This is a genomic window from Stenotrophomonas sp. 1337 (assembly GCF_031455455.1).
GTDB classification, from domain to species: domain Bacteria; phylum Pseudomonadota; class Gammaproteobacteria; order Xanthomonadales; family Xanthomonadaceae; genus Stenotrophomonas; species Stenotrophomonas indicatrix.
Window position 1 is genome coordinate 1 of the sequence record NZ_JAVDSR010000014.1, and the last position, 57,671, is coordinate 57,671.

Below are 57,671 nucleotides of genomic sequence, written 5' to 3' on the forward strand. Positions count from 1 at the left end.
TGCCGTTGGCGGCCGAACCACGGCCCGTGAATGGCGGGCCGCTGGCCGCCACCACGATGTGGTCGGTTTGTGCGGGCCGCGGGCCGGCAGCACGAAGAGGTCCGGTAGTGCCGGCCGCTGGCCGGCACCCCAGGTATCCCGCTGGTTCAAGAAAAGCAGCCGGCCAGCGGCCGGCACTACCACCGGTCCGGGAATCAGACTTCCAGCGAAGCCAGATCGCCCTTGCTCTCCAGCCAGCCCTTGCGGTCCGACGCGCGCTTCTTGGCCAGCAGCATGTCCATCAGTGAATGGGTCTGCTCGCCATCGTCGATGGTCAACTGCACCAGGCGACGGGTGTCTGGATGGATGGTGGATTCACGCAGCTGCGGCGGATTCATCTCGCCCAGGCCCTTGAAGCGGGTCACGTTGATGGCGCCCTTGATCTTCTCGCGTTCGATCTTGTCCAGCATCGAGCGCTTTTCTTCCTCATCCAGGGCGTAGAACACCTGCTTGCCCACGTCGATGCGGAACAGCGGCGGCATCGCCACGAACACGTGGCCGGCATCGACCAGCGCCGGGAAGTGCTTCAGGAACAGTGCGGTCAGCAGCGTTGCGATATGCAGGCCGTCGGAGTCGGCGTCGGCCAGGATGATCACCTTGCCGTAGCGCAGGCCGCTGATGTCTTCCTTGCCCGGGTCACAGCCGATGGCCACCGCCAGGTTGTGCACTTCCTCCGAGGCCAGCACGCTGTTGGAGGATACTTCCCAGGTGTTGAGGATCTTGCCGCGCAGCGGCAGGATCGCCTGGAAATCCTTGTCGCGGGCCTGCTTGGCGCTGCCGCCTGCCGAGTCGCCCTCGACCAGGAACAGTTCGGTGCGCGACAGGTCCTGGCTGATGCAGTCGGCCAGCTTGCCGGGCAGGGCAGGGCCCTGGGTGACCTTCTTGCGGACGACCAGCTTCTCGGTCTTCAGGCGCGCACTGGCGCGCTCGATGGCGATCTGCGCGATCTTCTCGCCCAGCTCTACGTTCTGGTTCAGCAGCAGGCTGAACGCATCGTGCGCGGCGCCTTCGACAAAACCGGCGGCCTGGCGCGAGGACAGGCGTTCCTTGGTCTGGCCGCTGAACTGCGGGTCGGTCATCTTCAGCGACAGCACGAACGACACGCGGTCCCACACGTCTTCCGGGGCCAGCTTGACGCCGCGCGGCAGCAGGTTGCGGAAGTCGCAGAACTCGCGCAGCGCTTCGGTCAGGCCGGTGCGCAGGCCGTTGGCGTGGGTGCCGTGCTGTGCGGTGGGAATCAGGTTGACGTAGCTTTCCTGCACCAGCTCGCCTTCCGGCAGCCAGGCCACAGCCCAGTCCACGATCTCGGTGTCTTTCTTCAGGTTGCCCACGAACAGGTCGGCCGGCAGCGACTCGCGATCGCCCAGCTCCAGCTTCAGGTAATCGCGCAGACCGTCTTCGTAGTACCAGGTGTCGACCTCGCCGGTGGCTTCGTCGGTCAGCTTGACGGTCAGGCCCGGGCACAGCACGGCCTTGGCGCGCAGCAGGTGCTTGAGCGCGCGCACGGCGAACTTGGGCGTATCGAAGTACTTCGGGTCCGGCCAGAAGCGCAGGCGGGTACCGGTGTTCTTCTTGCCGACGGTGCCGACCACTTCCAGCGGCGAGGCGCGGTCGCCGTTACGGAAGGTGATGCGGTGTTCGGCACCGTCGCGCTTGATGTGGATTTCCACCAGGGTCGACAGCGCATTGACCACGCTGACGCCGACGCCATGCAGGCCGCCGGAGAAGGTGTAGTTGTTGTTGTTGAACTTGCCGCCGGCATGCAGGCGGGTAAGGATCAGCTCGACGCCCGGGATCTTCTCTTCCGGATGGATGTCCACCGGCATGCCGCGGCCGTCATCGCTGACCTCCACGCTGCCGTCCTTGAACAGGGTGATCTCGATCGAGCGGGCATGGCCGGCGAGGGCCTCGTCCACCGAGTTGTCGATCACTTCCTGCGCCAGGTGGTTCGGGCGCGCGGTGTCGGTATACATGCCGGGGCGGCGCTTGACCGGGTCAAGGCCGGACAGGACTTCAATATCGGCGGCGTTATAGCGGGCGTTCATCTGTCTTCGAAAGCGTGGAGCGACGGGCAAGTGTGCGGTCTGGACCGGGAATTTGCACGCCTGCGGTTCAGCCTCGTTGGCGGGGAGGGGGTAAAATGGCAACCGCTGGAACCGAACACCGGCGCCCCCCACATCCGAGCCATACCGCGAGGAGGACTCCATGAAGAAGTTGCTGACCATTGCGATCCTGGCTGCCGCCGCTGTTGCAGTGCCGATGGTGCTGGCGCAGAACGCCGGCCAGCCTGCTCCGCAGCAGGGTGACCAGGCCGACAAGGCGCAGTCCGAAGCCGAGGCCAAGGCCAAGCGCCGCGCGCAGGCCAATGCCGAGATGAAGGCCAAGGGCCAGCCGGTGCCGCAGCAGGAAGAAGAGGAAGAGGCACGCAAGAAGAAGTAATTCTTCTGCCCCTCCGAGGCCCTTGCCACAAGGGTTTCCCCCTCGAACGCCCCGCCCAGCGGGGCGTTTCTTTTTGCCGATGGCGCCATCTGCCCCTTGGGTTGGCGGCCATCTATCTGTAAACTATGGCTTTCCGGGAGTAAGTGCGTGTCCACCATTTGCGAATGGGCTGGCACGGCCAAGCGTGGCCTCCAGCAAAGCGGGTCGCAGGTGACGGTCGAAGTGACCGGCACGGCCGCCCCGACCTCGCAGGGTGGTTCCCCGCTGGCGCATTGCGCTGGCCGGGCCCGCACCTCCCTCGCTGCTCCAGCGAACCGGAAAACCCCCTTTCTGCTCCACGCCCGCCCCCCGGGCAGGCGTGGCGCTGCCGTTTTCCATTTCCAGACAGGATGCTTGCAGCCATGACTCCCTTGATTTTCGTAACCGGCGGCGTGGTGTCCTCGCTCGGCAAAGGTATTGCCGCCGCGTCACTGGCCGCCATTCTCGAAGCGCGTGGCCTGAAGGTCACGATGATGAAGCTCGATCCGTACATCAACGTCGACCCGGGCACCATGAGCCCGTTCCAGCACGGTGAGGTGTATGTCACCGACGACGGCGCCGAAACCGATCTCGACCTGGGACACTACGAGCGCTTCGTGCGCACCCGCCTGAGCCGCAAGAACTCGGTCACCACCGGCCGCATCTATGAGGAAGTGATCCGCAAGGAGCGCCGCGGCGACTACCTGGGCGCGACCGTGCAGGTCATTCCGCACATCACCGACGAGATCCGTCGCTGCATGGACGAAGCCACCGAGGGCTTCGACGTGGCCCTGGTGGAGATCGGCGGCACCGTCGGCGACATCGAGTCGCTGCCGTTCCTGGAGGCGATCCGCCAGGTACGCACCGAGCGCGGCCCGGAAAAGGCGCTGTTCATGCACCTCACCCTGGTGCCGTACATCGCCGCCGCGGGTGAACTGAAGACCAAGCCGACCCAGCACTCGGTGAAGGAACTGCGCTCGATCGGCATCCAGCCGGACGTGCTGCTGTGCCGTTCGGAACAGCCGGTACCGGATTCGGAGCGTCGCAAGATCGCCCAGTTCACCAACGTCTCCGAGCGCGCGGTGATCAGCGTGCCCGACGTCGATGTGCTGTACCGCATTCCGATGGGCCTGCACGCACAGGGCCTGGACGAGATCGTCATCAACCAGCTGAAGCTGGCCGACAAGGCCGGCCCGGCCGACCTGTCGATGTGGGAAGACGCCGTCGATGCCACCCTGCATCCGCTGGATGCGGTGACCATCGCGGTGGTCGGCAAGTACATCGACCACCAGGACGCCTACAAGTCGGTCGGCGAAGCGCTCAAGCACGGTGGCCTGCGCCAGCGCACCAAGGTCACCCTGAAGTGGCTGGAAGCGCAGGACCTGGAAGGCAGCGACATGTCCGCGCTGGCCGATGTCGACGGCATCCTGGTGCCGGGTGGTTTCGGCGACCGTGGCTTCGAAGGCAAGGTGCTGACCTCGCAGTACGCCCGTGAGCACAAGGTGCCGTACTTCGGCATCTGCTACGGCATGCAGGCTGCGGTGGTCGACTACGCGCGCCACGTGGTGGGCCTGGAAGACGCCAACAGCACCGAGAACGATCGCCAGTCGCCGAACCCGGTGATCGGCCTGATCACCGAATGGCGCACGGCCACCGGCGACGTGGAAAAGCGTGACGACAAGAGTGACCTGGGCGGCACCATGCGCCTGGGCCTGCAGGAGCAGCGCCTGAAGCCGGGCACGCTGGCCCGCGAACTGTACGGCAAGGACGTGGTCGCCGAGCGCCACCGCCACCGTTACGAGTTCAACAACCGCTACCGCACCCAGCTGGAAGACGCCGGCCTGGTGATCGCCGGCAAGTCGATGGACGACACCCTGGTGGAAGTGGTTGAACTGCCGCGCGACCAGCACCCGTGGTTCCTGGCCTGCCAGGCGCACCCGGAATTCCTGTCCACCCCGCGTGATGGCCACCCGCTGTTCATCGGCTTCATCCGTGCCGCGCGCGAGCGCAAGGCCGGTGGCAAGCTGCTGCAGGAAGTGCGCGCCTGACTTGTCATGGGGGCCGCTGGCCCCCATCTTGCTCGCTTCAACCCCAGCGCACCGGCACTGCCGGTGTAGCGGACAACAAGGAAACGCCATGAAACTGTGTGGATTCGAGGTCGGGCTGGACCAGCCCCTGTTCCTGATCGCCGGCCCCTGCGTGATCGAGTCGATGCAGCTGCAGCTGGATACCGCCGGCAAGCTGAAGGAAGTGACCGACAGGCTCGGTGTGAACTTCATCTTCAAGTCCAGCTTCGACAAGGCCAACCGCACCTCCGGCACGGCCTTCCGTGGCCCGGGCATGGAAGAGGGCCTGAAGGTGCTGGCCGAGGTCAAGAAGCAGATCGGCGTGCCGGTGCTGACCGACGTGCACGAATACACCCCGATGGATGAAGTGGCCTCGGTGGTGGACGTGCTGCAGACCCCGGCGTTCCTGGTCCGCCAGACCGACTTCATCCGCAAGGTGTGCTCGGCCGGCAAGCCGGTCAACATCAAGAAGGGCCAGTTCCTGGCGCCGTGGGACATGAAGCCCGTCGTCGAGAAGGCCAAGGCCACCGGCAACGAGCAGATCATGGTCTGCGAGCGTGGCGCCAGCTTCGGCTACAACAACCTGGTCAGCGACATGCGTTCGCTGGCGGTGATGCGCGATACCGGCTGCCCGGTTGTGTTCGACGCCACCCATTCGGTGCAGTTGCCGGGCGGGCAGGGCACCAGTTCCGGCGGCCAGCGCGAGCATGTGCCGGTGCTGGCGCGTGCCGCTGTTGCCGTGGGCATTTCCGGCCTGTTCGCCGAAACCCATCCGGACCCGTCCAAGGCGCTGTCCGACGGGCCCAACGCGTGGCCGCTGGACCAGATGGAAGCCCTGCTCGAGACCCTGATGGAGCTCGACGCGGTGACCAAGAAGCACGGCTTCTCGCGCTTCGCGTGAGCCAGCACCCGCAGGCGACGCTGGAGATCCAGCGTCGCCGGCGCTGGCGGCAGTGGCCGTGGGGCCCGATCGCACTCGGCCTGGCATTGCTGTCGGTGTCCGGTGTATTCGCCATCGGCATGCTGTTCGGTGCCGGCATGCGCCCGTCGAGTGCCGGCGGTCCGGTAGTGAACCTGATGCCCTTCGTCATCGCCCTGGCGGTGGCCGAAGTGCTGACCATTTCCGCAGGGTTCTTCGCCGCGGTGCTCGGCTGGCGCCTGAACCGGGGCAGGGTTACCGCTGCACTGGCGATGGTCCTGCTGTCGCTGTGGGCGGGCATCCTGCTGCACGATCTTCTTTGATGAATACGATCCCTGAACCCTCGCGCAGCTGGCCGTGGGGCCTGGTCGCCCTGTTGCTGTCGGTGCTCGCCTGGGGCGGCTTGCTCGTGGGCGTGCTGGCCTTCGCCGCCAGCTTCCGTCCGCCGGGGGATGGCAGCAACGGCGTGCAGGCCATGCAGTACTGGATGCTGGGCGCGCTGGTCACGCTGGTGCTGTCCTTCGTGGGCAGCCTGGTGGCGATGGTGATGGCCTGGCGACGTCGGCGCGGGCCGGTGTGCGCGACCATTGCCGGTGCCCTGCTGGTGATGCTGGTGTCGCTGCTGCTGATCGTGATCGGGTCCAGCTGGGGCTGATGCCCATCGCGCCATTTGGCAAGTGAGGGGTAGCCGGGGATAATCACGCGGCATTCGTTTTTGTCGCCCCCTCTCCATACAGGTAACCGGCCCGACCATGAGTACGATCCGCAGCATCCATGCCCGTGAAATCCTCGACAGCCGTGGCAACCCCACGCTGGAAGCCGAAGTCACCCTGGAGGACGGTTCGTTCGGTCGCGCCGCGGTTCCCTCCGGCGCATCGACCGGCACCAAGGAAGCGGTGGAGCTGCGTGACGGCGACAAGACCCGTTACCTCGGCAAGGGCGTGCGCAAGGCCGTCGACAACGTCAACGGCGCCATCGCCAACGCACTGAAGGGCTTCGAGGCTACCGACCAGGCCGGCCTGGACCGTCGCCTGATCGATCTGGATGGCACCGAGAACAAGGGCCGCCTGGGTGCCAACGCACTGCTGGGCGTTTCCATGGCCGCCGCGCACGCCGCCGCTGCCTCCAGCAAGCAGTCACTGTGGCAGTACCTGGCCGGCAAGACCGGCGCGACCCCGTCGTTGCCGGTGCCGATGATGAACATCATCAACGGCGGCGCTCACGCCGACAACAACGTCGATTTCCAGGAGTTCATGGTGCTGCCGGTCGGCTTCACCTCGTTCTCCGAAGCGCTGCGTGCCGGTACCGAAATCTTCCATTCGCTGAAGTCGGTGCTGAAGGGCCACGGCCTGAGCACGGCGGTGGGCGACGAAGGCGGCTTCGCGCCGGACTTCCGCAGCAACGTCGAAGCGCTGGACACCATCCTCGAAGCCATCGGCAAGGCCGGCTACACCGCCGGTGAAGACGTGCTGCTGGGCCTGGACGTGGCCTCCAGCGAATTCTTCGAGAACGGCAAGTACAACCTGGTCGGCGAGAACAAGCGACTGACCTCCGAGCAGTTCGTCGACTTCCTGGCTGACTGGGCCGCGCAGTACCCGATCATCACCATCGAAGACGGCCTGGCCGAGAACGACTGGGCGGGCTGGAAGCTGTTGACCGATCGCATCGGCAAGAAGGTGCAGCTGGTCGGCGACGATCTGTTCGTCACCAATCCGAAGATCTTCCAGGAAGGCATCGATTCGGGCACCGCCAATGCGATCCTGATCAAGGTCAACCAGATCGGTACCCTCAGCGAAACGCTGGAAGCGATCGCCATGGCCGACCGTGCCGGTTACGCCGCCGTGGTCTCGCACCGTTCGGGTGAAACCGAGGACACCACCATCGCCGACATTGCGGTGGCGACCACCGCCACCCAGATCAAGACCGGCTCGCTGTGCCGCAGCGATCGCGTGGCCAAGTACAACCAGCTGCTGCGCATCGAGGAAGCCCTCGGTGCCGGCGCGCGTTACGCTGGTCGTGACGCGTTCGTGTCGCTGAAGCGCTGAGCCGATGCGCGACTGGCGCTGGCTGCTGTTGTTGCTGGCCCTGCTGCTGGCATGGCTGCAGTACCGTTTCTGGTTCGGCCCGGGCAATTCGGGTGAAGTGATGATGCTCGAAGCCCAGGTCGCCAACCAGGAGCGGGACAATGACGGTCTGCAGCAGCGCAACGATGCGCTTGCTGCCGAAGTGAAGGACCTCAAGGAAGGCCAGTCCGCCATCGAAGAACGCGCGCGCAGCGAGTTGGGCATGATCAAGCCCGGCGAGAAGTTCTATCGCGTCGTGGAAGATGCACCGACGCGTCCGGCGCAGCCTGCGCCGGTTGCGGCCCCGGCCGGTGACCATCCGGCGGACGTGCCATGAGCGCGGCGATCTGGGTGGTTGTCCCGGCCGCAGGGCGCGGCACGCGTTTTGGCGCGCCGTTGCCCAAGCAGTACCTGCAGGCGGGCGGGCAGACCCTGCTCGCCCACACCCTGGACGCACTGCTGGCACACCCGGCCGTGGCCGGGGCGATGGTGGTGATCGGTGCGGACGATGCCGATTGGCCGGGCTGGAGCGAATGGGCCGGCAAACCGGTGCTGACCTGCACCGGTGGCGCCACCCGCGCCGCCTCGGTGCTGGCGGGGCTGCAGGCCCTGCCGGACAGCGTGCGTGCCGATGAATTCGTGCTGGTGCACGACGCGGCGCGTCCGAACCTGTCGCAGGCCGATCTTGGCCGCCTGCTGGAAGTGGGCCGCACCGATCCGGTCGGCGCCATCCTGGCCGCGCCGGTACGCGACACGCTCAAGCGTGCTGGTGATGATGGTGGCATCGACGGCACCGAGCCACGTGAGCGCCTGTGGCGCGCACTGACGCCGCAGCTGTTCCGCCGCCACCAGCTGATCCGCGCACTGTCCGAGGCCGCTGCCGCCGGTGTCGATGTGACCGACGATGCCATGGCCATGGAGCGCCAGGGCCAGCGCCCGCTGCTGGTGGAAGGCAGCGAGGACAACTTCAAGGTCACCACGCCGGCCGATCTCGATCGTTTCGAATTCGTACTCTCCCGCCGCGCCGGCTGACCGCCCGCGCGGCCCTGCTGCAAGGGCTGCATCCATGAGCACCTCCCCGTTCCCGCCCGTCCGTATCGGCCAGGGCTACGACGTCCATGCCTTCGGTGAAGGCGACCACATCATGCTCGGTGGCATCGCGGTGCCGCACAGCTGCGGTGTGCTCGCGCACAGCGACGGCGACGTCATCCTGCACGCGCTGTGCGACGCCATGCTCGGTGCGATCGCGCTGGGCGACATCGGCCAGCACTTCCCGCCCACTGACGACCGCTGGAAGGGCGCGGACAGCAGCGAGTTCGTGCGCCATTGCGATGGCCTGCTGCGCGAGCGCGGCTGGCGTGTCGGCAACACCGACATCACCGTGATCTGCGAACGGCCCAAGGTCGGCCCGCATGCGCTGGCCATGCGCGAGCGCATCGGTGAACTGTTGCAGCTGCCGTTGGATGCGGTGAGCGTCAAGGCCACCACGTCCGAGAAGCTGGGCTTCACCGGCCGTGGCGAAGGCATCGCTGCGCAGGCGGTCGTGCTGCTGGTGGCCGCATGATCCCGTTGCCGCTCGCGTTCGGTGCGCCGCTGCTGCAGGCGCGCATCCGCACCACGCCGGAAGATTTCCAGGTCGATGAGTTGCCCGCTTTCGAGGCGACCGGTGAAGGCGAGCATCTGCTGCTGCATATCCGCAAGCGTGGCGCCAATACGGTGCACGTGGCCAAGGTACTGGCCAAGTGGGCAGGCCTGCCGGAAATGGCGGTCAGCTATGCCGGCATGAAGGACCGCAACGCGGTCACCACCCAGCGTTTCAGCGTACATCTGCCCAAGCGCGTCGCGCCCGATCTGGCCGAGCTGGCCAGTGACGAGATCGAGGTGATCGACTCCACCTGGCACAACCGCAAGCTGCAGCGCGGTGCGCTGGCGGGCAACCGCTTCAGGCTGGTGCTGCGCGATGTGCAGGGTGACGCGGCGGCAATCGACGAGCGCCTGCAGCAGATCGCCGCGCGTGGCCTGCCGAACTGGTTCGGCGAGCAGCGCTTCGGTCGCGATGGCGGCAACGTTCCCGCTGCGTTGGCGATGTTCGGTGGCCGGCGCATGCGCAAGGACCAGCGTTCGCTGCTGTTGTCGGCGGCGCGTTCGGCCTTGTTCAACCGCGTGCTCGCTGCACGCGTGGAGCAGGGCAGCTGGGACCAGCCGCTGCAGGGCGAAGTGTGGATGCTTGATGGCAGCCGCAGCGTGTTCGGCCCCGAGCCCTACAGCGACGTGCTGGCCGAGCGCCTGGCACGTTTCGATATCCACCCCAGTGCTCCGTTGTGGGGCGAGGGTGAGCTGCGCAGCAGCGACGCCGCCCGTGAGCTGGAACTGGCAGCGCTGGATGATGACGAATCAAAGGCGCTGCGCACCGGCCTGGAAGAGGCGCGGCTGAAGCAGGAGCGGCGCGCGCTGCGGTTGCGTCCAGCGCTGCTGCAGCACCAGTGGCTGGCCGCTGACGTACTGGAGTTGTCCTTCGCGCTGCCGCCAGGCTGCTATGCCACCGCGGTCCTGCACGAGCTCGGGCCGGTCGAGGACGCGTCGCAGGCCTGACGGAAATGGTGGCGGAGGCGAAGAGCATCCACGCATGGCGTGGATCCACTTTCCTCCACCCGCCACAGTAGATCCACGCCATGCGTGGATGGGCCGTCAGTAGATCCACGCCATGCGTGGATGGGCCGTCAGTAGATCCACGCCATGCGTGGATGGGCCGTCAGTAGATCCACGCCATGCGTGGATGAATCCCACCGGCAGAACGTCAGCGCCGCGCCAGCAGCACCAGCATGGCGCCGGTCCCGCCTTGCCCGGTCGGGGCGGAATGGAACGCCAGCACGTCGTTGCGCAGGCGCAGCAGGCGGTCCACCAGGTTCTTCAGCACCGGCGCACTGCCATCGGACTGCAGGCCCTTGCCGTGGATGATGCGCACGCAGCCGTGCTCGTGGGCGTGCGCCTCCAGCAGGAACTGGCGCAGCATCATCTCGGCCTGCGCGGCGGTGGCGCCGTGCAGGTCCAGTTCGTCCTGCACCGAGTACTGTCCGCGCTTCAAGCGCTGGAACAGGCGTGGCGGCAGGTTGTCGCGCCGGTAGCTGGCAACGTCGCCCGCTTCCAGCGGGGCGTTGTCGCGCAGCAGCCGGGCGAACTCACCGGCGGCTTCTGCGTCGTCGCGCTCGGCCATGCGCGCACGCGGCCTGGGCCGCGGCGCAGCAGGCGCGGGCTCCACTTCCTTGCGCAGCGGCGTCACTTCGCCGATGGCGGCGCGGAACAATGCAGCCGGATCTTCGTCTTCAGGGTGCGACATGCGCACAGGGTAAACCGCCTGCGCGGGTCTGCCTATGACCGTTGGATGTCGGCCGTGACCGCAGACAGGGTAGGACCCAGCGCCCGCTTGCGGCACAATAGTCGGCGCACTTGCGGAGCTGCCGCCTCCCTGGAGGAGACGGGCCGGCTTCGCCCACGTTGCAAGGTGACGGGATCGAATTCTTGGAAAATCAAGCGGTTAAATCGAAGATGCGCATCCTGGTCAGCAATGATGACGGTGTCGACGCGGCGGGCATCCGGATGCTTGCATCCGTGCTGCGCGAGGCCGGGCACGAAGTCACGGTGGTCGCACCCGACCGCGATCGCTCCGGCGCCAGCAATTCGCTGACCCTGGATCTGCCGATCCGGCTCAAGCGCATCGACCACTACACCGTGTCGGTGGCCGGCACGCCCACCGACTGCGTGCACCTTGCGCTGACCGGCCTGCTCGAATTCGAGCCTGACATTGTCGTGTCCGGTATCAACAATGCCGCCAACCTCGGCGACGACGTGATCTATTCCGGCACCGTCTCGGCGGCGATGGAAGGTCGTTTCCTCGGCCTGCCTGCAGTGGCGGTGTCGCTGGTGACCCGTAACCACGACCCCAGGCATTTCGAGACGGCGGCGCGTGCCGCAGTGGAGATTGTTGCCCGCCTCAAGGCCGATCCGCTGCCGGCCGACACCATCCTCAACGTCAATGTGCCGGACCTGCCGTGGAGCGAGGTCAAGGGCTTCGAAGTCACCCGCCTGGGCAACCGTCATCGCGCCGAGGGCTGCATCGCGCAGAAAGACCCGCGCGGCAACGAGGTGTACTGGATCGGTCCGGCCGGCCGCGAGCAGGACTCCGGCCCGGGCACCGATTTCCATGCGGTGCGCACCGGCCACATTTCGATCACCCCGATCCAGGTTGACCTGACCCGCTACCAGGCACTGGAAAAGGTCGCCAGCTGGGTCGGCGGCCTCAGCGCCGCGCTGGATCGGCCGGCATGAGCCCACGCCTGCGCCTGCAGCCGGAAGCAGTCGGCATCGGCATGACATCGCAGCGCGTGCGCGACCGCCTGGTCGACCGCCTGCGCGAAGCCGGCATCGTCGACGAGTCGACGCTGAACGCGATCCGGGTGGTGCCGCGCCATCTGTTCATCGATGAGGCCCTGGCCTCGCGCGCATATGAAGACACCGCGCTGCCGATCGGCCACGGCCAGACCATTTCCCAGCCGTGGGTGGTGGCGCGGATGACCGAGGCCGTGCTGCAGGTGGCGCCGAAGAAGGTGCTCGAAGTGGGTACCGGCTCGGGCTATCAGGCCGCCGTGCTTGGTGCGCTGGGGCTGGAGGTCTATACCGTCGAGCGCATCGGTGACCTGCTGCGGCAGGCGCGCAAGCGTTTCCGCGCGCTGGGCATGAACATCCGCACCAAGCACGACGACGGCCGCGTGGGCTGGGCCGAGCATGGCCCGTTCGACGCCATCGTGGTTACCGCCGCCGCACCGGCACTGGTCGATGCGCTGGTCGAGCAGCTGGCTGCAGGTGGCCGCCTGGTCGCCCCGGTCGGTGGCGCCGGCGCACAGTCGCTGGTGCAGCTCGACCGCAAGGATGACGGCAGCATCGAACAACGCGTGCTGGCGCCGGTCACCTTCGTGCCGCTGCTGTCTGGCATGCTCGATTGAATCCACGGAGCAGGGTTGCATGAAGATTTTCGGGCCGCTGTACGAGCGGGCAATGAAGTGGGCTGCGCATGAGCGCGCGCCGACTTATCTGATGGTGCTGAGCTTTTTCGAAGCCATCATCTTCCCGGTGATGCCGGAAGTGATGCTGGCGCCGATGTGCGTGGCCCAGCCCAAGCGCGGCTGGTGGTTCGCCACCCTCAGCCTGGCCGGCTCGATGGTCGGCGCGCTGATCGGCTACGCGCTGGGCCACTATGCATTCGAAGCGGTCAAGCCGGTGTTCGAGGCGCTGGGCATGTTGCCGGCGATCGAGCAGGGCATTGCTACCGTGCAGGCCAAGATGGTGGAGTCGCCCTGGGCGGTGTTCACCTTCCTGGTGCTGGGCGGCTTCATGCCGATTCCGATGAAGGTCTTCACGTGGGCATCGGGTATCGTCGGCGTGCCGATGCCGCAGTACCTGTTGAGCATGTTGATCGGTCGTGGCAAGCGCGTGTTCGTGCTGGCTGCGGTCATCCGTCTCGGTGGTGCGCGCGCGGAAGCTGCGCTGCGCCGATGGATTGAACCGCTGGGCTGGATCGCCACCGCGTTGGTGGTGGTGCTGATCGCCTGGCTTGTATGGAGGTCGAAGTTCGCATGAGTGCAGATCGTCTGAGCAAGGGAGTGCGCATCGGCGCGCTGGCGTTGCTGGTATCCACCCTGGCCGCCTGTGGCACCGCCACCGTGGTCCGGCCCAGTGGCGGCGGCAGCAGTGGCGTCAGCACGCCGAAGACGTCGGTGCCCAAGCCGGGGCAGACGGTGGTCGTGCGCAAGGGCGACACCATCTATGCGCTGGCCCGCATCCACGACATCACGCCGGCCGACCTGATCGCCTGGAACAACCTGGACAACCCGTCGACCATTTACCCGGGGCAGGTGATCCGCCTGTATCCGGCCGGCTCCGGTGGCGGTCGTGCGCCGACCACCGTGGTCACCGCGCCGCGTCCGGCTGGCAGCACGTCTGGCGGCAGTACCGCGCCGACGCCGGGTCCGGCCGGTCCGGTCAAGAGCAACATCGCCTGGCGCTGGCCGGCCGATGGCGCAGTCGTGGGCCGCTACGTGGCCGGCGATGCGACCAAGCAGGGCGTGGACATCGCCGGCACCAGCGGCGCACCGGTGAAGGCCACGGCCAATGGCGTGGTGGTGTATTCCGGCGCAGGCCTGGTCGGCTATGGCGAGCTGATCATCATCAAGCACAGCGACCAGTGGCTGTCGGCCTATGGCCACAACCGCAAGCGCCTGGTCAATGAAGGGCAGAGCGTGAAGGCCGGCGAGCAGATCGCCGAGATGGGCCGTACCGGCGCCAACCGGGACATGCTGCACTTCGAGATCCGCTACAACGGCAAGCCGGTCGACCCGCAGCAGTATCTGCCGGCGCGCTAGCGCGGGCAGATACGCGGGTAGCGCCGGGCCATGCCCGGCGGCTGTACGCCGCAATGGAGCGCTGCCCGAGCATGGGCTCGGACGCTCACAGATGCCGCGATTGCCTTGCGCCTGTAGAGCCGCGTCGTGCTCGGCTGCCTTTCGACCCGCAACAGTATCTGCCGGCGCGCTAGCGCGGGCAGATACGGGTAGCGCCGGGCCATGCCCGGCGACCTCGGGCCTCAGCCTTCCAGGATGAAGGCGGCCGCCACCTTGCGGCCTTCGCCGGCAAGGATGTTGAAGGTGCGTGCGGCAGCCGGATTGTTCATCACTTCCAGTCCGATGCCGCGCGACAGGCAGGCGGCCATGACAACCGCCGGCGGGAACGCCTGGCGCTCTCCGGTGCCGAGCAGTATCAACGCCGGCTTCAGTGCCAGGATCGGCTCCAGGTCAGCCACCTGCAGCGCCGCGACATCGGTCACCGGCCACTGTTCGACCAGCTGGTCCGGGGTCAGGAAGAAGCTGTTGCCCAGAACGCGATCATTCACCCGTGCCGAGCGACCGTCAGCGGCGCGCAGGCTGTAGGCGTAGTCGGGCAGTTCGTGGTTCAGCTGCATGGCAGGGTCCGATCAGCCGCGCGGCAGCACGATCTGGCGGTGTTCCTTGCTCGGGCGATACAGCACGGCCACATGGCCGATACGCTGCACCAGCGCACTGTCGGTGGCCTGCACGATCTCGCCGATCATCACGTCGCGGGCGTCACGGTCTTCGGCGGCAACCTTCACCTTGACCAGTTCGTGGCGTTCCAGCACTTCGTTCAGCTCGGTCAGGAAGGCCGGAGTGACGCCCTTGCCGCCGGTCTGCAGCAGGGCCTTCAGGTCGTGGGCTTGGCCGCGCAGGAAACGGGTCTGGGAAGGGGTCAAGGCAGTGGGCATGCAGAAAACACGGTTGAATGGGACGATCAGGGTATCATGGCGACCCCATCAGCCCCTATTTCCAATGGCTACCCGCAGCAAAAGCAGCCAGCGCTGGCTCAAGGAACACTTCTCCGATCCCTTCGTGAAGAAGGCCCAGGCCGAAGGCATGCGCTCCCGTGCGGCCTACAAGCTTGAAGAACTGCTCGAACGTGACCGCCTGCTGAAGCAGCACATGGTGGTGGTCGACCTCGGCGCGGCCCCAGGTGGTTGGTCTCAGCAGGTGCGGAGACAGATCGGCGATACCGGCCGCGTGCTGGCCCTGGACATCCTGGACATGCCGCCGCTGGCCGGCGTGGAGTTCCTTCACGGTGACTTCAGGGAAGAAACCGTCCTATCGCAGTTTGAAGCCATGCTCGGGGATCAGCCGGTAGACCTTGTGCTGTCGGACATGGCCCCCAATAAGAGTGGTGTGGACGCGGTCGACCAGCCGCGGATGATGCACCTGGCGGAGCTGGCCATGGATTTTGCCGACAACCACCTCAAGACTGGTGGGGCGTTCCTGATCAAGCTGTTCCAGGGCGAAGGCTTTGACGACTACGTGCGCGACATGCGCCGCCGGTACGACAAGGTCTCCATCCGCAAGCCGGAAGCCTCGCGCAAGCGCTCTCCCGAGGTGTATGCCTTGGGTCAGGGAAAACGCGCCCACATGAAGTAAGCTCGACCCCGTAAGTTCGACCCCAACGCAACGCCAGCACTAAGAGGAACACCGGAGCCAATGAGGATGAACGACTTGACCAAGAACCTCCTGCTATGGGTGGTCGTCGCCGTCGTGCTGATGGTGGTCTTCCAGAGCTTCTCGCCCAAGACCTCGGGGGCCGGGGCGCAGGGCGCTTCGTACTCGCAGTTCCTGGACCAGGTGGACACCGGCAACGTGCAGAAGGTCGCCTTCGGCGGCGATACGCGCGGCGGTACCAGCCAGATCACCTACACCACCCGTGGTGGACAGTCGTCCACCATCACCGCGCCGTTCGATCGCGACCTGATCAACGTGCTGCGCACCAAGAACGTCGAGATCGTGCAGGAAGAGCCGTCCAGCGGTATCTCCCTTGGTGCGATCCTGATGAATTTCCTGCCGGTCATCCTGATCATCGGCTTCTGGCTGTTCATCATGCGGCAGATGCAGGGCGGTGGCGGCGGTGCCAAGGGCGCAATGTCCTTCGGCAAGTCGCGCGCCAAGCTGCAGGGCGAAGACCAGATCAAGGTCACCTTCGCCGACGTTGCCGGTTGCGACGAGGCCAAGGAAGAGGTCGGCGAACTGGTCGACTTCCTGCGTGACCCGTCCAAGTTCACCAAGCTCGGCGGCAAGATCCCGCGCGGCGTGCTGATGGTCGGCCCTCCGGGTACCGGCAAGACGCTGCTGGCCAAGGCCATCGCCGGCGAAGCCAAGGTGCCGTTCTTCTCGATCTCCGGTTCGGACTTCGTGGAAATGTTCGTCGGCGTCGGCGCCAGCCGAGTGCGCGACATGTTCGAGCAGGCCAAGAAGCACGCGCCGTGCATCATCTTCATCGATGAAATCGACGCCGTCGGTCGCCACCGTGGTGCCGGCCTGGGCGGCGGTCATGACGAGCGCGAGCAGACCCTGAACCAGCTGCTGGTCGAGATGGACGGTTTCGAAGGCGGCGAAGGCGTGATCGTGATCGCCGCCACCAACCGTCCTGACGTGCTGGACCCGGCGCTGCTGCGTCCGGGCCGCTTCGACCGCCAGGTGGTGGTCGGTCTGCCGGACGTGAAGGGCCGCGAGCACATCCTCAAGGTGCACATGCGCAAGCTGCCGCTGGCCGACGACGTCGTGCCGATGGTGATCGCGCGTGGTACCCCGGGCTTCTCCGGTGCCGACCTGGCCAACCTCTGCAACGAGGCCGCCCTGTTCGCCGCTCGTGGCAACGAGAAGGAGGTCCGCATGGACCACTTTGATCGTGCCCGCGACAAGATCCTGATGGGTGCCGAGCGCCGCTCGATGGCCATGAGCGAGGAGGAGAAGACCCTCACCGCCTACCATGAAGCCGGCCATGCCATCGTTGGCCGCCTGGTGCCGGAACATGACCCGGTCTACAAGGTCACGATCATTCCGCGCGGCCGTGCGCTGGGCGTGACCATGTACCTGCCGGAAGGCGACAAGTACTCGATGAACCGCGTGGCGATCCAGTCGCAGCTGTGCTCGCTGTATGGTGGCCGCGTGGCGGAAGAACTGATCTTCGGTACCGACAAGGTCACCACCGGCGCTTCCAATGACATCGAGCGTGCCACCAAGATGGCCCGCAACATGGTCACCAAGTGGGGCCTGTCCGAGCAGCTCGGCCCGATCGCCTACGGCGAAGAGGACGATGAGGTGTTCCTGGGCCGTTCGGTGACCCAGCACAAGAGCGTGTCCAACGACACTGCCCGTCGCATCGACGAGGAAGTGCGCAACATCCTCGACAAGGCGTACGCCCGCACCACCGAGCTGCTGACCGAGAACATCGACAAGCTGCATACGATGTCGCAGCTGCTGCTGCAGTACGAAACCATCGATGCGCCGCAGATCGACGCGATCATGGAAGGTCGTGATCCGCCGCCGCCGATGGGCTGGAACAAGTCCAACAAGGATGGCGGCAACAACGACAAGGGCGGCGATGCCCGTCCGTTGCCGCCGATCGCCGGTCCGGCCGAATCGATCTGACGGCCTGCCGTACGCAATGCAAGACGAGGCCGGGGCAACCCGGCCTTGTTGTTTCCGGGCCCCGGCCCATCCGATCCTGACAGTCCGCTGGAGTCCGCATGTCCGCCCCCAAGCCTGAACCGATTTCCCACACCGCCGAGATGGTGATCGCCACCGTAGTCGGCGTCGCTGTCGGCCTGACCGTGGACAATCTGCTGCTCGGCTGTGGCGTGGGTATCGCGGTGGGTATCCTGCTGAGCATCATCAAGACGCTGTACGTGGACCGGAAGCGTCGCCGGCAGCGGTGAGGTTTGCCGGCAGGGCGGCGCCCTGCACCCGCCGAAGCGGTAGTGCCGGCCGCTGGCCGGCAACCTCAACAGCAAAAGCAACTGCGGCATTCTGTGGGATGGCGGGGCGGGTCCGGTTGCGGGGGGCGCTGCAAGTACGTCCATCTAAGCTCGGTCGCCGCATCCATGCGGCTCACGCCCCCGCAATCGGACCCACCCCGCCTTCGACAGTTTCCCGGTGGCCGGTAGATCCACGCCATGCGTGGATGAATCTCCATCGGAATCGAATATCTCGACAATTGAACGAAGAGCATCCACGCACGGCGTGGATCTACGTGTCGACCAAGGTCGACACCTACCAACAGCAGCCCAGCAGCAGCGGGAAATTGTCGGAGGCGGGTCGGTGTCGGATTGCGGGGTGTCCGCGGCATGGATGCCGCGGCCAAGCCTACACGGACGTACTTGCGGCGTCCCCGCAATCCGACACCGTCCCGCCATCCCACGGATAGCCCGCTGTTGCCGCTGTTGCTGTTGTTGAGCTTGCCGGCCAGCGGCCGGCACTACCGCCTCTGCGGGTGCAGGGCGCAGCCCTGCCGCCTTAAACTAACCTTCGTTGCCCGCAGGATCTGCCATGTTCGACATCTCGCCCCAGCTCGATTGCGCCGGCCGCATCCTGCGCCTGGACCGTGCCCGGGTCATGGGTATCGTCAACGTCACCCCGGATTCGTTCTCCGATGGTGGTGCCCATGACACCACCGAGGCGGCGGTCGCGCATGGCCTGAAGCTGGTGGAGGAGGGCGCCGACCTGCTCGACATCGGCGGCGAATCGACCCGTCCGGGCGCGGCGCCGGTGTCGATCGACGAGGAACTGCGTCGTGTCGTGCCGGTCATCGAGCAGCTGGCAGCGCGCACGACGGTGCCGATCAGCATCGATACCTTCAAGCCGGAGGTGATGCGTGCCGCGGTTGCTGCAGGCGCCGGGATGATCAACGACATCTTCGGCCTGCGCCAGGACGGTGCGCTGCACGCGGCGGCGGACGCAGGCGTGCCGGTGGTGCTGATGCACATGCAGGGCGAACCGGGTCATATGCAGGCCGACCCGCAGTACGACGATGTGGTCGCCGAGGTCCATGGCTTCCTGGTGCAGCGGCTGTTCGCCGCGGAGATGGCCGGCATCGCCAAGAAGAATCTGGTGATCGACCTCGGCTTCGGCTTCGGCAAGACCACGGCCCACAACATGACGCTGCTGGCCCGCTCGGAGCGTTTCCTTGAACTGGGCGTGCCGATGCTGGCCGGGCTGTCGCGCAAGCGCAGCCTGGGCGAGCTGACCGGTCGTCAGTCGCCGGCAGAGCGTGTCGCTGCGTCGGTGGCCGCACACCTGATTGCCGTGCAGCGCGGCGCCCGTATCGTGCGCGTGCACGATGTGGCAGCGACGGTCGATGCATTGAAGGTCTGGCAGGCGGTCGAGGCGGTACCTGCCGTGCGGGTGGACGCCAAGCCGACCCTCCGCTGGCCGGACGAAGACTGATGGCAGTGGATCAGCGGCCGCTGGCGATCGCCGTGATGGGGCCGACCGCCAGCGGCAAGACCGCCACCGCGATCGCGCTGGCGCAGCAGCTGGACGGTGAAATCGTCAGCGTTGATTCGGCGCTGGTCTATCGCGGACTGGATATCGGGTCGGCCAAGCCGGATGCGGCCGAGCGCGCGCAGGCACCGCACCACCTGCTGGACCTGCGCGATCCCTGGCAGACCTATTCCGCCGCCGAGTTCGCCGCCGACGCCGCCCGCGTGGTGGCCGACATCGTCGCCCGTGGCAAGACTCCGATCCTGGCCGGCGGCACGGGCCTGTACTTCCGGGCGCTGTTGCAGGGTCTGTCGCCGATGCCGGAGGCCGACCCGGCGATGCGTGCCGTGCTGAGCGCCGAGGCCGCCGAGCGAGGCTGGGCGGCGCTGCACGCCGAACTGGCCGCCGTTGACCCCGCCGCCGCCGCACGCATCCATGCCACCGACCCGCAACGCATCCAGCGAGCGCTGGAGGTCTACCGGCTGACCGGCACGCCGATCAGTGAATGGCAGCGCCGCCCCGGGGTGGCCCCGTTGCCGGTGCGCACGTTGAAGCTGATTCTGGCGCCGCGCGACCGCGCCGTCCTGCACCAGCGCATCGAGGCCCGCTTCGACGCCATGCTCGCGCAGGGCTTCCTCGACGAAGTGCGCGCCCTGCGTGCATTGCCGGAAATGCGGGCGGTGGCCGCACCGCTGGACCTGCCCGCCGTCCGCGCGGTGGGGTATCGCCAGGCCTGGGAGTACCTGGACGGGGACGGGGACGCGGCCCGCTTCCGGGACAAGTCCATTTTCGCCACCCGGCAACTGGCCAAGCGCCAGCTTACCTGGCTGCGCGGCGAGCTTGATGCGCGCTGGTTCGACCCCCATATGGATGGGGAGCGCCTCGCAGGCGCGGTGTCGACCTTCGTTGCACGCTGAACCGACGCTGGCCGTGTACCATCATGGGCCGGCAAGCGGCTCGGGGGCCGCGGCAACCGCCGGCTACCAATAAGAACAATAATCAGGAGTGTGCAATGTCCAAGGGGCAATCGCTGCAGGATCCTTTCTTGAATGCACTGCGGCGCGAGCGCGTGCCGGTTTCGGTGTACCTGGTCAACGGCATCAAGCTGCAGGGCACGATCGAATCGTTCGATCAGTTCGTGGTCCTGCTGCGCAACACCGTCAGCCAGATGGTCTACAAGCACGCCATTTCCACCGTGGTGCCGGCGCGCAACGTCAAGGTCGGCCCGGGTGGTGGGTACGTGCAATCAGGTGAGGATGGTCAGGCGGGTGATGAAGCAGACGAATGATGTTGGAGCGGTGAATGTTTGACCGCTCGAAAAAGGGCGAACACGCCCTGTTGATCCAGCCGCATTTCGGCAAGCTGGAAGACGATGTGCTGGAAGAATTCGGTGATCTGGCCCGCTCGGCCGGGGCCAGCATCGCGGTGACCATCACCGCGCGGCTGGATCGCCCCAACCCGTCGACCCTGATCGGCAGCGGCAAGCTGGATGAGATCAAGGCCGCCGCCGAAGCCACCGGCGCAGACCTGATCCTGGTCAACCACGCGTTGAGCCCGGGCCAGGAGCGCAATCTGGAGCGTTTCCTCGAGCGCCGGGTGATCGACCGTACCGGTCTGATCCTGGACATCTTTGCCCAGCGTGCGCGCAGCCATGAAGGCAAACTGCAGGTCGAGCTGGCCCAGCTGCGGCATATGTCGACACGGCTGGTGCGTGGCTGGACCCATCTGGAGCGCCAGCGTGGTGGTTCGATCGGCCTGCGCGGCCCGGGTGAAACCCAGCTGGAAACCGATCGTCGCCTGCTGCAGAAGCGGGTTGAACAGCTGCAGAAGCGGCTGGAAAAAGTCGAAGTACAGCGCACCCAGATGCGTCGTGCGCGTGTGCGCAGCGAACTGCCGCGCGTCGCCCTGGTGGGCTACACCAATGCCGGCAAATCGACCTTGTTCAATGCGATGACCGGCGCCGAGGCCTATGCGGCCGACCAGTTGTTCGCCACCCTGGATCCGACCGTACGCCGGATCGCCGTGCCCGGTGGCAACGTCGTGCTGGCCGATACGGTTGGTTTCGTACGCGACCTGCCGCATGACCTGGTGGCGGCCTTCCGCTCGACCCTGTCTGAAGCGCGGGAAGCGGATTTCCTGCTGCACCTTGTCGATGCCGCCGATCCGCACCGCGAGGAGCGCATCGCCCAGGTCGACGAAGTGCTGACCGCCGTCGGTGCCGGCGACCTTCCGCAGTTGCTGGTGTTCAACAAGATCGACCGCATCGAGGGTGCCGACGTGCGCCACGACGGCCAGGACGGCGTGCCGGATGAATCGCGGCGTGAGCGGGTGTGGATTTCCGCACGCGACGGGCAGGGCATCGAGCTGTTGCAGGCCGTGCTCGGCAAGCGGTTGGGTCTGCAGCACGTCACCGGCGAGTTGCGCCTGCCACCCAGTGCCGGCCGCCTTCGCGCTCGCCTGCACCAGTTGGAAGTGGTGCGCAGTGAAGAGGCTGATGAAGAAGGCTGGCTGTTGCAGGTCGATCTTCCCATCGCCGAGGCCGAGAAGCTGGCGGCCAGCGCCGATGGCGAGCCGATCCGGGCCCTGCTGCCGGAGAAGCTGCCCGAATGGTGAGGCAGTGCCGGCCGTTGGCCGGCATGTCCTGCGGCCGCGACACCACCCTGCCATCTGCGGTACAACGTGCAGGTTCTTCACTTTTCAGCTACCCCGATGGCCTTCCCGACCGACGCCGAACTCAATGCCCAGGCCGCTGCGCTGGGCCAGCGCCTGCAACAGGCTTCGCTGCAGCTGGTGACTGCTGAAAGCTGCAGCGGCGGCTGGATCGCCAAGTGCATGACCGACATCGCCGGTTCCTCGGCGTTCTTCGACTGCGGCATGGTGGTCTACAGCTACGAAGCCAAGCAGCGCCTGCTCGGCGTGCGCGCGCAGACGCTGGAGCAGTTCGGTGCGGTCAGCCGCGAAGCCGTGCTGGAGATGGTCTCCGGGGCGCTGGTCAATTCCGGTGCCGGCATCGCGGTGGCGGTGACCGGTATCGCAGGGCCGGGCGGTGGCAGCCCGGACAAGCCGGTCGGCAGTGTCTGGATCGGCTGGAAGCGCCGTGGTGGCTATGCCCGGGCCGAACTGTTCCAGTTCGATGGTGACCGTGAAGCCATCCGCCGGCAGACCGTAGCGGCGGCATTGCACGGCATCGACGCCCAGCTGTGACATGCTGCTCCGGCAATCAACCGGAGTAGGCAACGATGTGGGAGACGCTGGGCACCGTCCGTGACCTTGGCCGGCTGCAGGAAATTGCCGCCGTCCTGATCCGCTACGGCTTCGGCGACGTCGTGCGGCGCATCGGCCTGGCCACGGTACTGGAACGTGCCGGCCGCCTGCTGCACTGGAACGAGGAGCGGCAGGAAATGCTGCGGATGACCGCGCCGGTACGCGTGCGCAGCGCCCTGCAGGATCTCGGGCCGACGTTCGTGAAGCTGGGCCAGGTGCTCGCCACCCGCGTCGACCTGCTGCCGCCGGACTGGATCGCCGAACTCTCCGAGTTGCAGAACGCCGTCCCGGCATTGCCCTACGAGAAGATCCGCGAACAGCTCGAGGCCGACCTCGGTGCGTCTCCGTCGCAGGTGTTTGCCTTCCTTGATGAAACCCCGATGGCCGCAGCTTCGTTGGCCCAGGCCCATCGGGCGCGGTTGCGTGATGGCCGCGAAGTGGTGCTGAAGGTGCGTCGCCCTGGTATCCGTGACGTGGTTGAAGCCGATCTGCGTTTGCTGGCACGGCTGGCCGAAATCGTTGAGGCACGGCTGCCGGATCTGCGCCGCTACCGGCCCGCCGAGGTGGTGCAGCAGTTCACCGTGTCGCTGCGCCGCGAGCTGGATTTTGCCGCGGAGTGCCGCAACGCCGAGCGCATCGCGCGCAACTTCGAGGGCCGTGACGACATCCTGATTCCGGCGGTGCACTGGCAATGGACCTGCGAAAGCCTGAATGTCCAGGATTTCGTCGACGGCATTGCCGGACGTGATCTGGCCGGTGTCGATGCGGCCGGCATCGACCGCCGTGAACTGGCCCGGCGTGGCGCCGACATCGTATTGAAGATGGTGCTGGAGGACGGCAGTTTCCATGCCGATCCGCACCCGGGCAACATCATCTACCTGCGCGACGGCCGCATCGGCGTGATCGATTTCGGCATGGTCGGCGCGTTGTCGGAGGTGCGTCGCTTCCAGGTCGCGCAGCTGCTGCATGGTCTGGTCGAACAGGATCCGCAGGGCGTGGCCGATGTGTTGCTGGACTGGGCCGGTGGCGTGGAAGTGGACGAGAACCGGTTGCAGCACGACATCAGCCTGTTCGTCGACCAGTACCGCGGCGTGCCGCTGAAGGACCTGCGCATCGGCCAGATGCTGGGCGACATCACCCAGCTGCTGCGCAGCTACAACCTGACCCTGCCGGCAGACTTGGCGCTGATGATCAAGGCCTTCCTGACGCTGGAGGGCATGGGCCGCCAGCTCGACCCGGATTTCGACATGGCCAGCGCCGCGCGCCCGTTCCTGGAGCGGGTGGTACTGCAGCGCTATGCGCCGCGGGCGCTGTTCAAGCGTGGCCGACGCAGCCTGCTCGGCATGATCGACTTCGCCGGTGATTTGCCGCGGGACCTGCGCAAGCTGGTCCAGGCGGCGCGCCGTGGCCGGCTGCAGCTGAAGGTCGAGACCAACGCGCTGCAGGGCTTCGGCGACCAGGTCAACCGCGCCGCGAACCGGCTGGTGATGGGGATCGTCACGGCAGCCTTGATCATCGGCTCCTCGATCGTGATGCACAGCGTAGGAGGCGTTTCCAGCCGTTGGCTGCTGGCGCTGGGCGTGTGCGGTTTCATCGGCGCAGGGTTCTGCGGGGTGTGGATCCTGTTCTCGATCTGGAGAAGCGGCAAGCACACGTAGTGTGATTACCGCGGTGGTTCCCGCCGGGAACCGTGGCATCGCGCAGCGATTCCTGTAGCGCCGACCGCGGGTCGGCTGCTTCTGCCTTTGCCGCCCCCAACCAGCCACGCCGCATTCCCGGTAGCGCCGGGCCATGCCCGGCGGCTTTCGCTCCTGCCGGAATCGCCCTCGGAACTTGCAGTCCTGGGTGTTAGTAGTAATACTACTAACCATGGACCTGACCGACACCCAGCAGGCGATCCTGCAGTTGATCGCCGAGCGTATCGAGAGCGAAGGCGCACCCCCTTCGCAGACTGAAATCGCGCGTGCCTTCGGCTTCAAGGGCGTACGCGCAGCGCAGTATCACCTGGAGGCGCTGGAGCAGGCCGGGGCGATCCGTCGCGTGCCGGGCCAGGCCCGCGGCATCCGTCTGGTGCAGGCACCGCCGGTGGAGAAGCTCGCCGAGCCGGGCCTGCCCGACAGCGTCCTGCGTCTGCCGATCCTGGGTCGGGTTGCTGCGGGTCTGCCGATCGGCGCCGACATCGGCTCGGATGATTTCGTGGTGCTGGACCGGGTGTTCTTCTCGCCGGCACCGGACTACCTGCTGAAAGTGCAGGGCGATTCGATGATCGACGAAGGCATCTTCGATGGCGACCTGATCGGTGTGCACCGGACCCGCGATGCCCATTCCGGGCAGATCGTGGTGGCCCGCATCGATGACGAGATCACCGTCAAGCTGCTGAAGATCGCCAAGGATCGCATCCGCCTGCTGCCGCGCAATCCCGATTACAAGCCGATTGACGTGCTTCCGGACCAGGATTTCTCGATCGAGGGCCTGTACTGCGGGCTGCTGCGACCGAACCGTTGACGATTCATCCTGCAATTCCCGCGGTCTTTTGTGGCGATTCTCTGGTTCTGCTGAGGTTGGTACGGATGTCCGATAATTTTTTTCCGAACGCCGGGCAGAATCTCAGCCTGTGCGATACGCCAGCCTTAAAGTGAACCCATGGCCAAGAAGACTTCCAAAGACAGCACCTCCAACGACGTGACCTCTGCAAGGACCAATCCGATGGACGAGAACAAGAAGCGCGCCCTCGCTGCAGCTCTGGGCCAGATCGAAAAGCAGTTCGGCAAGGGCTCGGTGATGCGCATGGGCGACCGCGTGGTCGAGCCCGTCGAGGCGATCCCGACCGGTTCTCTGATGCTGGATATCGCATTGGGCATTGGTGGCCTGCCCAAGGGCCGCGTGGTGGAAATCTACGGTCCGGAATCCTCCGGCAAGACCACGTTGACCCTGCAGGCCATCGCCGAGTGCCAGAAGCTGGGTGGCACCGCCGCCTTCATCGATGCCGAGCACGCGCTGGACCCGATCTACGCAGGCAAGCTGGGCGTCAATGTCGACGATCTGCTGCTGTCGCAGCCGGATACCGGTGAGCAGGCGCTTGAAATCGCCGACATGCTGGTGCGCTCCGGTTCGGTGGACATCCTGGTGGTCGACTCGGTCGCCGCGTTGACCCCCAAGGCTGAAATCGAAGGTGAGATGGGCGACCAGTTGCCGGGTCTGCAGGCGCGTCTGATGAGCCAGGCGCTGCGCAAGCTGACCGGCAACATCAAGCGCTCGAACACCCTGGTGGTGTTCATCAACCAGCTGCGCATGAAGATCGGCGTGATGATGCCGGGCCAGAGCCCGGAAGTGACCACCGGCGGCAACGCGCTGAAGTTCTATGCCTCGGTGCGCCTGGACATCCGCCGTATCGGCGCGATCAAGAAGGGCGACGAGATCATCGGCAACCAGACCAAGATCAAGGTCGTCAAGAACAAGCTGGCGCCCCCGTTCAAGCAGGTCATCACCGAGATCCTGTACGGCGAAGGCATCAGCCGCGAAGGCGAGCTGATCGATATGGGTGTCGAAGCCAAGCTGGTCGAGAAGGCCGGTGCCTGGTACAGCTACGGGGAAGAGCGCATCGGCCAGGGCAAGGACAACGCCCGTGGCTATCTGCGCGACAACCCGCAGGTTGCCGCCAAGCTTGAGGCTGAGCTGCGCGAGAAGTTCCAGCCGACCGAAGCCGTCCGTGAGGAAGGCGAAGACGAAGGCGACGACGAGTAAAGGCTTGCTGTGGGGCAGGGCGGCGCCGTCAGTGACGTCGCCCTGTCCTGCAGATTCGGTTTCCCCGACGGGGGACGCGCCAGGGACGGCGCATTTGATTGAAGGCGAGAATGAACGATTCCGACGCCCCGGCACCCGGCCGTAAGCGCCGCGTACGCGAACAGACGCCTGTCCAGCGCGCCTTGGGCCTGCTGGTCCGTCGTGAGCACTCGCGCAAGGAGCTGACCCGCAAGCTGACGTCCCGGGGCATCGAGGACGAGGCTGCGCAGGCGGCGGTCGACAAGCTGACCGAGGCAGGTTGGCAGGACGACACCCGGTTTGCCGAGAATCTGGTGCGCATGCGCGCCAATACGGGTTATGGCCCCATCCATGTACGTGCCGAGCTGGGAACCCACGGGCTGGACAGCGAGCAGATCACTGCTGCGATGGATACCTTCGAGGGCGACTGGACGGAGAATGCCCGGGATCTGGTCCGTCGCCGCTTTGGTGAGGCCGGTCCGCAGGACCTCGCGCAGCGCCGCAAGGCCGCCGATCTGCTGGCCCGCCGGGGCTTCGATGGCGACAGCATCCGCCGCGCGACCCGCTACGATCCGGACGACTGAGACTGATGGCGCCGGGCCTGATACCCTTTGGGGTTTCGGCGGTCCGTTCGACCCTGGCCACTGCGGCCGGCGGCACGGGCCCCGGCCCGCAGACTGCCAGCCCCCATGAACGCATCCGCCAAATTCACGACATCCCAGATCCGCAGCGACTTCCTTGAATTCTTCAAGGGCAAAGGCCACACCATCGTGCCGTCGGCGCCGCTGGTGCCGGGCAACGATCCGACCCTGCTGTTCACCAACTCCGGCATGGTGCAGTTCAAGGACGTGTTCCTGGGCGCGGAAAAGCGCAGCTACGTGCGCGCGGCCGACGTCCAGCGCTGCCTGCGTGCCGGTGGCAAGCACAACGATCTCGACCAGGTGGGCTACACCGCCCGCCATCACACCTTCTTCGAAATGCTGGGCAACTGGTCCTTCGGCGATTACTTCAAGAAGGATGCGATCGCCTGGGCCTGGGAGCTGTTGACCCAGGTCTGGAAGCTGCCGGCCGAGCGCCTGCTGGTGACGGTCTACCAGACCGACGACGAGGCCTACGCACTGTGGCGCGACATGATCGGCATTCCGGAAGACCGGATCGTCCGCATCGGCGACAACAAGGGCGCGCCGTTCGCCTCGGACAACTTCTGGCAGATGGCCGATACCGGTCCCTGCGGTCCGTGCACCGAGATCTTCTACGATCACGGTGACCATATCGCCGGTGGCCCGCCGGGCTCGCCGGACGAGGACGGTGACCGTTTCATCGAGATCTGGAACCTGGTCTTCATGCAGTTCGATCGCCAGCAGGACGGCACGCTGATGCCGCTGCCGGCACCGTGCGTGGACACCGGCATGGGCCTGGAACGCCTGGCCGCGATCCTGCAGCACGTGCATACCAACTACGAGATCGACCTGTTCCAGGCGCTGATCCGCAAGGCATCGGAGCTGACCGGCACCGCTGATCTGGAAAACAAGTCGCTGCGCGTGATCGCCGACCACATCCGCGCCTGTTCGTTCCTGATCGTCGATGGCGTGCTGCCGTCCAACGAAGGCCGCGGCTACGTGCTGCGCCGGATCATCCGCCGCGCACTGCGACACGGCTGGATGCTGGGCGTGCGCCAGCCGTTCTTCAGCAAGCTGGTGCCGACCCTGGTCGAGCAGATGGGCGAGGCCTACCCGGAACTGCCGGCACAGGCCGATATCGTGGTGCGTGCCCTGCAGGCAGAAGAAGAGCGTTTCGCCGAGACGCTGGACTCGGGCATGAAGATCTTCGACGACGTTGCGGCCAAGGTCAGCAATGGCGTGATCCCGGGCGTGGACGCGTTCCGCCTGTACGACACCTACGGCTTCCCGCTCGACCTGACCCAGGACATCGCCCGTGAGCGTGACCTGACCGTGGACATTGACGGCTTCAACGCCGCGATGGAGACGCAGCGCGAGACCGCGCGTGCCGCCGGCAAGTTCGGCGGTGGCGTGACGCTGTCGGCCGATCTGGTCGCCACGCTCAAGCCGACTGTCTTCCTGGGCTATGACCGCCTGCAGGCCGACGGCCTCGGCGTGGTCGCGATCCTCAAGGATGGCCGCCCGGTGGAAGCTGCCCAGGCCGGTGACGAGGTCATCGTGCTGACCAACCAGACCCCGTTCTACGCCGAGTCCGGCGGCCAGGTCGGCGACACCGGCACCTTGTCCGCTGCCGGCGTACAGCTGCAGGTGAGCGATACCCAGAAGTTCGCGGGCCAGTTCCATGGCCACGTCGGCAAGATCACCCAGGGCAGCCTGAAGATCGGTGACGTGCTGTCCGGCCAGGTCGATGGCGAGCGCCGTGGCGCCACCATCCTCAACCACTCGGCGACCCACCTGCTGCATGCTGCCCTGCGCGAAGTGCTGGGCACCCACGTGCAGCAGAAGGGCTCGCTGGTGGCGCCGGACCGCCTGCGCTTCGACTTCTCGCATTTCCAGCCGATCAGCGCCGAGGAACTGGCGATCGTCGAGCGCAAGGTCAACCAGCAGGTGCGCGCCAACAACGCCGCCGAAGTGCACAACATGGGCATGCAGGAAGCGCTGGACTTCGGCGCGATGGCCCTGTTCGGCGAGAAGTACGGCGAGAACGTGCGCGTGCTGAAGATGGGCGACTACTCCACCGAGCTGTGTGGTGGCACCCACGTCAACCGGACCGGTGACATCGGTCTGTTCAAGATCACCTCCGAAGGCGGTGTCTCGGCCGGTGTGCGTCGTATCGAGGCCGTCACCGGCCAGGGCGCGCTGGACTACGTGGATGCCGAGGAGGCCCGTCTGGCCGAGGCCGCCGAGCTGCTGGGTGGCAGTGCTGCCGACGTGGTCGAAAAGATCCGTGCGCTGGGCCTGCGCCAGAAGCAGCTGGAGCGCGAGCTGGAGGCCGTGAAGGCCAAGGTAGCCGCCGGCGCCACCGCCGACCTGTCCGGCCAGGCCGTCGAGGTCGCCGGTGTGAAGGTTCTGGCTGTCCGCCTGGAAGGCTTCGACGCCAAGGCCCTGCGCGATGCCATGGACCGCCTGAAGCAGCAGCTGGGCGACGCGGTGATCGTGCTGGCCGGTGCCCAGGACGGCAAGGCGGCGCTGGTCGCGGGCGTGAACGGCAGTGCAATGGGCAAGGTCAAGGCCGGGGAACTGTTGTCCCATATCGCCGGTCAGATCGGGGGCAAGGGCGGCGGACGCCCGGACCTCGCCCAGGGTGGTGGCGAGGACGGGCCCGCCCTTGCTACCGCGCTGGCTGCGGTCGTCGAATGGGTCAGCCCCCGCCTGTGATGAATCCCTGCCGTCCCCCTCCTTGTAGGAGCGGGACGGCTGACGGTACCATTGCGAATCTTTTCCCTTTGTCGTGGGCGCGCTTCTTGACGGAGCGTCAAGCCGGTGGGGGATACCCTTCCACACGGTTCCATGGAGACTTAAAAAAATGTTGATCCTGACTCGCCGCGTCGGCGAAACCCTGATGATCGGTGACTCGGTGAGCGTCACCGTGCTTGGCGTCAAGGGTAACCAGGTGCGTATCGGCATCACTGCGCCGAAGGACGTCGCCGTGCATCGCGAAGAGATCTACCAGCGCATCCAGCGTGGTGACGAAGCCGGCAGCACCGGTGGTGAAAATTCTGCGGAATAAGGCTTTACCTTCGCGCGTGATTAACGTTATGATTCACGCCCCGCTGAGGTGCAACGCACCAGACGCGGAGAAAACCCCGGAGCGATGCCCGAGCGGCTGAAGGGGCTCCCCTGCTAAGGGAGTATAGGGTCAAAAGCTCTATCGAGGGTTCGAATCCCTCTCGCTCCGCCAGATGCAAAAGAACGCCCGCAGATCCTGGATCTGCGGGCGTTTTCTTTGTGCGTCGCGTTGACCTGCGGCCCACGATCGCGGTGCCAGGTTCGCACCATGACCGCCGAGCGGAGCACGCGATGACCAGTGCGAAGAAGGCTACCTTCCTGCAGCGACGTCTGGCGTTTCCGTGACGGCAGGATGGCTACGCTCCGGGCCTTTGTTGTCGACCCCGGATCAGCTGCCTGATGCAGCCAGCGCCAGCCAAGGCCCGGCCAACGGGCCGCAGCTGGGTATGATCGACGCACCATGACGCCGCCTGATTCCCCGCAGGACCCGCTGCAGCGCTTCCATCCCGCGACGCAGGCCTGGTTCCGTGCCGCGTTCGACGCCTCCACGCCGGTGCAGGATCAGGCCTGGTCGTCGATCGGTGCCGGGCAACATACCCTGGTCATCGCGCCAACCGGATCGGGCAAGACACTTGCCGCATTCCTGCATGCCATCGACCAGCTGTTCGCCGAGCGTGATCGGCAAGCGCGCGCAGCGCCGTTGGCCAAGCCGGTGCGGCGAACCCGCGTGCTTTACCTGTCGCCGATCAAGGCGCTGGGCAGCGACGTGCAGCGCAACCTGCAGGTGCCGCTGCAGGGCATCACCGACGAGCGCGCCCGACGCGGCGAGCCGGCGGTGCAGCTGACCGTCGCATTGCGTACCGGCGATACCTCCAGCAGTGAACGTGCAGGCCTGGTGCGGCGGCCGCCGGACATCCTGATCACTACGCCCGAGTCGCTGTACCTGATGCTGACCTCGCAGGCACGCGAGATCCTGCGCGATGTGCAGACCGTCATCCTCGATGAAATCCATGCAGTGGCCGGTGGCAAACGCGGTTCGCATCTGGCGCTGAGCCTGGAACGGCTGGATGCGCTGCTGCACGAACCGGCGCAGCGCATCGGCCTGTCGGCCACGGTGCGGCCGGTCGACGAGGTGGCGGCGTTCCTGGGCGGCGACCGCCCGGTGAGCGTGGTCCAACCCGGCTCGGCGCGGCAGCTGCAGATGCGCATCGTTGTGCCGGTGGAAGACATGTCCAGCCTGGCTACGCAGGGCACGCCCGGGGAGCGCGACGGCGGCGCGCGGATCGGCTCGATCTGGCCGCACGTGGAGGCAAGCATTCTCGACAACGTGCTGCGCCATCGCTCGACGATTGTCTTTGCCAATTCGCGTGGCGTGGCCGAAAAGCTGACCGCACGCCTGAACGAGCTGCACGCCGGACGCAGTGGCGAAGACGGCGCAATCCGTGGCGATTCGGGTAACGGGTTGGCCTATGGCTCTTTCACCGGCAGTACGGTCAACCGGGTCTCCGCTGCGCCGGCACTGATTGCACGCGCGCATCACGGGTCGGTCTCCAAGGAGCAGCGCGGCGAGATCGAGCAGGCGCTGAAATCGGGTGCACTGCGCTGCGTGGTGGCCACGTCCAGCCTGGAGCTGGGGATCGACATGGGGCTGGTTGACCTGGTGATCCAGGTGGCCGCGCCGCCGTCGGTGGCCAGCGCCCTGCAGCGCGTTGGTCGCGCCGGCCACCAGGTGGGTGGCATGTCCCGCGGTCTGGTGTATCCGCGTACGCGGCGCGACCTGATCGATGCCGCCGTGGTGGTGGACAGCATGCTGGCCGGACGCATCGAGGCCATCGCTCCGCCGCGCAACCCGCTTGATGTGCTGGCCCAGCAGACGGTGGCGGCGGTGGCGATGGAGCCGTGGCAGGCCGATGCCTGGTATGCGCGGGTACGTCGTGCCGCGCCGTACCGCTCACTCCCGCGCAGTGCCTTCGACGCCGTGCTGGACATGCTTTCCGGCCGCTATCCGTCCGAGGATTTCGCCGGCTTCCGGCCGCGGCTGGTATGGAACCGGCAGAGCGGTGAGCTCAGCGCTCGCCCTGGTGCGAAGCAACTGGCGGTTACCAGCGGCGGCACCATTCCCGACCGTGGCATGTACAGCGTGGTGCTGCCTGAAGGAGAAGAGCGGGCCGGATCGCGCCGCGTCGGTGAGCTGGACGAGGAGATGGTCCACGAGTCGCGGGTGAATGATGTGATCACGCTGGGCGCGACCTCATGGCGGATCGACCAGATCACCCACGATCAGGTGGTGGTGACGCCTGCGCCCGGACGTTCGGCGCGCCTGCCGTTCTGGCGTGGCGAAGGTGTGGGCCGCCCTGCCGAACTGGGACAGGCCATCGGCGCGTTTCTCGCCGCGTTGGAGGCGCACATCGATAGCAGTGACACCCCTGCGACGGCGCTGCACGCACGCCTGCAGGCCAGTGGCCTGGACGCCAACGCGATCAGCAACATGCTCGGCCTGGTCGCCGAGCAGCGGCAGGCCACGGGCGTGCTGCCCACCGATCTGCGCCTGGTGGTGGAACGTTGCCGCGACGAGCTGGGCGACTGGCGGGTGATGCTGCATTCGCCGTATGGCCGCCGCGTGCATGATCCGTGGGCATTGGCGGTGGCAGCACGATTGCGCGAACGCTGGGGCATCGACCCGGCCGTGGTCGCCAGCGACGATGGCATCATCGCGCGGATTCCCGACAGTACCGGGCGCGTTCCGGGGGCGGACATGTTCGTGTTCGAACCGGAGCGGTTGCGCCGTACGATCACCGCGGCGGTCGGTCATTCGGCACTGTTCGCGGCGCGCTTCCGCGAGTGTGCCTCGCGCGCACTGCTGTTGCCGCGTCGCACGCCGGGGCGTCGATCGCCGCTGTGGCAGCAGCGCCTGCGCGCCGGCCAGTTGCTGGAAATCGCGCAGGCCCATGCGGAGTTCCCGATCCTGATCGAGACCGCCCGCGAGTGCCTGCAGGATGTCTACGACCTGGATGCGCTGGACGCGCTGATGCAACGCGTTCAACGCGGTCAGGTGCAGTTGCTGGACGTCGCGACCGAGGTGCCTTCGCCGTTCGCGGCCAATCTGCTGTTCGGCTATGTCGCCGAGTTCATGTACGAGGCGGACGTGCCGCTGGCCGAGCGCCGCGCCTCGGTGCTGTCACTGGACAGTGGCCTGCTCGCCGAGCTGCTGGGCCAGGTAGACCTGGGCGAACTGCTGGATGCGGGGGTGGTCGATCAGGTTGAACGTGAACTGCAGCGGCTGGAACCTGCGCGCAGGGCCCATGGCATGGAAGGCGTGTCCGACCTGCTGCGCGAGCTGGGACCGTTGCCTGCATTGGACCTGGCGCTGCGCCTGTCCGATCCGGAATGCGTGGAAGTGCACCTGGCAGCGCTGCAGGCGCAGCAGCGCGCCATCCCGGCTTCAATTGCCGGCCACACGCAGTGGGTCGCCGTGGAGGACGCCGCACGTGTGCGCGATGCGTTGGGTACGGCGCTGCCGGGCGGGCTGCCCGAGGTGTTTCTTGCAGGCATGCCCGATCCCCTCGGCGATCTGCTGGCCCGCCACGCACGTACGCATGCGCCCTTCACCAGCAGCGCGCTGGCCAAGCGGTTCGGGCTGGGTGTGGCGGTGGTCGACGGCGCGCTGGAAAGGCTGCAGGAGCAGGGGCGGGTGCTGCGTGGCAATTTCGGCGCAGCGCGGCGACAGCAGGGAAATGAGCGGGTGCATCCGTCGCCGGACGTAGTGCACGAATGGGTCAGCGAAGATGTGTTGCAGCGTCTGCGCCTGCGTTCGCTGCAGGCCGCACGTGAAGCCACCCGGCCGGTGCCACCGGCAGCCTATGTGCGCCTGCTGCTGGAGGGGCAGGGGGTGTTGCTGGAAGGCGGCGCCGGGCGTACCCGCAATGGTGCCGTTGCGGCCATGCTTGAGGGCAGCGACGGCGTTGCCCGTGTGGTCGAGCAGCTGGCGGGGTTGCCGCTGCCGGTTTCGGTGTGGGAACACCAGGTCCTGCCGGCCCGGGTGCGCGACTACGCATCGGCCCTGCTTGATGAGCTGCTGGCCACCGGCAGGGTGCTGTGGGCCGGGCACGGGCGGCTGGGTGACGACGACGGCCTGGTGTCGCTGCACCTGCAGGAACATGCCGCCGAAACGTTGCCGCTGCTGCCGGAAGCGGATCCGGCGCTGCGTACACCGATGCAGGACGCCATCGTGCAGGTCCTGGCCGATGGAGGCGCCTACTTCGCGCGGCAGCTGGCCACGCAGGTGCAGTCACGCCTGGCCGGCAGTGCGGCGGCGGCCGAGGACTTCCAGCTGGCGCTATGGCAGCTGGCCTGGAGGGGCGAAGTGAGCAGCGACCTGTGGTCGCCGTTGCGGGCCCTGGCCGGTGTGCGCCAGCAGCGGGCGCGCGTTGCGTCGGCCTCGCGGCGCACGCGGGGTTTCCGCTTCATGCCGATGCTGGACGCGCGGGCCACGGCGCTGGACCCGGCCATTGCCAGCGGGCCGACCCTGGCGGGGCGATGGTCGTTGCTGCCCCGCGAGCGCGGCAACGACACCGTGCGGGCGCTGGCGCTGGGCGAAAGCCTGCTTGATCGCTACCGGGTGGTGACCCGGGCGGCGGCAATGACCGAAGCGGTAACCGGTGGGTTCCCTGCACTGCAGCCTGTCTATCGAGGCATGGAAGATGCTGGGCAGGTCCTGCGCGGCCGCTTCGTGGCGGGGCTGGGCGGAGCACAGTTTGCAGAGCGCGGCACCATCGACCATCTGCGCGAGCTGTCCGAGCGTGTGCCGCGTGAGCTGTCGGTCGTCGCGCTGTCAGCGCTGGATCCGGCCAATCCCTTCGGCAGCCTGCTGCCGTGGCCGCAGCCGGTGGCCGGTGCACGTCCGCTGCGGCGTTCCGGTGCGATGGTGGTGATCGGCAACGGCCGGTTGCTGCTGTACCTGGCGCAGGGCGGGCGGCAACTGTCCAGCTGGATCGAGGGCGGGGCAGAGGATGCGGCCAATACTCTGGTTGCCGCTGCACAGGCCCTGGCGGTGGCATTGCGCCGGGGGCGGCGCCTGTCCTTCACCCTGGAACGGATCAATGATGTGCCGGTGCATCGCGGCGCGCTGGTGGACGCGCTGCGGGCCGCAGGCTTCAGCAACGAACCGCGCGGGCTGGGATGGAACGGCTGAGCGCGGCGGAATCACCTCGATGAATGCTCACCCCGTGGGGCCTGGCCCCGGATCGGACTGCCGGACTGTGATGCAGTTCGTTACGCGCCTGCCCCGGTGGCTGCAGAGTCCGGGTAGTGTGGCGATCGTGCACGTTGCGCAGACGGTTCTTCACTCGACAGGAGACTCACATGAAGCTGTTTTCTGCTGTGCTGCTGTCCCTTCTTTCGCTGCAGGCATCGACGGTGCAGGCGGCCGACGCTCTGCCTTCGCCCCTGCTCGGCCGCTGGTCGCTGGAGATCGCCACTTCCGCACTCCCTGAGGCACAGCGGCCGCAACAGGTCGTGCTGGAATTCAAGGATGCCGGTGCGGGCAGGTGGAGCTCGCACGTGGACATCGTCCTGCATGATGGCAAGACCATGAAATCGGACGGTACGTTGGCACTGGATGGCACGCCCGCGGCGTTGACCGGCAGCTACGGCGCCAACCAGGCAACGCTGAAACTGCCAGCGCCGAATACGCTGGTGATGCAGCTGGTCGATCATGGCGCGCCGGCATCCACCCGCGTGTACACGGTGGCCGCCGATCGTTCAACGATGACCGAGACCAAGGCCTTCTTCGGCCATGACGGCACGCCGATCCTGCAGACCAACCTGTTCAAGCGGTTGCCGTAGTGATGTGATGCAGCGGCACCCACAGAAGCGTGCTCTGCGGGTGCCGTTGCTGTTCTGTCATGCTGCGGCGGGATCGCGCTTGCCGGTGTCGATGCCGTACCGGTCGATCGCCTGCTGCAGCAGGCCCCGTTCCACATGCCCGTCATCGGCCAGGGCCTTCAGTGCCGCCAGTACGATGAAGTGACGATCGACTTCGAAGAACGTGCGCAGCGATTCGCGAGTATCCGAGCGGCCAAAGCCATCGGTGCCGAGTGCGATGAAGCGCCGGTCGTTGATGAAGGGGCGGATCTGGTCGCCGACGATCTTCATGTAGTCGGTCGCCACCACCACCGGGCCGGCATGGTCCTGCAGGCACTGCTGCACGTAGGGAACGCGCGGCTCGTCGGCCGGATGCAGCAGGTTCCAGCGCTCGGCAGCCAGGCCATCACGGCGCAGTTCGGTCAGGCTGGTGGCACTCCAGACATCGCTTGCGATGGCGAAATCCTGCTGCAGCAGATCGGCGGCGGCCAGCACCTCGCGCAGGATCGAGCCACTGCCCATCAGCTGCACGCGAGGCTGTGCCGTGCTGTCGGCAGCAGCGGGACGCAGCAGATGGAGCCCCTTCAGGATGCCGGCTTCGGCGCCGCCAGGCAGTGCAGGGTGCGGGTAGTTCTCGTTGAGCAGGGTGATGTAGTAGTAGATGTCTTCCTGGTCCACATACATGCGGCGCAGGCCGTCGTGGATGATCACTGCCAGTTCGAAGTTGTAGGTCGGGTCGTAGGACACGCAGCTTGGAATCACCGAGGACAGCACGTGGCTGTGGCCATCGTCGTGCTGCAGGCCTTCGCCCATCAGGGTAGTGCGGCCGGAGGTGGCGCCAAGCAGGAAGCCACGGGTGCGCGCGTCGGCCGCTGCCCAGGCCAGGTCACCGACGCGCTGCAGGCCGAACATCGAATAGAAGATGTAGAACGGAATCGTGGCCAGGCCGTGGTTGCTGTACGCGGTGCCCGCTGCGATCCACGAACAGATAGCGCCGGATTCGTTGATGCCTTCCTGCAGGATCTGGCCGTCCTTGGACTCCTTGTAATAGCTCAGCTGGCCGGCGTCCTGCGGGGTGTACAGCTGGCCCAGGAAGGAATGGATGCCGATCTGGCGGAACAGCCCTTCCATGCCGAAGGTACGCGATTCATCGGGCACGATCGGGATCACCAGCCTGCCCAGTTCGGGATCCTTGAGCAGGGTGGTGAGGATGCGTACGAAGCCCATGGTGGTGGATTGGCCACGATCACCGCTGCCCTGCAACTGCACGTTGAACGTGGACAGCGGCGGCAGCGGCAACGGATCGACCTGGGTCAGCCGTGCCGGCAGCTGGCCGCCCTGCGCCTGGCGACGCTGTGCGAAGTAGAGCGCCTCGGCGCTGCCCGGTTGCGGGCGCAGGTAGGGCATCTCTTCCAGCTGCCCGTCGCTGACCGGCAGGTCGAATCGGTCACGGAACGCACGCACCGCGTCGGCGCTCATCTTCTTCAGCTGGTGGTTGATGTTCTGGCCTTCGCCGGCCTCGCCCATGCCGAAGCCCTTCACCGTCTTGGCCAGCACCACGCTCGGGCGACCGCTGGTGTTCACCGCCTGCTGGTAGGCGGCGAATACCTTCTGCGGATCGTGGCCGCCGCGTGCCAGTGCCCAGATCTCGTCGTCGCTCATGTGCGCCACCATCGCCAGAAGTTCCGGGTAGCGCCCGAAGAAGTGTTCGCGCACGTAGGCGCCGCTCTGCGACTTGAAGGTCTGGTAGTCGCCATCCACGCACTCCATCATGCGCTGGCGCAGCAGCCCGCTGTGATCGCGTGCCAGCAGCTCGTCCCAGCCGCTGCCCCAGATCACCTTGATCACGTTCCATCCCGCGGCGCGGAAGGTGCCTTCCAGTTCCTGGATCACCTTGGCGTTGCCACGCACCGGTCCGTCCAGACGTTGCAGGTTGCAGTTGACCACGAACACCAGGTTGTCCAGGCGCTCGCGCCCGGCCAGCGAAATGGCCGCCAGCGATTCGGGCTGGTCCATTTCGCCGTCACCAAGGAAGGCCCAGACCTTGCGGCCCTGGTGCTGCTTCAGCCCCCGGTATTCCAGGTAGCGCATGTAGCGGGCCTGATAGGCCGCCGTCAGCGGGCCCAGGCCCATCGACACAGTGGGAAACTGCCAGAACCCGGGCATCAGCCGCGGGTGCGGATACGAGGACAGGCCCTCGCGTCCGGCTTCGCGGCGGAAGTTGTCCATCTGCTCGGCACTGATGCGGCCTTCCACGTACGCCCGGCCGTAGATGCCCGGGGCCGAATGACCCTGGATGTAGATCATGTCGCCGTCGAAGGTTTCGGTCCGTCCACGGAAGAAGTGATCGAAGCCCACGTCATACATGACTGCTGCGGACTGGTAGGTGGCGATGTGGCCGCCGACATTGGAATGCCTGCCGGCACGCAGCACCATCACCATGGCGTTCCAGCGGATCATCGCGTTCAACCGCCGCTCGATGGCCAGGTCACCCGGGTAGGCGGGCTGGCGTTCGGGGGGAATCGTGTTGGTGTAGGCGGTCCACGCGCGGGTGTGCAGGTCGCCATGCTGCTGCACATCGAGTGCATCGAGCTGGTCCAGCAGATAGTGCGCGCGGGGGCGGCCGCCGGCCTCGATAACCGCCTGCAGGGACTCGCGCCATTCGCGGGTTTCCTGCGGATCGGCGTCGAGAGGGAAATGTGCCTGGTTCATGCTGCGTCTCCAGAGAGCGCCGGTTCTGCACCTGCACGGCACCGCCGGCAGGGCGACAGCTCTGGAGCGGAGTCGCGCCGGCAGGTCCGTGGCGCGGGGGCGGCCGTGGTGGCTGCCGAGGGGACAAGCGTAGGCGCCGTATCGGCTGGCGGGTAGACGGGCGACGATTGGGTCTGCGCGAACCTTCGCTTGGCCATGCAGCGCTGCAATGCGGATGTCATCGTTGGTGTGCACCCTGCTGGGTTTTCCAGCCTCGGGGTGGTTGGTCGGTTGTGAACAGCGTCAGGATCTGGGAGAAGAGCTACGCCTTGCAGCGCCGCCTGCTGCGTGGCTTCTTCCTTCGGCGTGGTTCACAGGTTGCCGATGCCGAGGACCTGGCCCAGGAGGTCTACCTGCGGCTGCTGCGCAGTACCGGCGAAGATGCCCAGGCGATCGAGAACCCCGAAGCCTATCTGTTCGCGGTGGCGGCCAACCTGGCGCGTGAACAGGCACGCTCGCGCTCCGGCCTGCCACAGATCGAGGACGTCGACCTGCTGGCCGAGGTACTGCGCAGCGAGGAGGACATCGAAGCTGATTTCGAGCGGGCACAGCGCTGGAGCGGAATCCGCGGCGCCATCGCGCAACTGCCGCCGACAACGCGGCGGGTGATGGAGCTGCACTATCGCGATGGGCTGGATTGCCGGCAGGTGGGGGCACAGCTGGATGTGTCGGTGCACATGGTGCGCAAGCACATCGGCAAGGGACTGGATGCCTGCAGGAAGGCGCTCGGCGCCGGGAAGGATGGATGAACCGGCAGGAGCCTGCAGCGATGGATGACGAGGTGGCCGAGCAGGCCGCGCACTGGTTCCTGTGCAATCGCGAGGGTGACCTGAGCGCCGCTCAGCGCAACGAGTTCATGGCATGGATGAAGCGCTCTCCCGAACACATACGCGCGTACCTGCATGTCCTGCACGTGCACCGGCAGGTAGGCGCGGTGATGGTGGCGTACGGACAGGAGCAGGGGGACAGGGCCGCGTTGCCGGAGCTGCCGGCAACGGCGAAAGTCGTGCCGTTGTTTGCCGTACCGGTGCCCGTGCCGAACGCCGTGGTCGCATCGCGATCACGCCGGCCACTCTGGAGGCGGGTGGCTGCGGTGGCCTGCTGCCTGTTGCTGGTGGCCGGACTGGTGCCGTGGCTGATGCCTCGCGAACAGATGCTGATCGCCGGCCACGGGCAACTGCGTGAGGTGGTGCTGGCTGACCGGACGCAGGTGCGCCTGAACGCAGACAGCCGTCTGCGGGTGAACATCGGCTGGTTCAGCCGTCGGGTTGAACTGCTGAGCGGCGAGGCCACGTTCGATATCGCAGCGGATCACCGGCCGTTCGAGGTGCAGGTTGGCGATCTGCAGATCCGCGACATCGGCACCGTGTTCGATGTCTCGCGCCGTTTGCAGAGTACGCGCATCGGCGTGGTGTCCGGCGAGGTGGAGGTCTGGACCGCCGGCAGCGGGCAACGACGGCTGGCGCAGCTGCCTGCCGGGAAGGTGGTCCAGGTCGATCACCGCAGCCATGCGGTGCAGCCATTGGAAATACCGATGTCCATGCTGTTGGACTGGCAGCAGCGCCGGGTGTCGTTCCGCGATGAGCGGCTGGACGAGGTGGCGGCTGCCTTCAACCGCCACAACCAGGTACAGGTGCGGCTGACCGATGACGCGGCGCGCGCGGCGCGCCTGTCAGGCAGCCTGGAGGCGCACCGGGTCGCAGCGCTGCAGGCATTCCTGCAGCGGGACGCGCGCTTCGTCATCCGCCGCGAAGCGGACACGGTGTGGGTGTCCAGCCGTTGATCGCGGTTCGGCGAAGGGCTGTCAGAAAAAATTCATCGAATCGGCGTTCTCCACTTCCGCCGATGCCGGCTCTTACTTGGGAGAAGCCGCCGTCGCCTGCCGACGCGGTACCAGCAATCCTCTCTCCTCCAAGGAACCGTGATGCGCAAGAAGCTCTATCTGTCGGTGGTACTGGCCTTGTCTCCCTGTCTGGGTGCGCATGCACAGGCGGCGTCGGCCAATGGGCTTGAGACCCGGGTCACCGCAGCGATCGCCGCGCAGCCGCTGAGCCAGGCGCTGGAGCAGCTGTCACGCAGTTCGGGCGTGCAGTTCCTGTATGCCGGCGCGGGCGCTGCACCCATGGCGGGCGCGGTACCGCGAGGAGCCACCGTCAAGCAGGCGCTGGACACGCTTCTGGCCGGCACCGGCCTGCGCTACACGGTGGTGGACGGCAACGTGATCGCCATCGACGCGGCACCGGTCTCGCGGGAAAGCCGGCAGGCCGCACCGGCATCGCGCCCACCGGAAGCGGTGGTGGCCCCGACCCTGGGCACGGTCAAGGTGATCGCCGCCCATGAGGTCATCGACCAGAAGAAGACCTCGCCGGTGATCAAGGATTCGGTGATCTACGACGAGATGGACAGCTATGGCGATGAGACGCTGGCCGAGAGCCTGATGGCCGCGCCCGGCCTGAGTGCGGTGGAAGATGCGGGCGAGCCGCGTTACGTGACCGTGCGCGGCGTGCAGGCCAATCTCAACTACACGACCATCGACGGCATCGCGATCGCAAGCGTGGGCGGCAGTGGCTCCGGCGAGCGCATGAACAACCTGCAGCTGATTCCCAGCGACATCGGCACCCGCACCGACATTTACAAGAGCTTCAGCGCCGAGCAGGCACCGGATGCCATCGGTGGTGTGATCGACATCATCAGCCGCAGCGCCTTTGACCGCTCCGGCAAGTACGTGTTCGCCGACGTGGCCGGCATCCATTCCACGGCCGAGACCAATGTGGGGCGCAGCGCGGGAGGCGACCACAAGACCCTGGGCCACTTCGGCAAGAGCGCCAAAGCGGTGTTCTCCAATCAGTTCGGCGGCGATGATCAGTTCGGCATCGTCGCGGTCGCGCGCTACGAACAGCGCTCGCGCAACAGCGTCAAGCGCTGGGTGGAATCGAACTACTACTACAACGATGCCGGCAAGTACCTCACCGATGGAACCACCGGCCCCGACGAGGCGAAAGGCTGGAACGGCCTGCGCGCGCCGGGCAACTTCAGCACCGGCACCTACACCAACTACATCACCAACTTCGGTGGCTCGGCCAAGCTGGAATGGAAGCCATCGGACGACCCGTTCTATGCCTCTCTCCTGCTGTACTCGTACCGGTTCTACGAGAACTCGACGATGAACAAGACCGATCTGTATGGCAACGCCAAGTTCCCGATACGCAACCAGAGCGAGGACGGCGGCACCACCCAGATCAACAGCATCTACATCAAGAACCGCCACGACCGCTGGGACCGCAGCAACCGCGGCGCGATCGCCAGTTTCAACTGGGATATCGGTGGCCTCTCGCGGCTGACCCTGCGTGCCGGCCACACCGAAGAGACCTTCCACAACAACCAGGTCTACTGGGGCGTGCGCGCCTACCCGAGCAACCTGTTCGTTGACTATGCCAACGACAGCCATGGCTTTCCGAACGCCGTGGGTGTTTCCGATTCCAGCCTGCTGACCAGTTCGGCGTTCAAGCTGAATCCGGCGCAGGCCTATATCTCGCCGCGCGACGCCAAGGAAAGCATCGACAACCTGCGCGCCGACTTCAGCTACAACATCGATGCCGATGCACGCGGTTTCGGTCTGGCTGCCGGTGCCGAGTATCGCCACCTGAAGATCTGGCAGGACATCGATTTCGATTACTACAAGACCAGCGCGACCTTGAATGACTATCTGTACCCGGGTTCGACCCTGCTTGGCAGCGTTCCCGGTTTCCCGTTGATCGACAACCGCAAGTGGCATGACGAGTTGTACCCGAAGCTGGGCAACAACGATGCGGCGTACCCGAATGCCGACTTCACCAGCGATTACAAGTACGTGGAAGGCATTGCCAACGCCTACGTGTCGGCGCATTACGCCTGGGACCGGCTGCTGCTGATCGGCGGCCTGCGCTACGACCACACCACCTTCGATGCGTTCAGCCCGTTCAGTGAGGATGGTGGCACCACCTACACGTCGGCGTTCCGCAAGAGCAGTGGCGGCTACAACAACCTGCTGCCGTCGCTGAACGCCACCTTCAAGCTGAGCGAAGACCAGCGCCTGAGGTTCTCCGCCAGCCGCACGCTGGGCCGGCCGACGCCCAGCAACATCGCCCAGGCCACCAGCACCAGCTGCGGCGACGACGAGCTGGGCGGAGGCTTCTGCACCATCAAGCAGGGCAATGCCTCGCTGCAGCCGCGCCGCTCGACCAACCTCGATCTTGCCTGGGACCTGTACTTCAACGGCAACAACGGCCTGGTCTCGGTGGCGTTGTTCGACAAGGTCATCAAGGACGACATCTACACCCTGACCACGTTCGAGAACGTCGGCGACATCCGCTACCGGATCACCCAGCCGATGAACACAGATGAGTCGACGCTGCGCGGTGTCGAGTTCGCGGTAGCCAACCGCAACCTGCAGTGGGGCCGCCACCGCTTCGACATGTACCTCAATGCCACCCGCCTGCACGGGCAGACCAACTACCGCATCAGCGACGGCAGCGAGCGCCGCCTGGACCGCCTGCTGTACCAGCCGGACTGGTCGGTGAACGGCTCGGTGATCTGGCGCATGCCATGGAAGAGCTCGCAGCTGCGCGTATCCGGCACCTACCGCAGCCGGATGCTGGTCGACTTCGGCGATACACAGTGGCTGGATTCGTACTACGACCCATACATGACCTTCAACCTGGCCTTCAGCCACAAGGTCAGCAAGCACGTGACGCTGAAGTACGAGGCCAAGAACCTGTTCAACACCCAGCCGACCTACAGCACCGGTCCGAACGGGCGCTTCCGCACCGAGATCGATGACTACGGCCGCTTCTTCTACTTCCACATCATCTACAACTGAAGGCGACCGTCTTGGATACGATCAATCGCAGGCGTTTCCTTGCCCTGTCCGGACTTTCCGCATTGGGTGCGTGGGCGGGAACGGCCCGCGCGCTGGCCGCGCAGAACGATGTGGCAGCGCTGAATCCGCGCAATCTGCTCGCATCGCCGCGCTTTGCCAGTACGCCGTTCACTCTCGGCGTGGCGTCGGGTGATCCGTCGGCCGACGGCGTGGTGCTGTGGACGCGGCTGGCCACCGAGCCACTGGTGTTCGGTGGCGGCATGCCAACCCGGCCGATGGCGGTGGCATGGCAGCTGGCCGCCGACGAAAGCATGCGCACCGTGGTGCGGCAGGGCAGCGCGCTGGCCCACCCCGAGCTTGGCCATGCGCTGCACGTGGAACTGGACGGCCTGCTGCCGGGGCGGCCGTACTGGTACCGCTTCACCGTGGGAGGCCATGCCAGTGCGATTGGCCGCACCCGCACCCTGCCTGCGGCCAACGCACGGGTCGACCGCGTGCGCTTCGCGGTGGCCGGTTGCCAGCACTACGAGGAGGGGCACTACAGTGCATGGCGGCACATTGCCGAGGAGCCGCTCGACTTCGTGTTCCATTACGGCGATTACATCTACGAGGGCGAAAGCCAGCCTGGCGTGCGCAGGATGAACGGCCAGCCGTTCACCAACCTGCGCAACCATGTTGGCCCGCAGACCTACACGCTCGACGACTATCGCCGGCGCTACGCGCAGTACAGGACCGATACGGACCTGCAGGCCGCGCACGCCGCGTCGCCGTGGTTCGTCACGTTCGATGACCACGAAGTGGACAACAACTGGGCCGGCGCCGAGGACCAGGACGGCACGCCCAGTGAAGTGTTCCTGCTGCGCCGCGCACAGGCATTCCAGGCGTACTACGAGAACATGCCGCTGCGTGCTTCGTCGTTCCCGCGCGACGGCCATATGCAGATGTACCGGCGCGCGCGCTATGGCACGCTGCTGGACCTGCACCTGCTCGATACCCGCCAGTACCGCAGCAAGCAGGTGGACATCGCGCAGCGCGGGCAGGTGGAATCTCCCGAACGCAGCATTGTTGGCGCAAAGCAGGAGCAATGGCTGTTCGACGGCCTGGCCGATGCCGCGCCGCGCTGGCACACCATCGCCCACCAGGTTTCGCTGGGCAACTACCTGCGCGAGAAGGACGGCGTGGTGCAGGCCTCCGACGACCAGTGGTCCGGTTATCTGTCCAGCCGCCGCCGCCTGCTCGATCACATCCAGAAGGTGGGCTTCGGCAACGTGGTAACCGCCTGTGGCGATGCGCACCGCCACTATGCCAGCGACCTGGTGCAGGACAATGCCGATTCCGGGGTGATTTCCAGTGAGTTCCTGGCCACTTCGATCACGTCGGGCGCGGACGGGCGGGGCGTGGATGCCTATGCAGAGAACCAGCTGCGGCACAGTCCGCACTTGAAGGCGACGACGGACAAGCGTGGTTATGTGCTGTGCGACGTCACTCGTGATGCCTGGATCGGTGACATGAAGACGCTCGATACGGTCATGCAGCCGAACGGCGCGCTGCAGAGCTGGAAGCGCTATGCCGTGGAGCACGGCCGGCCGGGGTTGCAGGAGGCCTGAGCGGGATGTCCCACCCTGGTGGAGCCGAGCACGCGCCCGGCTCCACAGAATCACTTTCAGCCGTGATCGAAGCGCAGCGGTTCGCTGCCCATGGCAGGGTCGCTGGTGCCAGGCCGGCCGTCTTCGGCACGTCCGGCGAGGCGTTGCTCGACGCCCTGCGAGCGCACGATCAGGTCGTACCAGCCTGCGGTTGGTGCGGGATCCCAGGCCAGTACGGTTTCCGCGCCGGCCACCAGCTGCAGTTCGGGGGTGGGCATGTGGCCGGCGTAGGCGCCGGCCTGCACCTGGACCTTCCGCGCTGAATGTGATGGATTGCGCAGTGTCAGGCGCATCTGGCCGTCCGCGCGCTCCACGTGCGCGTGCAGCGGCGCGAGCGTATCGCCGCGATAATGGCGATGGAATCCATTCGGTCCCAGCAGCCAGAGATCGTAACGACCCTGCGCGTCCAGCGGCCAGCGATCCTGCAGCGGGGCACCTGGTACCACGGTGTAACGGCGCGGAACGGCGTCCAGGCGCAGGCGGTCGTAGACATGCAGCACGGCCGCGGCGCCATCGCTGGCCAGCTGCAGGGTGAGACCAGCACCATCCACCGATGTGGCCTGCACGTGCGGCCGATAGGGCAGTGCCCGTGCAGGACGTACGCCGGGCTCCTGGCGGGCCGGATGCAGGCCATCGGGCAGCGCGGGCACGGTACGGCCGGGCAGGGCGGCGGCGCGCGCGGCGACAGCGGTGACATCGGGCAGCGCCTTGGCGAAGGGGCGGGTGTCGCGCTGGGCGAAGTCGAAGGCGTTGCTCAGATCACCGCAGACCGCACGCCGCCACGGCGAGATGTCCGGCGCGGCCACGCCGAAGCGGCGCTCGATCAGACGCAGCACCGACGTGTGGTCGTACACCTGCGAGTCGACCCAGCCGCCGCGGCTCCACGGTGAAATCACATACAACGGTACGCGCGGGCCAAGCCCATAGGGGCGCCCACGCAGCTCGGCGGCATCGTATTTCTCGTCGCCGGGTGCCGGATGGTGGTGGTATTCGCCCTCGGTGCTGACCGCCGACGCACCGGCCCAGCCGGCACCAAGCGGGGAGGGCGGTGCCGGTGGCGGCACATGGTCGAAGAAGCCGTCGTTCTCATCGAACATCAGCAGCAGGGCGGTACGGCTCCACACCTCTGGATCGGCGGTCAATGCATCCAGCAGGCGCGCGGTATAGGCGGCGCCCTGCGCGGGGCTGGACGGACCGGGGTGCTCGCTGCCGGCTGCGTCGGCAATGATGAAACTGACCTGCGGCAGGCGCCCGCTGATCGCGTCCTCGCGCAGCTGCGCCAGGCCACGGGTACTGACGCCGCGCGCGCGCAGCTCCGGGTCATGCCCCGGGCCGCCGCGGTACGCCTGGCGGAAGGTCTCGAACCCGGCAAGCGGGTTGTCGGTGAAGTTGTCGGCCATGTCCTGGTAGATCTGCCAGGACACGCCGGCCTGCTGCAGCCGCTCGACATAGCTGGCCCAGCGGTACGAGTCCGGATGGCCGCCCAGCTCGGGGAAATTGTCGTGCGAATTGGCGATCACCGGGCCGCCTGCCTGGCCCTGGGCGTCGTTGTGGCCGGTCCACAGGAACACGCGGTTCGGGTTGGTGCCGGCCTGCATCGCGCAGTGGTAGGCATCGCAGAGCGTGAATGCATCGGCCAGGGCGAACTGGAACGGCATGTCGCTGCGCTGGAAGTAGCCCATCGAATGGTTCTGCTTGGCCTTGGGCCAGTGCGCCATGCGCCCGTGGTCCCAGGCCTGCTGTGCATCAGGCCAGGTGTGGGGCGTGCCTTCCACCCGCATGTAGCCGAAGTGCGCAGCGGTATCCAACGGAAAGGGGGCGATGGCGCGTTGTCCGCTGGCGTCGGGCTGCAGCCACAGGCTGCGCGGGCGGTCGCCACCGGGCAGCGGCGATGCCGGGGCAACGAAACGGTCACCGAAGCCACGCACGCCCGGCAACGTGCCGAAGTAGTGGTCGAACGAGCGGTTCTCCTGCATGAACACCACGATGTGCTGCAGGTCCTGCAGGCTGCGCGTGCGCGAGGCAGGGGCGATCGCTGCTGCCCGGGCGATGCTGGGCAGCAGCGGCGAAAGGCCGGCGGCGACGCCGGCCTGCAACAGTCGGCGTCGGCCGGTATCAGTCACAGGGTCACACTCACAAGTCCACGCGGAAGGAGATGCCGACGGTGCGCGGGGCGCCGATGAAGGCGTTGTCGCGGCCGTCCACCCCTGCAAGATAACGCTTGTCGGTCAGGTTGCTCACCACCAGGTTGGCGCCCATGCCCTTCAGGCGCGGCGACAGGCCCTGCAGGTCGAAGCCGATGTTGGCGTTGAACACGGTGGCCGAGGGCAGCTTGTTGACGTTGGCCGCATCCAGGTAGCGTTCGCCCAGGTAGCGACCGGACAGGCCGAAGTTCCAGTTCTCACCCTGCCAGTCGGCCGACACCACCAGGATCTGCTCCGGCTGGCCGATCACCTTGGCGCCATCGACGATGCCCAGCTGCGTGTCGCGCGCATCGTTGCCGCTGCCCAGGTACTTGGAACGGTTGTAGGTGTAGGCCGCATTGATGCGCCAGCCATTGTCCCAGCCGTAGCCGAAGGCCGCTTCCAGGCCGTTGCTCTCCACGCCGCCGAAGTTCTCGTAGACGCCATCGGTCTCGCCGAGGTAGTCGATGCCGCTGACCAGGCCGGCTGGCAGATACACGATGCGGTTGTCGAACTTGATGTTGTACAGGGTGACCGAGGCGGTCAGCGGCCAGCGGCTGATGCGCATGCCCAGTTCGATGTTGTCGGCGGTCTCCGGTTCGACGTTGCGGAAGCGCTGGGGATCGGTTTCACCCAGCACGCCGGACGGGATCGCGGCGAAGTTCTGCGAGTAGCCGGCGAACAGTTCCAAGCCCTCCACGCCCGGGGCCCAGGTGAAGCCGGTGGACAGCAGCGGATCGGACTTCGAGTCGGACTTCACATTCTCGGCGGCGCCGATCACGCGGTGGCGGGACTGGTCGACGAAGAACTGCTTTACGCCCAGGCGCGCGCTGAACGGGCCGAAGCGGGCCACGTCCTCGACGTAGTACATCTGCTCGTCGACCTTGTACTTGTCCTCGAACTGCACCCAGTAGGGCTGGTGGTCGAAGGCGATGTCCTGGCCGACGTTGAGCAGGCGGTGCCAATCGCGGCGCACGGAACGGTCCAGCTTCTCCACCCACAGCCCGCCGCGTACGGTGTTGTCGATGGCGCCGAAGGTCTGCCGCCATTCGACGTCGGCGGTCACGCCCACGCGATCGTTGTCGTAGTGGGAGTGGCGGTAGGACTGCGCGCCCTGCACGTTGCCGGCGTAGCAGTTGGGGTCGTACTCGGCGCTGAAGCCGAGTCGCGGCGTGCAGCTGGCCAGGCGCTGGGCGGAACTGCCGTCGGGGTTCACGAAGTAGATCTGGCCGCGGTTGCTGCCACCGTAGACCGTCCTGCCGCCGAGGTACTCCGATTGCGGGCGACCGGCACCGTCGTCGTTGACGTCGGCCAGGTACGGCGGCAGCCAGTCACCGCGACCCTGCATGCGGTGCCCGTAGGCGGCCATCGAGGCCTTGAAACCGTTGCCGCCATCGAAGGCTGCGCGCAGGTAGCCGAACGTGTTCTCGCGCAGTGCGCGCGAACCGGAACGGTAGTTCTGGTCCAGATACGGAATGCCGGTCAGGGTGCCGACCAAGCCGTCGCGGTCGGGGTTGGTGGCGAACCCTTTCGGCGAAACGCTGGTGTACTCCGGCTCGTCGGCATCGTTGTAGGACAGGTAGCCGGTCAGGGTCCAGCGGTCCAGCTCGGTGATGAACTTGCCGGCGATGTTGTCGTTGCTGGTGTGGCCGGTGCCGTCGATCCAGTCATGCACGCGCGCCGACGATGCGCTGATCCACGCGCGGGTGTGTCCTGCAAGCAGGCCGGTGTCGTAGCGCACGTAATACTTGCGCGCTTCATTGTCACCGGCACCCACCACCATGCGCAGTCGCTGTTCGTGCAGCGGGTCGCTGGTGAGGAAGTTCAGGGTGCCACCGAGTGCTTCGTTCGAGCGCGAGGAGATATCGGCCGTACCCTGGCTCACTTCCACCGTTTCCAGGTCGAGCGTGTCGATGTAGCGGTTGGCCAGCGAGCCGCCGCCATAACCGGAACCACCATTGGGCAGGCCATCGATGGTGGTGCCGATCTGCTGGGTGTCGCGGTTGGTGACAAAGCCGCGCATGCTGATCTGCGTGCCCCAGACCGACGAACCGGTGGCATCGGCTTCGCTGACGACCACGCCGGGCACTTCGTTGAGCGCGCCATTGACGCTGCTCAACACGGTCTGCCGGTTCAACGTTTCCTGGCGCACCGAGGTCTTGGCATAGCTGGTGGCCTGGCCGATCACCTGTACCTGGTCCAGGGTCCGCGCGTCGGCGCTTCGCGTATCGGCCACATCGCCCTGCGGTGCTTCAGCCAGGGCATCCAGTGCGGGAGCAATCAGCAGGGCAAGCAGCGAGATACGGGGAAAGCGCGCAATCGTTCGCATCGAAACCGGACCTTCAAGGGAGGAAAGTCCGGGAGTGTCGGCAGCGCCGATGACATGGCGGTGACGCGCAGATGCAGGGAGTGTGTTGTGTGACGGCCGGCAAGACCGGGGCATTGCTCAGTAGCGCGCGTCCTTGGGTTTCGGATCGCGCGGCCAGTCCTTGGCCTTGCCGGCGAAGTCCGGGCGCGGCTGGTTGATGAAGTAGCTGGCGATATCCACCGCGTCCTGGTCGGGCATCACCTGCTGGCCCAGTGGCGGTTCACGGGTCGTTGCCGGCGGCATGTTGTGCTTGACGAAGCCTGCGGCCTTGTACAGCCGCGCCATGCCGGCACCGATGTTGAAGCTGCGCTCGCCCCACAACGGCGGGAACGCGATATCGCCGCTGGCGTCGCGCCGGCCTTCGCCGTTGTCGCCGTGGCAGGCGGCGCACTGCGCGGCATACAGCGCCTGTCCACGTATCGGGTCCGGTGTCAGCGTGCTGTCGATCGGCCCTTCGCTGGGCGCGGCCACGCGCGTACCCTCCGGTACCGGGCGGCTCAGCCACGCCATGTATTCCAGCATCGCACGCATCTCCGGCGCGTCCTTGGCCAGCGGTTTGCCGTTCATCGAACGCTGCAGGCAACCGTTGATGCGCTCGGCCAGGCCGATTTCCCTGCCCGGTCGCGGCATGTAGCGCGGGTAGCTGCCGCCTCCGGTGTTCAGGTAGTGGTTGCCGAACGGTCGCTTGCCCTCGGCCATGTGGCACGAATTGCAGTTCAGATCATTGCCGACGTTGTCCGGCAGCAGGCGTGCGGTCTCGTTGAGCAGGCGACGGCCGAACATCACCGCGTCGGCGTTGCCGAGGCTGGCGATCTCCTCGGCACTGGGTACGTGGTACTGGCCCACCGCCTGGCCGTGGCTGTCGAGGATGTCCAAGGTCCTCGCGACTTCCGCGTCCAGGTCCGGGTACAGGTGCTGGTACAGCAGCGTGCCAGCACCGGCCAGCAGCACCACAACGACCGCGCTGGCGATCAACGCTGTCGAACGCTTCTTCGAACGCCTCATTGCGCCGTCTCCTGCGGGACCACATGCGCCGGCTTGTCACGCACCACCCGGCGCATGCGCGCTACGTCCAGTTCAGTGACCGCGCTGGCCTGGTTGCCCCAGCTGTTGCGGATGAAGGTGAGGATGTCGGCGAGCTGCGCATTGGGCAGCTGCTCGAAGCCCGGCATGGTGAATGCCATGCGGTCATGCGCGGTATGTGGCGTGCGCCCGCCGGTCAGGGTTACCTGCACCAGCGAGCTGGGATCATCGGCGAACACGATGGAGTTGCCCGCCAGGGCTGGGTAGACCCGTGGCATGCCGCGGCCATCTGCGCGATGGCAGGCCTGGCAGTGTTCGGCGTAGGCCAGCGAACCGGCCACCCGGTAGTCGCCGCCGCGCAGTGCGGCGGTCGTGGTGTCGGTGCCCGGCGTCCACTGCGCGCTGCGCCCTTCGCGGGCCGGCAGCTGCTTCAGGTACCGCGCCATCGCCAGCAGATCGGCGTCGGACAGGTACTGCGTGCTGTGCTCGACCACATCGGCCATGCCGCCAAAAGCTGCGGAGCGATCGGTGCGGCCGGTACGCAGGAACTCGACGATTTCGGCTTCGCTCCAGCTGGCCAGGCCGGTCTGTTCATTGCGCAGGTTCTTCGCGTACCAGCCTTCCAGCACCGAGCCGGACAGGAACTGGCGGCTGCCATCGTCGGCCATCGCCTTTTCCTGGAAGGCCAGCCCACGCGGGGTATGGCACGCGCCGCAATGGGCCAGGCCTTCAACCAGTTCGGCGCCGCGCTGCTGGCCGGCATCCAGGGTGGGATCAGGGCTGAAGCTGCGCGGGCGTGCGAACAACAGCTGCCACCAGGCAAGCGGCCAGCGCATGTTTGCCGGCCACGGAATCGTGCTGTCGGCGTTGTCCTGCCGGACCGGCTGCACCGCACCCATGAAGTAGGCATACAGCGCCTTGATCTCGGCATCGCTGGCGATCACGTACGAGGCGTAGGGCATGGCCGGATACAGCGGCTGGCCGTCATGGCGGATGCCACGCCGCACCGCGCGCTCGAAATCGGCGTAGTCGTATGCGCCGATGCCGGTCTCCGTGTCCGGTGTGATGTTGGTCGAGTACAGCGTGCCCATCGGGGTCTGCATGCCAAGGCCGCCGGCGAACGGCCTGCCGCCCGGTGCGGTATGGCAGGCGGCGCAGTCGGCAGCACGCGACAGGTACCGGCCCTGCTCGATCAGGGCCGGGTCGTGGATGTCGACCTCGGCCTGTTGCGGCGGGGCGAACCAGTACGGTGTACTGCGGGCGATGCCGTAAGCGGCGGCCAAGGTGGCGGCCAGGGCAATGGCGAGCTTGAACGGGGTGCGCATGCCGGCACTGTGGCCATTCGTGCGATGGCGTTCATTGATCCGGATCAATGCTTTGGCCGGTCGCGACATTGTGACAAGCTGAATCGATCCTGCGCTGTCATCAACCCGTCATCCAGCTGCGATAGATGGCGCCGGGCGTGGCCGCTAACCTGCCACGCTGTCGCACTTTTCCCCTGACTGCCCATGAAGCGCCTGCTGCTGCTTTTGCTGGCGTGCGCCGGCCTGTGGCTGGCTGCATGCTCTTCCTCGATGACGGCCTCGTCCACCTCGCTCAGCGACCGCCTGATCGCGCCCGGTGGCGTCTCGACCCTGCTTGATCAACCGCGTATCGCCGCAGCTGTGGCCGCGCTGCCGAACCGGCATGGCTTCGCCCCGGGCCGTGATGGCGTGCCGATCTTCTGGCGTGCTTTCGATCCGGGCGACTACGGTGCGCGCTACCACTACCTGCCGCAGCAGCACCAGAACGGCCTGCCGCTGGATACCGGGTTGAGCCTGTCCGTACCGCAGCCGTTCCGCGCGCAGGCGCCGCGCGGCACCGTAGTGCTGCTGCACGGCTGGATGATGAACGGTGATTCGATGCTGCCATGGTCGCTGCAGCTGGCCGAGTCGGGCTACCGCGTGATCACCCTGGACCTGCGCAACCATGGCCAGTCCGGCGCCGGTCCCTCCGGCTACGGCACCTACGAGTCGGACGATGTTGTGGATGTCATCGCCGAACTGCGCGCGCGCGGCGAAGTGACCGGCCCGCTGTACCTGTTCGGTGTTTCCTACGGCGCTGCCACCGCATTGTTCACCGCCGACAAGCTGGGCGACCAGGTCGCCGGCGTGGTGGCGATGGAATCGTTCGCCAATGCCGGGGTTGCGATCCGCACCATGATTCCGCATCTGATGGCCCTGCAGCCGGAAGGGTTGAAGGCACAGGCCATCGCTTCGTATGCACGCTGGCGCTACGGCAGCCAGGACATCAACCAGGTGGTGGCCGCCGCCAGCCGCCGCATCGACGTGGATCTGGACAAGGTGGATGTTGCCCGCGCGCTGGCCGATACCCGCGCCTGCGTGCTGCTGCTGCACGGGCAGGGCGACCAGCACATTCCGGTCAGCCAAGGCCGCGCGTTGGCGCAGGCCAATCCGCGTGCGCACTACATCGAGATGCGCGGCGAAGATCACATCACCCTGCCGCTGCGGCTGGACCTGCTGGCCGGAGTGGTCGATGACTGGATGGCGCGCGACGAGCACCATCCGAAAGCCGCGTGTCCGGCACCGCAGTTGCCGGCCCAGGCCGAATGGCTGGTGCATGGCGTCGACACACCCGCAAAAACCCCAGCACGCGGCTGAGCTTCAGGGCAGGCGGCGGGCCAGCGAACGTGCAGATGCCGCTACACCCAGCAGCATCGCTGCCACGCACAGGAAGGCAAAGCCCAGGCTGGTGGCATGGGCGAGCGCGCCGATCGCTGCGGGGCCTGCAAGAATGCCGGCATAGCCCAGCGTGGTGACTGCGGTGATCGCAATGCTCTCCGGCATCGCGCGCTGCTGGCCGGCCATCGAGAACAGGGCGGGCACGATGTTGGCGCAGCCCAGGCCCACCAGCACGTAGCCAACCAGCGCCATGGCGAAGGAGGGCACCAGCGTGGCCAGCGCGAAACCGGCCGCAGCGGTGATGCCGCCGATGACGATGGTACGGGTGCGGCCAAGGCGCTCGACGATGCCATCGCCGAACAGGCGCATCGCCGTCATCGCCAGCGTGAACACGGCAAAACCGGCGCCGGCCTGGTCGCGCGGCACGTGGCGTATTTCGGCCAGGAACACCGCGCTCCAGTCCAGCATCGAACCCTCGGCCAGGAACACCACGAAGGCGAGCACGCTGATGAACAGCACCACGCCGTGCGGCAGGGCCAGCATTGGGCCGTCATGCAGAATGCGCTGCGGGCGCCAGTGCGGTGCCGACAACAGGGCCACCAGCAGCATCGCCGCCACGGCAACCAATGACGCCAGCCACAGGGGCGTGCCTAGAACCAGCAGGCCGGTCATGCAGCCGGCGCCGATGAAGCCGCCGATGCTGTAGAACGCGTGGAAGCCGGACATCATCGGCCGCCCTGCATTGCGCTCGACGGCCACCGCCTGCATGTTCATCGTGCAGTCCATCGCCCCCACGCCCGCACCGAACACGAACAGCGTTGCTCCCAGTGCCAGCGGCGTGGGGGCGAGCGTCAGCAGTGGCAGGGCGAGCAGGATCAAGGCCGTGGTCGCGATCATCAAGCGGCGCGAGCCCAGGCGCGCGGTCAACGCACCGGCCAGTGGCATCGCCAGCAGCGAGCCGAGGCCAAGGCACAGCAGCAGCCCGCCCAGGCTGGCATCGGACAACCCGGCCTTGGCCTTGGCGAAGGGCACCATCGGTGCCCAGGCAGCGGTGGCAAAGCCGGGAATGAAGAACGCAGCGCGGGTCGCGTGCTGCTGGGCGCGGGGAGAAGAGGGCGTCATGCGCGAGGAAGGCTCCAGAAGATCCTCTTCATGAAAACGTTTTCAGAAGCCATCGGCAAGTGCCATGGATGACATCGGGCGACGCATACGAATGCAGTGGTCCGGATGCGTCACCGTTGATTAACGCCATCAGTGGAGAGTAGCCCGACGGTCGGCATTCCGCCCGGCCGCCGCCGGAGATCAGCGCATGAGCACCACACCGACCATCCTCCTCGTCCATGGGTTCTGGGGCGGGGCCGCACACTGGGGCAAGGTCATCCTGGAGCTGCACCGCAAGGGCCACGACCAGGTGAAGGCGGTCGAACTGCCGCTGACCTCGCTGGTCAACGACGCCGAGCGGACGCGCAGGATGATCCGCCAGATCGATGGCCCGGTCGTACTGGTCGGGCACTCCTACGGAGGCGCGGTGATCACCGAAGCCGGCAACCAGCCGAATGTGCAGGCGCTGGTCTACATCGCCGCATTCGCGCCGGACAGTGGTGAGAGCCCCGGTGGCATCACCCAGCAGCACCTGCCCGAAGCAGCACCGAACCTCGCCCCGGACAGCGATGGCTATCTGTGGCTGCGTGCCGACAAGTTCCATGAGAGCTTCTGCCAGGACCTCAGTGCCGACGAAGGCTGGGTGATGGCGGTGACCCAGAAGGCGCCGCTGGCCAGCACCTTCGGCGATGCGATCAGCGATCCGGCGTGGAAGCACAAGCCGAGCTGGTACCAGCTTTCCAGCCAGGACCGGATGATCGCGCCACAGAACCAGAAGGCCATGGCCGAACGCATGCAGCCCAAGCGCCTGCTGCAGCTGGAGGCAAGCCATGCCTCGCTGTCCTCGCGTCCCTCCGAAGTGGCAGCACTGATCCTGGAGGCCGTGGCTGCCGTCGACGGCTGACCATCGCCACGGAGCAGCGCCTGGTCAGGCCCGGGCACCACCCACGACAGCGGGGGCGCAGGAGAGTAAACTCCTGCGCCGGCCGCCCTTGGCCGCATTTCCCCCTTCCCCTCGAGCCGCCGCCAGAGGATCCCACCCCTTCGTGGAGGTCCCGTCGTGTCGTCTGTGCCTGTCCGTTTTTCCGTGCTGTCCCTGCGTCGTCGCCCGTTGGCGAATGCCCTTGCCCAGGGTCTTCTGCTGACCTCGTTGGCCGCTGCCGGCACCACCTCGGCGCAATCCGCGCCGGTTGAAGAAGAGGGCAGGACGCCCTCGCAGACGCTGCAGACCGTACAGGTCACCGCCAACCAGCTGGGCACCATCACCGAAGGCAGCGGTGCCTACACGCCGGGCACCATCGCCACCGCCACCCGCCTGGTACTGACCCCGCGGCAGACCCCGCAGACCATCAGCGTGATCACCCGTGCGCAGATGGACGACTTCGGTCTGGATGGCATCGATGACGTGATGCGGGTGACCCCGGGCATCAGCATCGTCACCTACGACAGTGAGCGCACCGAGTACTACGCACGTGGTTTTGCCGTGCAGAACTTCCAGTACGACGGCATTCCGATGTCACGCGACTCGGCGTACTCGGCTGGCAATACGCTCAGCGATACCGCGATCTACGACCGCATCGAAGTGCTCAAGGGCGCCACCGGCCTGCTGACCGGCATGGGCGACCCCGGCGCGACCATCAACCTGGTGCGCAAGAAGCCGGGCAAGGAATTTGCTGGCAGTGCGACGCTGGGCGTCGGCCGCTGGGACGATTACCGTGCAGAAGTCGATGTCGGCGGCCCGCTGACTGCCGATGGCCGCGTGCGTGGGCGTGCGGTAGGTGCCTGGCAGGACAAGCATTCCAATCTGGATTTCTACCAGCGCACCAGCAAGGTCGGCTATGCCGTGCTGGAAGCCGATCTGGGCGAACGCACGCTGCTGACAGTCGGTGGCGACGTGCTGGAGAGCGATCCCAAGGGCTCGACCTGGGGCGGTATTCCGCTGCTGGACAGCCAGGGCAATTTCAACGACATGCCGCGCTCGTTCAACAACGGCACCCACTGGAGCGGTTGGCGCCAGTACGTGCGCACCGGCTTTGCCACGCTGGAACATACGTTCGACAACGACTGGGTAGCCAAGCTGCAGCTCAACCATCAGGTCAACGGCTACGATGCGGCACTGGCCGGTGCCGCCGGTGGCAATCTCGATCCGGTCACCGGCGAAGGCGTCTCGTTGTGGCTGGGCAAGTACGTCGGCAAGACGGTCAGCAACGCGGCCGACTTCTATCTGAGCGGCAATTTCGGCCTGTTCGGTCGCCAACATGAACTGGTGGTCGGCGGCAGTGCCTCGCGCAAGCGCTGGACCAACACCGGCTATTCGCCGCAGCCCGGGTACCCGACCGCCGTTGCCGACTACAACAGCTGGAAGGGCGACATCCCGGAGCCGGAATGGCAGCGCGGTTATGGCAACAATGAGGTGACCCGCGAGAACGGCCTGTACGTGGTCGGTCGCTTCGACGTGGCCGACCCGTTGAAGGTGATCGTCGGCAGCCGCCTGGCCAGCTACCGTTCGCCGCAGACGCGCGAGACCGGCGTGTTCGTGCCTTATGCCGGCGTGGTCTACGACCTTGGCCAGCACTATTCGGTGTACGCCAGCTACAGCACCATCTTCAAGCCGCACAGCGAACGCGATGAACAGGGCAAGGCACTGGATCCGCTGGAAGGCCGCAGCTATGAAATGGGCCTGAAGGCGGAGTTCCTCGACGGCCGCTTCAATGCCAGCGCGGCACTGTTCCAGCTCGACCAGGACAATTTCGCCCAGCCTACAGGCGGCAAAACGCCCAACGGAGAAGACGCCTATCGCGCACTGATGGGCGTACGCACCAAGGGCTACGAACTGGAGATGTCCGGGCAGTTGGCCGAGGGCTGGCAGGTGCAGGGTGGCTTTGCGCACAAGATCGCCCGCCAGGCCGGCAGCAAGGTGACCACGCTGGAGCCGGAAAACCAGTTCAGCCTGCACACCAGCTACCGCCTGCGCGGCGACTGGCAGGGCCTGACCGTCGGTGGCGGTGCGCGCTGGCAGGACTCCACGTTCGGCGACATCACCAACCCGGCCAGTGGCACGTCGGTGGTTCATCGCAC

47 protein-coding genes and 1 tRNA gene (1 of these 48 running past the window's edge) are annotated in these 57,671 nt (G+C 66.5%); 38 read left to right on the top strand and 10 right to left on the bottom strand.

Features of this window, described 5'->3' with window-relative positions:
- Positions 1-194: 194 nt before the first annotated feature.
- Positions 195-2,084 carry a DNA topoisomerase IV subunit B gene (gene parE / locus J2X70_RS17160; protein ID WP_025878894.1) on the bottom strand — a complete coding sequence of 630 codons (1,890 nt, stop codon included), beginning with the start codon at positions 2,082-2,084 and terminating at the stop codon, positions 195-197.
- A 160-nt stretch (positions 2,085-2,244) separates the two neighbouring features.
- Between parE and J2X70_RS17165 the strand changes: the two genes are divergently transcribed.
- From J2X70_RS17165 to truD, 10 genes are all read left to right on the top strand, one after another.
- Complete coding sequence (locus tag J2X70_RS17165) at positions 2,245-2,478, top strand: hypothetical protein (RefSeq protein ID WP_025878895.1); 234 nt, start codon at positions 2,245-2,247, stop codon at positions 2,476-2,478.
- 401 nt (positions 2,479-2,879) lie between these two features.
- Complete coding sequence (locus J2X70_RS17170; protein ID WP_025878896.1) at positions 2,880-4,544, top strand: CTP synthase; 1,665 nt, start codon at positions 2,880-2,882, stop codon at positions 4,542-4,544.
- A gap of 88 nt (positions 4,545-4,632) precedes the next feature.
- Positions 4,633-5,463: a 3-deoxy-8-phosphooctulonate synthase gene (kdsA, locus tag J2X70_RS17175; protein ID WP_012510652.1), complete on the top strand. Its 831-nt coding sequence runs from the start codon at positions 4,633-4,635 to the stop codon at positions 5,461-5,463.
- Positions 5,460-5,804, top strand: coding sequence for a hypothetical protein (locus J2X70_RS17180; protein ID WP_218789081.1), 345 nt, complete (start codon positions 5,460-5,462; stop codon positions 5,802-5,804). The genes kdsA and J2X70_RS17180 overlap by 4 nt, the downstream gene beginning before the upstream one ends.
- Positions 5,804-6,136, top strand: coding sequence for a hypothetical protein (locus J2X70_RS17185; RefSeq protein ID WP_025878898.1), 333 nt, complete (start codon positions 5,804-5,806; stop codon positions 6,134-6,136). The genes J2X70_RS17180 and J2X70_RS17185 overlap by 1 nt, the downstream gene beginning before the upstream one ends.
- A 97-nt stretch (positions 6,137-6,233) precedes the next feature.
- The gene (eno, locus tag J2X70_RS17190; RefSeq protein ID WP_248149397.1) at positions 6,234-7,526 is read left to right on the top strand and encodes a phosphopyruvate hydratase; all 1,293 of its coding nucleotides are present in this window, start codon (positions 6,234-6,236) and stop codon (positions 7,524-7,526) included.
- Between the two features lie 4 nt (positions 7,527-7,530).
- The gene (ftsB, locus tag J2X70_RS17195) at positions 7,531-7,881 is read left to right on the top strand and encodes a cell division protein FtsB (protein WP_025878900.1); all 351 of its coding nucleotides are present in this window, start codon (positions 7,531-7,533) and stop codon (positions 7,879-7,881) included.
- Positions 7,878-8,576, top strand: a complete 699-nt coding sequence (gene ispD / locus J2X70_RS17200; RefSeq protein WP_032976507.1) for a 2-C-methyl-D-erythritol 4-phosphate cytidylyltransferase — start codon at positions 7,878-7,880, stop codon at positions 8,574-8,576. The genes ftsB and ispD overlap by 4 nt, the downstream gene beginning before the upstream one ends.
- Before the next feature lie 34 nt (positions 8,577-8,610).
- A complete protein-coding gene (ispF, locus tag J2X70_RS17205; RefSeq protein ID WP_025878902.1) occupies positions 8,611-9,108 on the top strand; it encodes a 2-C-methyl-D-erythritol 2,4-cyclodiphosphate synthase in 498 nt (165 codons plus the stop codon).
- Positions 9,105-10,136 (top strand): tRNA pseudouridine(13) synthase TruD, encoded by a 1,032-nt coding sequence (truD, locus tag J2X70_RS17210; RefSeq protein WP_025878903.1) that lies wholly within the window; start codon positions 9,105-9,107, stop codon positions 10,134-10,136. The genes ispF and truD overlap by 4 nt, the downstream gene beginning before the upstream one ends.
- Positions 10,137-10,341: 205 nt before the next feature.
- Here truD and J2X70_RS17215 read toward each other — a convergent pair whose 3' ends face one another.
- Entirely contained in the window at positions 10,342-10,881 is a 540-nt protein-coding gene (locus tag J2X70_RS17215; protein WP_309911377.1) for a Smr/MutS family protein, read from the bottom strand.
- Positions 10,882-11,090: 209 nt separating this feature from the next.
- Between J2X70_RS17215 and surE the strand changes: the two genes are divergently transcribed.
- The 4 genes from surE to J2X70_RS17235 are packed head-to-tail and all read left to right on the top strand — an operon-like array spanning position 11,091 to position 13,960.
- Entirely contained in the window at positions 11,091-11,870 is a 780-nt protein-coding gene (gene surE / locus J2X70_RS17220) for a 5'/3'-nucleotidase SurE (RefSeq protein ID WP_033830802.1), read from the top strand.
- A complete protein-coding gene (locus J2X70_RS17225; protein ID WP_025878906.1) occupies positions 11,867-12,544 on the top strand; it encodes a protein-L-isoaspartate(D-aspartate) O-methyltransferase in 678 nt (225 codons plus the stop codon). The genes surE and J2X70_RS17225 overlap by 4 nt, the downstream gene beginning before the upstream one ends.
- A gap of 19 nt (positions 12,545-12,563) precedes the next feature.
- Positions 12,564-13,178 carry a DedA family protein gene (locus J2X70_RS17230; protein WP_279208651.1) on the top strand — a complete coding sequence of 205 codons (615 nt, stop codon included), beginning with the start codon at positions 12,564-12,566 and terminating at the stop codon, positions 13,176-13,178.
- On the top strand, positions 13,175-13,960 hold the full coding sequence (locus J2X70_RS17235) for a peptidoglycan DD-metalloendopeptidase family protein (RefSeq protein ID WP_025878908.1): 786 nt from the start codon (positions 13,175-13,177) through the stop codon (positions 13,958-13,960). The genes J2X70_RS17230 and J2X70_RS17235 overlap by 4 nt, the downstream gene beginning before the upstream one ends.
- A 221-nt stretch (positions 13,961-14,181) precedes the next feature.
- Here the strand turns inward: J2X70_RS17235 and J2X70_RS17240 are convergent, their stop codons facing one another.
- Positions 14,182-14,556: an Mth938-like domain-containing protein gene (locus tag J2X70_RS17240; RefSeq protein WP_032976512.1), complete on the bottom strand. Its 375-nt coding sequence runs from the start codon at positions 14,554-14,556 to the stop codon at positions 14,182-14,184.
- A 12-nt stretch (positions 14,557-14,568) separates the two neighbouring features.
- Positions 14,569-14,874 (bottom strand): ribosome assembly RNA-binding protein YhbY, encoded by a 306-nt coding sequence (gene yhbY / locus J2X70_RS17245; protein WP_025878910.1) that lies wholly within the window; start codon positions 14,872-14,874, stop codon positions 14,569-14,571.
- A 64-nt stretch (positions 14,875-14,938) separates the two neighbouring features.
- Between yhbY and rlmE the strand changes: the two genes are divergently transcribed.
- From rlmE to J2X70_RS17330, 17 genes are all read left to right on the top strand, one after another.
- Entirely contained in the window at positions 14,939-15,571 is a 633-nt protein-coding gene (rlmE, locus tag J2X70_RS17250; RefSeq protein ID WP_301865046.1) for a 23S rRNA (uridine(2552)-2'-O)-methyltransferase RlmE, read from the top strand.
- 66 nt (positions 15,572-15,637) lie between these two features.
- A complete protein-coding gene (gene ftsH, locus J2X70_RS17255) occupies positions 15,638-17,575 on the top strand; it encodes an ATP-dependent zinc metalloprotease FtsH (RefSeq protein ID WP_025878912.1) in 1,938 nt (645 codons plus the stop codon).
- A 98-nt stretch (positions 17,576-17,673) separates the two neighbouring features.
- Positions 17,674-17,862 (top strand): hypothetical protein, encoded by a 189-nt coding sequence (locus J2X70_RS17260; protein ID WP_025878913.1) that lies wholly within the window; start codon positions 17,674-17,676, stop codon positions 17,860-17,862.
- Between the two features lie 610 nt (positions 17,863-18,472).
- Positions 18,473-19,369, top strand: coding sequence for a dihydropteroate synthase (gene folP / locus J2X70_RS17265; protein WP_100436078.1), 897 nt, complete (start codon positions 18,473-18,475; stop codon positions 19,367-19,369).
- Positions 19,369-20,322, top strand: a complete 954-nt coding sequence (gene miaA, locus J2X70_RS17270) for a tRNA (adenosine(37)-N6)-dimethylallyltransferase MiaA (protein WP_032976514.1) — start codon at positions 19,369-19,371, stop codon at positions 20,320-20,322. The genes folP and miaA overlap by 1 nt, the downstream gene beginning before the upstream one ends.
- Before the next feature lie 95 nt (positions 20,323-20,417).
- Positions 20,418-20,693, top strand: coding sequence for an RNA chaperone Hfq (hfq, locus tag J2X70_RS17275; RefSeq protein WP_025878916.1), 276 nt, complete (start codon positions 20,418-20,420; stop codon positions 20,691-20,693).
- Between the two features lie 14 nt (positions 20,694-20,707).
- Positions 20,708-22,018: a ribosome rescue GTPase HflX gene (gene hflX, locus J2X70_RS17280; protein WP_025878917.1), complete on the top strand. Its 1,311-nt coding sequence runs from the start codon at positions 20,708-20,710 to the stop codon at positions 22,016-22,018.
- Positions 22,019-22,114: 96 nt separating this feature from the next.
- Positions 22,115-22,609: a nicotinamide-nucleotide amidohydrolase family protein gene (locus tag J2X70_RS17285; RefSeq protein ID WP_025878918.1), complete on the top strand. Its 495-nt coding sequence runs from the start codon at positions 22,115-22,117 to the stop codon at positions 22,607-22,609.
- A gap of 35 nt (positions 22,610-22,644) precedes the next feature.
- Positions 22,645-24,327, top strand: a complete 1,683-nt coding sequence (gene ubiB / locus J2X70_RS17290; RefSeq protein WP_025878919.1) for a 2-polyprenylphenol 6-hydroxylase — start codon at positions 22,645-22,647, stop codon at positions 24,325-24,327.
- A 211-nt stretch (positions 24,328-24,538) separates the two neighbouring features.
- Positions 24,539-25,174 (top strand): transcriptional repressor LexA, encoded by a 636-nt coding sequence (lexA, locus tag J2X70_RS17295; protein WP_025878920.1) that lies wholly within the window; start codon positions 24,539-24,541, stop codon positions 25,172-25,174.
- 201 nt (positions 25,175-25,375) lie between these two features.
- On the top strand, positions 25,376-26,413 hold the full coding sequence (recA, locus tag J2X70_RS17300; protein WP_025878921.1) for a recombinase RecA: 1,038 nt from the start codon (positions 25,376-25,378) through the stop codon (positions 26,411-26,413).
- 110 nt (positions 26,414-26,523) lie between these two features.
- Positions 26,524-27,015 carry a recombination regulator RecX gene (gene recX / locus J2X70_RS17305; RefSeq protein ID WP_025878922.1) on the top strand — a complete coding sequence of 164 codons (492 nt, stop codon included), beginning with the start codon at positions 26,524-26,526 and terminating at the stop codon, positions 27,013-27,015.
- Positions 27,016-27,120: 105 nt separating this feature from the next.
- Positions 27,121-29,769 carry an alanine--tRNA ligase gene (gene alaS / locus J2X70_RS17310; RefSeq protein ID WP_309911386.1) on the top strand — a complete coding sequence of 883 codons (2,649 nt, stop codon included), beginning with the start codon at positions 27,121-27,123 and terminating at the stop codon, positions 29,767-29,769.
- Between the two features lie 148 nt (positions 29,770-29,917).
- Positions 29,918-30,121, top strand: coding sequence for a carbon storage regulator CsrA (csrA, locus tag J2X70_RS17315; RefSeq protein WP_025878924.1), 204 nt, complete (start codon positions 29,918-29,920; stop codon positions 30,119-30,121).
- A 78-nt stretch (positions 30,122-30,199) separates the two neighbouring features.
- Positions 30,200-30,292 (top strand) — tRNA-Ser (locus tag J2X70_RS17320).
- Between the two features lie 288 nt (positions 30,293-30,580).
- A complete protein-coding gene (locus J2X70_RS17325) occupies positions 30,581-35,311 on the top strand; it encodes an ATP-dependent helicase (RefSeq protein ID WP_309911388.1) in 4,731 nt (1,576 codons plus the stop codon).
- Positions 35,312-35,481: 170 nt separating this feature from the next.
- Complete coding sequence (locus J2X70_RS17330; RefSeq protein WP_223482240.1) at positions 35,482-35,964, top strand: LuxR family transcriptional regulator; 483 nt, start codon at positions 35,482-35,484, stop codon at positions 35,962-35,964.
- Positions 35,965-36,021: 57 nt separating this feature from the next.
- Here J2X70_RS17330 and aceE read toward each other — a convergent pair whose 3' ends face one another.
- Complete coding sequence (gene aceE / locus J2X70_RS17335; RefSeq protein ID WP_309911391.1) at positions 36,022-38,694, bottom strand: pyruvate dehydrogenase (acetyl-transferring), homodimeric type; 2,673 nt, start codon at positions 38,692-38,694, stop codon at positions 36,022-36,024.
- A 272-nt stretch (positions 38,695-38,966) separates the two neighbouring features.
- Here aceE and J2X70_RS17340 point away from each other — a divergent pair, with 272 nt between their 5' ends.
- From J2X70_RS17340 to J2X70_RS17355, 4 genes are all read left to right on the top strand, one after another.
- On the top strand, positions 38,967-39,482 hold the full coding sequence (locus J2X70_RS17340) for a sigma-70 family RNA polymerase sigma factor (RefSeq protein ID WP_309911393.1): 516 nt from the start codon (positions 38,967-38,969) through the stop codon (positions 39,480-39,482).
- Positions 39,479-40,516 carry a FecR domain-containing protein gene (locus tag J2X70_RS17345; RefSeq protein WP_309911395.1) on the top strand — a complete coding sequence of 346 codons (1,038 nt, stop codon included), beginning with the start codon at positions 39,479-39,481 and terminating at the stop codon, positions 40,514-40,516. The genes J2X70_RS17340 and J2X70_RS17345 overlap by 4 nt, the downstream gene beginning before the upstream one ends.
- 141 nt (positions 40,517-40,657) lie before the next feature.
- Positions 40,658-43,591 carry a TonB-dependent receptor gene (locus J2X70_RS17350; RefSeq protein ID WP_309911397.1) on the top strand — a complete coding sequence of 978 codons (2,934 nt, stop codon included), beginning with the start codon at positions 40,658-40,660 and terminating at the stop codon, positions 43,589-43,591.
- Between the two features lie 11 nt (positions 43,592-43,602).
- On the top strand, positions 43,603-45,198 hold the full coding sequence (locus J2X70_RS17355) for an alkaline phosphatase D family protein (protein WP_309911399.1): 1,596 nt from the start codon (positions 43,603-43,605) through the stop codon (positions 45,196-45,198).
- A gap of 56 nt (positions 45,199-45,254) precedes the next feature.
- On the opposite strand, the gene J2X70_RS17360 is transcribed toward J2X70_RS17355, so the two are convergent.
- The 4 genes from J2X70_RS17360 to J2X70_RS17375 all read right to left on the bottom strand — a co-directional run bounded on the left by J2X70_RS17360 (position 45,255) and on the right by J2X70_RS17375 (position 52,136).
- A complete protein-coding gene (locus J2X70_RS17360) occupies positions 45,255-47,360 on the bottom strand; it encodes a phospholipase C, phosphocholine-specific (protein ID WP_309911401.1) in 2,106 nt (701 codons plus the stop codon).
- Between the two features lie 10 nt (positions 47,361-47,370).
- Entirely contained in the window at positions 47,371-49,749 is a 2,379-nt protein-coding gene (locus J2X70_RS17365; RefSeq protein ID WP_309911403.1) for a TonB-dependent receptor, read from the bottom strand.
- A 117-nt stretch (positions 49,750-49,866) separates the two neighbouring features.
- Complete coding sequence (locus J2X70_RS17370; protein WP_309911405.1) at positions 49,867-50,793, bottom strand: c-type cytochrome; 927 nt, start codon at positions 50,791-50,793, stop codon at positions 49,867-49,869.
- Positions 50,790-52,136: a cytochrome c gene (locus tag J2X70_RS17375; protein WP_032976535.1), complete on the bottom strand. Its 1,347-nt coding sequence runs from the start codon at positions 52,134-52,136 to the stop codon at positions 50,790-50,792. Before J2X70_RS17375 ends, J2X70_RS17370 begins: the two co-directional genes overlap by 4 nt.
- 183 nt (positions 52,137-52,319) lie before the next feature.
- Between J2X70_RS17375 and J2X70_RS17380 the strand changes: the two genes are divergently transcribed.
- Positions 52,320-53,471 carry an alpha/beta fold hydrolase gene (locus J2X70_RS17380; RefSeq protein ID WP_032976526.1) on the top strand — a complete coding sequence of 384 codons (1,152 nt, stop codon included), beginning with the start codon at positions 52,320-52,322 and terminating at the stop codon, positions 53,469-53,471.
- Between the two features lie 3 nt (positions 53,472-53,474).
- Here J2X70_RS17380 and J2X70_RS17385 read toward each other — a convergent pair whose 3' ends face one another.
- Positions 53,475-54,614, bottom strand: a complete 1,140-nt coding sequence (locus tag J2X70_RS17385) for an MFS transporter (protein WP_309911408.1) — start codon at positions 54,612-54,614, stop codon at positions 53,475-53,477.
- A 187-nt stretch (positions 54,615-54,801) separates the two neighbouring features.
- Between J2X70_RS17385 and J2X70_RS17390 the strand changes: the two genes are divergently transcribed.
- Both J2X70_RS17390 and J2X70_RS17395 read left to right on the top strand, forming a co-directional pair.
- Entirely contained in the window at positions 54,802-55,497 is a 696-nt protein-coding gene (locus J2X70_RS17390) for an alpha/beta hydrolase (protein WP_309911410.1), read from the top strand.
- Positions 55,498-55,653: 156 nt separating this feature from the next.
- On the top strand, positions 55,654-57,671 hold the 5' portion of the coding sequence (locus J2X70_RS17395; RefSeq protein WP_309911412.1) for a TonB-dependent siderophore receptor. The gene runs 178 nt beyond the window's last position; the window shows 2,018 of its 2,196 coding nt (coding positions 1-2,018); its start codon is at positions 55,654-55,656; its stop codon lies off the right edge, out of view.

Coding starts and splice junctions, on each gene's coding strand:
- rlmE (WP_301865046.1), top strand. CDS start 14,939: ATGGCTACCCGCAGCAAAAGCAGCCAGCGCTGGCTCAAGGAACACTTC.
- recX (WP_025878922.1), top strand. CDS start 26,524: ATGAACGATTCCGACGCCCCGGCACCCGGCCGTAAGCGCCGCGTACGC.
- miaA (WP_032976514.1), top strand. CDS start 19,369: ATGGCAGTGGATCAGCGGCCGCTGGCGATCGCCGTGATGGGGCCGACC.
- alaS (WP_309911386.1), top strand. CDS start 27,121: ATGAACGCATCCGCCAAATTCACGACATCCCAGATCCGCAGCGACTTC.
- J2X70_RS17375 (WP_032976535.1), bottom strand. CDS start 52,136: ATGCGCACCCCGTTCAAGCTCGCCATTGCCCTGGCCGCCACCTTGGCC.
- J2X70_RS17240 (WP_032976512.1), bottom strand. CDS start 14,556: ATGCAGCTGAACCACGAACTGCCCGACTACGCCTACAGCCTGCGCGCC.
- J2X70_RS17370 (WP_309911405.1), bottom strand. CDS start 50,793: ATGAGGCGTTCGAAGAAGCGTTCGACAGCGTTGATCGCCAGCGCGGTC.
- J2X70_RS17285 (WP_025878918.1), top strand. CDS start 22,115: ATGGCCTTCCCGACCGACGCCGAACTCAATGCCCAGGCCGCTGCGCTG.
- J2X70_RS17325 (WP_309911388.1), top strand. CDS start 30,581: ATGACGCCGCCTGATTCCCCGCAGGACCCGCTGCAGCGCTTCCATCCC.
- surE (WP_033830802.1), top strand. CDS start 11,091: ATGCGCATCCTGGTCAGCAATGATGACGGTGTCGACGCGGCGGGCATC.
- yhbY (WP_025878910.1), bottom strand. CDS start 14,874: ATGCCCACTGCCTTGACCCCTTCCCAGACCCGTTTCCTGCGCGGCCAA.
- ispF (WP_025878902.1), top strand. CDS start 8,611: ATGAGCACCTCCCCGTTCCCGCCCGTCCGTATCGGCCAGGGCTACGAC.
- aceE (WP_309911391.1), bottom strand. CDS start 38,694: ATGAACCAGGCACATTTCCCTCTCGACGCCGATCCGCAGGAAACCCGC.
- J2X70_RS17230 (WP_279208651.1), top strand. CDS start 12,564: ATGAAGATTTTCGGGCCGCTGTACGAGCGGGCAATGAAGTGGGCTGCG.
- J2X70_RS17330 (WP_223482240.1), top strand. CDS start 35,482: ATGAAGCTGTTTTCTGCTGTGCTGCTGTCCCTTCTTTCGCTGCAGGCA.
- lexA (WP_025878920.1), top strand. CDS start 24,539: ATGGACCTGACCGACACCCAGCAGGCGATCCTGCAGTTGATCGCCGAG.
- folP (WP_100436078.1), top strand. CDS start 18,473: ATGTTCGACATCTCGCCCCAGCTCGATTGCGCCGGCCGCATCCTGCGC.
- J2X70_RS17390 (WP_309911410.1), top strand. CDS start 54,802: ATGAGCACCACACCGACCATCCTCCTCGTCCATGGGTTCTGGGGCGGG.
- J2X70_RS17185 (WP_025878898.1), top strand. CDS start 5,804: ATGAATACGATCCCTGAACCCTCGCGCAGCTGGCCGTGGGGCCTGGTC.
- ftsH (WP_025878912.1), top strand. CDS start 15,638: ATGAACGACTTGACCAAGAACCTCCTGCTATGGGTGGTCGTCGCCGTC.
- J2X70_RS17225 (WP_025878906.1), top strand. CDS start 11,867: ATGAGCCCACGCCTGCGCCTGCAGCCGGAAGCAGTCGGCATCGGCATG.
- ubiB (WP_025878919.1), top strand. CDS start 22,645: ATGTGGGAGACGCTGGGCACCGTCCGTGACCTTGGCCGGCTGCAGGAA.
- J2X70_RS17385 (WP_309911408.1), bottom strand. CDS start 54,614: ATGACGCCCTCTTCTCCCCGCGCCCAGCAGCACGCGACCCGCGCTGCG.
- J2X70_RS17345 (WP_309911395.1), top strand. CDS start 39,479: ATGAACCGGCAGGAGCCTGCAGCGATGGATGACGAGGTGGCCGAGCAG.
- J2X70_RS17170 (WP_025878896.1), top strand. CDS start 2,880: ATGACTCCCTTGATTTTCGTAACCGGCGGCGTGGTGTCCTCGCTCGGC.
- J2X70_RS17260 (WP_025878913.1), top strand. CDS start 17,674: ATGTCCGCCCCCAAGCCTGAACCGATTTCCCACACCGCCGAGATGGTG.
- recA (WP_025878921.1), top strand. CDS start 25,376: ATGGACGAGAACAAGAAGCGCGCCCTCGCTGCAGCTCTGGGCCAGATC.
- J2X70_RS17380 (WP_032976526.1), top strand. CDS start 52,320: ATGAAGCGCCTGCTGCTGCTTTTGCTGGCGTGCGCCGGCCTGTGGCTG.
- kdsA (WP_012510652.1), top strand. CDS start 4,633: ATGAAACTGTGTGGATTCGAGGTCGGGCTGGACCAGCCCCTGTTCCTG.
- J2X70_RS17215 (WP_309911377.1), bottom strand. CDS start 10,881: ATGTCGCACCCTGAAGACGAAGATCCGGCTGCATTGTTCCGCGCCGCC.
- truD (WP_025878903.1), top strand. CDS start 9,105: ATGATCCCGTTGCCGCTCGCGTTCGGTGCGCCGCTGCTGCAGGCGCGC.
- hflX (WP_025878917.1), top strand. CDS start 20,708: ATGTTTGACCGCTCGAAAAAGGGCGAACACGCCCTGTTGATCCAGCCG.
- J2X70_RS17235 (WP_025878908.1), top strand. CDS start 13,175: ATGAGTGCAGATCGTCTGAGCAAGGGAGTGCGCATCGGCGCGCTGGCG.
- eno (WP_248149397.1), top strand. CDS start 6,234: ATGAGTACGATCCGCAGCATCCATGCCCGTGAAATCCTCGACAGCCGT.
- J2X70_RS17350 (WP_309911397.1), top strand. CDS start 40,658: ATGCGCAAGAAGCTCTATCTGTCGGTGGTACTGGCCTTGTCTCCCTGT.
- ispD (WP_032976507.1), top strand. CDS start 7,878: ATGAGCGCGGCGATCTGGGTGGTTGTCCCGGCCGCAGGGCGCGGCACG.
- J2X70_RS17365 (WP_309911403.1), bottom strand. CDS start 49,749: ATGCGAACGATTGCGCGCTTTCCCCGTATCTCGCTGCTTGCCCTGCTG.
- J2X70_RS17165 (WP_025878895.1), top strand. CDS start 2,245: ATGAAGAAGTTGCTGACCATTGCGATCCTGGCTGCCGCCGCTGTTGCA.
- csrA (WP_025878924.1), top strand. CDS start 29,918: ATGTTGATCCTGACTCGCCGCGTCGGCGAAACCCTGATGATCGGTGAC.
- ftsB (WP_025878900.1), top strand. CDS start 7,531: ATGCGCGACTGGCGCTGGCTGCTGTTGTTGCTGGCCCTGCTGCTGGCA.
- parE (WP_025878894.1), bottom strand. CDS start 2,084: ATGAACGCCCGCTATAACGCCGCCGATATTGAAGTCCTGTCCGGCCTT.
- hfq (WP_025878916.1), top strand. CDS start 20,418: ATGTCCAAGGGGCAATCGCTGCAGGATCCTTTCTTGAATGCACTGCGG.